This is a genomic window from Johannesbaptistia floridana (genome assembly GCF_057440575.1).
This window is the reverse complement of the sequence record NZ_JALKVM010000351.1, coordinates 1-52732: the sequence shown is the minus strand read 5'-3', so window position 1 is coordinate 52732 and position 52732 is coordinate 1. Positions and strand designations below refer to the sequence as shown.

At 36.5% G+C, this 52732-nt stretch carries 40 protein-coding genes, 1 tRNA gene and 1 pseudogene; 21 read left to right on the top strand and 21 right to left on the bottom strand.

From position 1 onward, the window contains the following. Window positions 1-36: 36 nt before the first annotated feature. The 4 genes from MW688_RS19480 to groES all read right to left on the bottom strand — a co-directional run bounded on the left by MW688_RS19480 (window position 37) and on the right by groES (window position 3070). Window positions 37-195 (bottom strand): RRXRR domain-containing protein, encoded by a 159-nt coding sequence (locus MW688_RS19480; protein WP_486737678.1) that lies wholly within the window; start codon window positions 193-195, stop codon window positions 37-39. A 246-nt stretch (window positions 196-441) separates the two neighbouring features. After that, window positions 442-624, bottom strand: coding sequence for a rubredoxin (rd, locus tag MW688_RS19475; RefSeq protein ID WP_486737677.1), 183 nt, complete (start codon window positions 622-624; stop codon window positions 442-444). Between the two features lie 450 nt (window positions 625-1074). Next, complete coding sequence (groL, locus tag MW688_RS19470) at window positions 1075-2697, bottom strand: chaperonin GroEL (RefSeq protein WP_486737676.1); 1623 nt, start codon at window positions 2695-2697, stop codon at window positions 1075-1077. A 61-nt stretch (window positions 2698-2758) separates the two neighbouring features. Further along, window positions 2759-3070, bottom strand: coding sequence for a co-chaperone GroES (groES, locus tag MW688_RS19465; RefSeq protein ID WP_486737675.1), 312 nt, complete (start codon window positions 3068-3070; stop codon window positions 2759-2761). Window positions 3071-3229: 159 nt separating this feature from the next. Here groES and MW688_RS19460 point away from each other — a divergent pair, with 159 nt between their 5' ends. After that, window positions 3230-3619, top strand: a complete 390-nt coding sequence (locus MW688_RS19460; RefSeq protein ID WP_486737674.1) for a hypothetical protein — start codon at window positions 3230-3232, stop codon at window positions 3617-3619. Between the two features lie 144 nt (window positions 3620-3763). Here the strand turns inward: MW688_RS19460 and MW688_RS19455 are convergent, their stop codons facing one another. Further along, window positions 3764-4624 carry a squalene/phytoene synthase family protein gene (locus MW688_RS19455; RefSeq protein ID WP_486737673.1) on the bottom strand — a complete coding sequence of 287 codons (861 nt, stop codon included), beginning with the start codon at window positions 4622-4624 and terminating at the stop codon, window positions 3764-3766. Window positions 4625-4818: 194 nt separating this feature from the next. On the opposite strand from MW688_RS19455, the gene ilvD reads away from it, so the two are divergent. The 7 genes and pseudogenes from ilvD to MW688_RS19420 all read left to right on the top strand — a co-directional run bounded on the left by ilvD (window position 4819) and on the right by MW688_RS19420 (window position 15660). Then, the gene (ilvD, locus tag MW688_RS19450) at window positions 4819-6507 is read left to right on the top strand and encodes a dihydroxy-acid dehydratase (RefSeq protein ID WP_486737672.1); all 1689 of its coding nucleotides are present in this window, start codon (window positions 4819-4821) and stop codon (window positions 6505-6507) included. 158 nt (window positions 6508-6665) lie between these two features. Next, window positions 6666-9152: an EAL domain-containing protein gene (locus MW688_RS19445; protein ID WP_486737671.1), complete on the top strand. Its 2487-nt coding sequence runs from the start codon at window positions 6666-6668 to the stop codon at window positions 9150-9152. Between the two features lie 83 nt (window positions 9153-9235). Then, a pseudogene (locus MW688_RS19440) lies at window positions 9236-9385 on the top strand (hypothetical protein); the annotation flags it as partial. A 204-nt stretch (window positions 9386-9589) separates the two neighbouring features. Continuing rightward, the gene (locus MW688_RS19435) at window positions 9590-12115 is read left to right on the top strand and encodes an EAL domain-containing protein (protein WP_486737670.1); all 2526 of its coding nucleotides are present in this window, start codon (window positions 9590-9592) and stop codon (window positions 12113-12115) included. Window positions 12116-12194: 79 nt separating this feature from the next. Then, window positions 12195-12809: a Crp/Fnr family transcriptional regulator gene (locus MW688_RS19430; RefSeq protein ID WP_486737669.1), complete on the top strand. Its 615-nt coding sequence runs from the start codon at window positions 12195-12197 to the stop codon at window positions 12807-12809. Between the two features lie 118 nt (window positions 12810-12927). Next, window positions 12928-14202: a dihydrolipoamide acetyltransferase family protein gene (locus MW688_RS19425; protein ID WP_486737668.1), complete on the top strand. Its 1275-nt coding sequence runs from the start codon at window positions 12928-12930 to the stop codon at window positions 14200-14202. A 282-nt stretch (window positions 14203-14484) separates the two neighbouring features. Then, on the top strand, window positions 14485-15660 hold the full coding sequence (locus tag MW688_RS19420; protein WP_486737667.1) for an LL-diaminopimelate aminotransferase: 1176 nt from the start codon (window positions 14485-14487) through the stop codon (window positions 15658-15660). A 247-nt stretch (window positions 15661-15907) separates the two neighbouring features. Here the strand turns inward: MW688_RS19420 and MW688_RS19415 are convergent, their stop codons facing one another. Together MW688_RS19415 and MW688_RS19410 are read right to left on the bottom strand one after the other, a co-directional pair. Then, window positions 15908-16201 (bottom strand): type II toxin-antitoxin system RelE/ParE family toxin, encoded by a 294-nt coding sequence (locus MW688_RS19415; protein WP_486737666.1) that lies wholly within the window; start codon window positions 16199-16201, stop codon window positions 15908-15910. After that, on the bottom strand, window positions 16186-16374 hold the full coding sequence (locus tag MW688_RS19410; RefSeq protein WP_486737665.1) for a hypothetical protein: 189 nt from the start codon (window positions 16372-16374) through the stop codon (window positions 16186-16188). Before MW688_RS19410 ends, MW688_RS19415 begins: the two co-directional genes overlap by 16 nt. Window positions 16375-16665: 291 nt before the next feature. On the opposite strand from MW688_RS19410, the gene MW688_RS19405 reads away from it, so the two are divergent. After that, the gene (locus tag MW688_RS19405; protein WP_486737664.1) at window positions 16666-19677 is read left to right on the top strand and encodes an AAA family ATPase; all 3012 of its coding nucleotides are present in this window, start codon (window positions 16666-16668) and stop codon (window positions 19675-19677) included. A 46-nt stretch (window positions 19678-19723) separates the two neighbouring features. On the opposite strand, the gene ppk1 is transcribed toward MW688_RS19405, so the two are convergent. Then, window positions 19724-21901, bottom strand: a complete 2178-nt coding sequence (gene ppk1 / locus MW688_RS19400; protein WP_486737663.1) for a polyphosphate kinase 1 — start codon at window positions 21899-21901, stop codon at window positions 19724-19726. A 249-nt stretch (window positions 21902-22150) separates the two neighbouring features. Here ppk1 and MW688_RS19395 point away from each other — a divergent pair, with 249 nt between their 5' ends. From MW688_RS19395 to MW688_RS19360, 8 genes are all read left to right on the top strand, one after another. Then, window positions 22151-24301: a polyribonucleotide nucleotidyltransferase gene (locus MW688_RS19395; RefSeq protein ID WP_486737662.1), complete on the top strand. Its 2151-nt coding sequence runs from the start codon at window positions 22151-22153 to the stop codon at window positions 24299-24301. 110 nt (window positions 24302-24411) lie between these two features. Continuing rightward, window positions 24412-25368, top strand: a complete 957-nt coding sequence (locus tag MW688_RS19390; RefSeq protein WP_486737661.1) for an Npun_F2552 family protein — start codon at window positions 24412-24414, stop codon at window positions 25366-25368. 105 nt (window positions 25369-25473) lie between these two features. Continuing rightward, window positions 25474-25653, top strand: a complete 180-nt coding sequence (locus tag MW688_RS19385) for a TLTLP motif-containing protein (RefSeq protein ID WP_486737660.1) — start codon at window positions 25474-25476, stop codon at window positions 25651-25653. A 105-nt stretch (window positions 25654-25758) separates the two neighbouring features. Then, complete coding sequence (locus MW688_RS19380) at window positions 25759-26268, top strand: inorganic diphosphatase (RefSeq protein ID WP_486737659.1); 510 nt, start codon at window positions 25759-25761, stop codon at window positions 26266-26268. 127 nt (window positions 26269-26395) lie between these two features. Next, window positions 26396-26749, top strand: coding sequence for an NAD(P)H-quinone oxidoreductase subunit M (ndhM, locus tag MW688_RS19375; protein WP_486737658.1), 354 nt, complete (start codon window positions 26396-26398; stop codon window positions 26747-26749). Between the two features lie 335 nt (window positions 26750-27084). Then, a complete protein-coding gene (locus MW688_RS19370) occupies window positions 27085-29043 on the top strand; it encodes a PP2C family protein-serine/threonine phosphatase (protein ID WP_486737657.1) in 1959 nt (652 codons plus the stop codon). A gap of 160 nt (window positions 29044-29203) precedes the next feature. Then, window positions 29204-31084: a GAF domain-containing sensor histidine kinase gene (locus MW688_RS19365; protein WP_486737656.1), complete on the top strand. Its 1881-nt coding sequence runs from the start codon at window positions 29204-29206 to the stop codon at window positions 31082-31084. A 31-nt stretch (window positions 31085-31115) separates the two neighbouring features. Further along, a complete protein-coding gene (locus MW688_RS19360) occupies window positions 31116-32798 on the top strand; it encodes an ABC1 kinase family protein (protein ID WP_486737655.1) in 1683 nt (560 codons plus the stop codon). Between the two features lie 10 nt (window positions 32799-32808). On the opposite strand, the gene MW688_RS19355 is transcribed toward MW688_RS19360, so the two are convergent. Further along, entirely contained in the window at window positions 32809-34152 is a 1344-nt protein-coding gene (locus MW688_RS19355) for a cytochrome c biogenesis protein (protein ID WP_486737654.1), read from the bottom strand. 204 nt (window positions 34153-34356) lie between these two features. On the opposite strand from MW688_RS19355, the gene MW688_RS19350 reads away from it, so the two are divergent. After that, complete coding sequence (locus MW688_RS19350) at window positions 34357-35751, top strand: cation:proton antiporter (protein ID WP_486737653.1); 1395 nt, start codon at window positions 34357-34359, stop codon at window positions 35749-35751. Between the two features lie 249 nt (window positions 35752-36000). On the opposite strand, the gene MW688_RS19345 is transcribed toward MW688_RS19350, so the two are convergent. The 10 genes from MW688_RS19345 to MW688_RS19300 all read right to left on the bottom strand — a co-directional run bounded on the left by MW688_RS19345 (window position 36001) and on the right by MW688_RS19300 (window position 46031). Next, window positions 36001-36450 (bottom strand): type IV pilin-like G/H family protein, encoded by a 450-nt coding sequence (locus tag MW688_RS19345; protein WP_486737652.1) that lies wholly within the window; start codon window positions 36448-36450, stop codon window positions 36001-36003. A gap of 209 nt (window positions 36451-36659) precedes the next feature. Then, entirely contained in the window at window positions 36660-37487 is an 828-nt protein-coding gene (locus MW688_RS19340) for a tectonin domain-containing protein (RefSeq protein WP_486737651.1), read from the bottom strand. A gap of 384 nt (window positions 37488-37871) precedes the next feature. Next, window positions 37872-38339, bottom strand: a complete 468-nt coding sequence (locus MW688_RS19335) for a tRNA (cytidine(34)-2'-O)-methyltransferase (protein ID WP_486737650.1) — start codon at window positions 38337-38339, stop codon at window positions 37872-37874. An 11-nt stretch (window positions 38340-38350) separates the two neighbouring features. Next, window positions 38351-39493 (bottom strand): glutamate--cysteine ligase, encoded by a 1143-nt coding sequence (gene gshA, locus MW688_RS19330; protein ID WP_486737649.1) that lies wholly within the window; start codon window positions 39491-39493, stop codon window positions 38351-38353. Window positions 39494-39859: 366 nt separating this feature from the next. Continuing rightward, entirely contained in the window at window positions 39860-40891 is a 1032-nt protein-coding gene (locus MW688_RS19325; protein ID WP_486737648.1) for a J domain-containing protein, read from the bottom strand. A gap of 223 nt (window positions 40892-41114) precedes the next feature. Beyond that, window positions 41115-42398: a Glu/Leu/Phe/Val family dehydrogenase gene (locus MW688_RS19320; RefSeq protein ID WP_486737647.1), complete on the bottom strand. Its 1284-nt coding sequence runs from the start codon at window positions 42396-42398 to the stop codon at window positions 41115-41117. 57 nt (window positions 42399-42455) lie between these two features. Next, entirely contained in the window at window positions 42456-42908 is a 453-nt protein-coding gene (locus tag MW688_RS19315; RefSeq protein WP_486737646.1) for a VOC family protein, read from the bottom strand. Window positions 42909-42975: 67 nt separating this feature from the next. Then, a complete protein-coding gene (hpnK, locus tag MW688_RS19310) occupies window positions 42976-43839 on the bottom strand; it encodes a hopanoid biosynthesis-associated protein HpnK (RefSeq protein WP_486737645.1) in 864 nt (287 codons plus the stop codon). A 489-nt stretch (window positions 43840-44328) separates the two neighbouring features. Next, window positions 44329-44402: transfer RNA gene (locus MW688_RS19305), tRNA-Arg, on the bottom strand. A 645-nt stretch (window positions 44403-45047) separates the two neighbouring features. Continuing rightward, window positions 45048-46031, bottom strand: a complete 984-nt coding sequence (locus MW688_RS19300) for a lipase family protein (protein ID WP_486737644.1) — start codon at window positions 46029-46031, stop codon at window positions 45048-45050. Window positions 46032-46264: 233 nt separating this feature from the next. Here MW688_RS19300 and glgA point away from each other — a divergent pair, with 233 nt between their 5' ends. Beyond that, on the top strand, window positions 46265-47743 hold the full coding sequence (gene glgA / locus MW688_RS19295; protein WP_486737643.1) for a glycogen synthase GlgA: 1479 nt from the start codon (window positions 46265-46267) through the stop codon (window positions 47741-47743). 673 nt (window positions 47744-48416) lie between these two features. Then, complete coding sequence (locus MW688_RS19290; protein WP_486737642.1) at window positions 48417-50795, top strand: choice-of-anchor I family protein; 2379 nt, start codon at window positions 48417-48419, stop codon at window positions 50793-50795. Window positions 50796-50807: 12 nt separating this feature from the next. Here the strand turns inward: MW688_RS19290 and MW688_RS19285 are convergent, their stop codons facing one another. Beyond that, on the bottom strand, window positions 50808-50969 hold the full coding sequence (locus MW688_RS19285) for a hypothetical protein (RefSeq protein WP_486737641.1): 162 nt from the start codon (window positions 50967-50969) through the stop codon (window positions 50808-50810). Between the two features lie 12 nt (window positions 50970-50981). Further along, window positions 50982-51575: a TIGR04282 family arsenosugar biosynthesis glycosyltransferase gene (locus MW688_RS19280; protein WP_486737640.1), complete on the bottom strand. Its 594-nt coding sequence runs from the start codon at window positions 51573-51575 to the stop codon at window positions 50982-50984. A 118-nt stretch (window positions 51576-51693) separates the two neighbouring features. Here MW688_RS19280 and MW688_RS19275 point away from each other — a divergent pair, with 118 nt between their 5' ends. After that, window positions 51694-51921, top strand: a complete 228-nt coding sequence (locus MW688_RS19275; RefSeq protein ID WP_486737639.1) for a type II toxin-antitoxin system HicB family antitoxin — start codon at window positions 51694-51696, stop codon at window positions 51919-51921. Window positions 51922-52732: the final 811 nt, after the last annotated feature.

Genomic DNA, 52732 nt, shown 5'->3' with positions numbered 1-52732 from the left:
TGAGAGGAAATGAGGGACATAATTTATGTTGCATAGTTATATCCATCCGCTTTGTTCTAATAAATATTCTCTGACTTCGTAATTAAATAATGTTCCTTGTTGATATTCGACTCCTGAGATTTCAGAATTGTCTATTTTTTGGAAATCAAACCTCACTAATTCTTGAACAATACTATTAATTGGGCATAGTTTGATTAGAACTAAGACTGGTCAACTATAGGCTTTTGCAAGCCCCCACTATCATCGGTACTCCGATTATAGTGGTGGGATGTTGACCTTTTACTTCGGTTAGAGAAAATTGCCATAGCATCTACTCTAACAAAAAAAGTAGCAATAATTAGCTAAAAGTATAATAATCATAGCCAGTTTAAACTAAAAAACCCAACACAGAAAAACTAATTTCCGCGTTGGTAGTGTTATTGAGATTGTCTTTAAACAAGATTAGGTCAAGCTAGGTTGTGGAGCATCATAAACTTTAAAATCGCTTTTTTGAGCACCGCATACAGGACATTGCCAATCATCTGGTATCGCCTCGAAGGGAGTACCAGGCTCAATTCCAGAATCAGGGTCTCCTTTAGCAGGATCATAGATATAGTCACATTTTTGACAAATATATTTATTCATAAATATTGTGTTTCTCCAATTACTCGGTATTAATAACTATCCTAGGGAAATAATCGAAGCTTGAAATCTTTCTATAGTTTTAATGTTTGAGTAATATCTATTTCTCAAGACATAGAGCATTATCAACAACGCGATCGCCATAAAAGAGGGTATATAGCAGTACAAACAAATGAAATTATACACGCATCCAGTTTATATACTCGCAGTTTAAAAATGAGGTTCGTAGTTGGACTAAAGGTCCAAAAAATATAGCGCTACCCGCAGGGAATACTCATATCTTGTATCAAAACTGATGGGCTAAAGCCCTACTACAAACTCATCTTTACATAATAACTGGGTTTTATAACTAGGATTTGGTATTAATTCTGCCCAGATGCTTAGGGCTACAAAATAAAAAAACCCACACTGAAACGATTAATCAGTGTGAGTTGTGTGGAGACTAATTAAAAATTAGTAGTCAAAGTCGCCGCCGGGAGCTGCGGGAGCTTTTTCTTTCTCTGGTTTATCCGCTACAATACATTCTGTAGTAAGAACCATACCAGCGATAGAAGCAGCATTTTGTAAAGCTGAGCGAGTAACTTTAGCAGGGTCAACAATACCTGCGGCAAATAAGTCGCAGAACTCATTGTTAGCAGCATTGTAACCAACGTTAAATTCTGTTTCTTTAACTTTTTCAGCAATAACTGCACCATTTTGGCCAGCGTTTTCCGCAATCCGTTTTAAAGGAGCAGGAAGAGCACGGACTACAATCATGGCACCTGTTAATTCTTCGTTAGCAAGGTTGCTGTTAGCCCATTCGGAAAGCTGAGGAGCGAGGTGAGCGAGGGTAGTTCCACCACCAGGTACTATTCCTTCTTCTACAGCAGCTTTAGTGGCGTTAATGGCATCTTCTAAACGAAGCTTACGGTCTTTCATTTCGGTTTCAGTAGCAGCACCTACTTTGATTAAAGCTACACCACCAGAAAGTTTAGCTAAACGCTCTTGTAATTTTTCTACGTCGTAAGTAGAATCGGATTCTTCTATTTGACGACGAATTTGCTCGCAACGAGCTTTAACCTTGTCTTCGTTACCTTCAGCCACAATAGTAGTGTTGTCCTTAGTAATGGTAACACGACGAGCTGAACCAAGCATTTCTACTTTAGCGCTTTCTAGTTTTAAGCCTGCGTCTTCACTAATTAATTCGCCACCAGTTAAAACGGCAATATCTTCGAGCATTTGCTTACGGCGATCGCCAAAACCAGGAGCTTTAATTGCGGCTACTGTTAGTACACCACGTAAACGGTTAACTACTAAAGTAGCTAAAGCTTCTTTCTCAATATCTTCAGCAATAATTACTAAAGGCTTACCTTGGCGTGCCGCTTGTTCTAGGATAGGAACTAAGTCTTGAATTAGGGTAATTTTTTTGTCAGTGATTAAAATCAAGGGATCTTCAAACACCCCTTCCATACGTTCGGTATCAGTGACGAAGTAAGGAGAAATATATCCCTTATCGAAGCGCATACCTTCAGTAACTTCTAGTTCAGTAGTCATAGACTTACCTTCTTCTAGAGAAATTACTCCGTCTTTACCCACTTTGTCCATCGCTTTAGAGATCATTTCACCCACTTCTTGGTCGTTACCGGCTGAAATTGACCCTACTTGTGCGATCGCCTTAGAATCTTCGATGGGTTTAGCGTGTTCTTTAATTTTTTCTACTAAAAATTCTGTAGCTTTATCGATTCCACGCTTGATGGCGATTGGATTAGCCCCTGCGGCTACATTACGTAGACCTTCTTTGACAATTGCGTGAGCGATTACTGTAGCAGTTGTAGTTCCATCTCCTGCTACATCGTTAGTTTTAGAGGCAGCTTGGCGAATTAAAGATACTCCAGTATTCTCGATATGATCTTCTAATTCAATTTCTTTAGCGATAGTTACACCATCGTTGACAATTTGAGGAGCGCCAAATTTTTTCTCTAAAACTACGTTACGACCTTTGGGACCTAGAGTCACTGCTACTGCTTCTGCTAGTAAGTCAATACCTCTTTCTAAAGCACGACGTGCATCTTCGTTGTAAATGATTGATTTAGCCATAATTTCTCTGTTCCTTAACTCCAATAGTTGTTTGTGGATAAAGTTGCTTTTTGCGGTTATTTTAAGAAACTGCTGCTAGGATATCTTTTTCTGATAGTAGTACGTAGTCGTCACCAGCTAGTTTGATATCAGTACCTGCATACTTGGAATATAAAACTTTGTCTCCTACTTTTACTTCTACAGGAGCACGAGAACCGTCTTCATTGAGTTTCCCTGCACCTACTGCTACTACTTCTCCTACTTGAGGTTTTTCTTTAGCTGTATCAGGGAGTAAAATACCTCCACTAGTTTTTTCTTCTGAGGGACTTACTTTTACGAATACGCGGTCCCCCAAGGGTTTCACTGTAGATACATTGATACTAATTGCAGCCATAAGTTATCCTCTTTCTTTATTGTTGTAAAATCGAATTAGGTTTTTTAATTTGTGAGAATTTATTTAGCACTCTCACCTTACGAGTGCTAATGTAACGAAACTTAGGTTACTATGGCAACGGGGTAAGGAGTGCGGTTTACCGAACTTAGGCAAAAAATTATGAATGCAAAAAGACACATACTCGCCGCTCTTGGCAGCAATATTTATTTAATCTGTTGTCTATCAGGGATAGCACAGGCCCAAACAGAAGGTTCCTGTTATATGGTTAATGACACAGGAAATACCATTGATTTATCTGCCCTTTGTGGACAACCATCAGCAATAGGTAATAATCAGGGAAATCAAACTCAATCATCCCCAAATGAGGAAAATACAGGCGTATCTAATAGAAATAGTCCCTATGTAAGGGGTAGTGAAGCTACAGAAGAATTGCCACCAGAGCAATCAGAGGCACAACAAGCACCCCCTTCAGCAACAACTGAAGAAGATGGTAGTTTAGGAAGGTCCTTGCGGCGTTTACGTCAGAATGGAAGTATGAGACAAAGATAAAAATAGTAATAGTTGTTGGTTTTCTCTAGCATCGAACCTTTTAATTCATCCGACTTTTGTCCCTTAGCTTAAAAGCGTAAGGGAATTTCTGTCGGTTGGTTTAAATGAATAGTTGGTTAGATAGTTTTGAGACCTAACTAAATTTTATATTTCTGCATTACCACTAGCTAAGATGGAATTACCATCCCACCTGGAGGTACTTGCTCGTTCAACCAAAGCTAAGACATCATTGCGAGTCAATTTTTCTTTACCAAGAGCAATAACCTCCAAAGTTCCATAAGCTAAAGCCAGAGGAATTTGACAGAAATTTAAAGCAGGACCAGGAGGAAGTGATTTAGTGTAAAGATCAGCTAAATGTAAGTTATCGCGAGCGTAAGTTTGCATCATAGTGTGGTTCCAACCATTGGGAAAAAAATCGACTCCCCGGAGACGGTCTTCTTTATAGTTACGCAAAATATTCACAGATTGTAAACCACGACCGAAGCCAATAGCATACATACGATTAGTTTTAGTATTATTGTACCAAGACCATAAATCAGAAAGTAATAAGCCAACAGCACCAGCTACACTAAAAGTATAACTATCTAAGTCAGCACGGGTTTCTATTTTCCAATTATTCTCAGACCAATAAGCCATGCGATCAGCCATAGCAGCAGTAGCATCCCAAATTCTAGGAGCGATCGCCACAGGTGCTAAGCAACACCATTCACCAATTCTCACAGTAACTTCAGCCAGTTGACTTTCTTTAGTTTTAATTCCAGTAACAAAATCATTAATTTGAGAGTTTTCTCTACTAGCTTGTAAGTTAAAACTCAGTTGACGTAATAATTTAGTTTTAGTGAGATTATCAAGAGAGGGATGATCTTCAATCTCGTCAATCGCCCTCATACATAAATAAGCAGAAGCAACGGCTTCTAAGAGTTCATCTGGTAAACGAGAGATAGGAATATAAAAAGTGCGACTCGTCTGTTTGAGAATGTCTAAAGCATTTTCACGTAAACTCATTAATTTAGCTCCTCACGCCATAAAGAATATCCAAAGATTTACTCAAGTATTCAACTTCGTTTTTAGCAATAATCATAACTGAATTGCGAAAATTTAGGAAACTTTTGTGAATTAGCCTCCAACTACTACAAGTTGAGATTAAGCTATGCTTATCCTAAAATACTTTTACTAATTCCACAAAACAAAATTAGCTAATGACAGAAAATTTACGGAGTAAAATTGTTACTCAAGGACAAAAGCGAGCTCCCAACCGCGCCATGTTGCGAGCAGTCGGCTTTGAAGATCAAGATTTTAGTAAAGCCATTGTTGGTATAGCCAATGGCTATAGTACTATTACACCCTGCAATATGGGAATCAATGATTTAGCAAAAAAAGCTGAAATCGCCGTCAAAGAATCGGGAGCAATGCCCCAGCTTTTTGGCACAATTACTATCAGTGATGGCATTTCTATGGGGACAGAAGGGATGAAATACTCTCTCGTTTCTCGTGACGTAATTGCCGATTCCATTGAAACAGTCTGTAACGGTCAAAGCCTCGATGGAGTATTAGCTATTGGCGGTTGTGATAAAAATATGCCCGGTGCCATGATTGCTATGGCTCGTTTGAATATTCCTAGTATTTTTGTCTATGGTGGCACAATTAAACCAGGTTACTACCAAGGACAAAAACTCAATATAGTTAGTGCCTTTGAAGCCGTAGGACAGTATAGCGCAGGCAAGATTACAGAAGGGGAATTACTAGAAATTGAACGTCATGCTTGCCCGGGTGCTGGTTCTTGTGGAGGTATGTATACGGCTAATACCATGTCCTCAGCATTTGAAGCTATGGGGATGAGTTTACCCTATTCCTCGACTATGGCAGCTGAAGACGCAGAAAAAGCCGATAGTGCGGCTAAATCAGCTTTTGTCTTAGTAGAAGCAATTCGTAAGCAAATTTTACCTAGTCAAATTCTCACTCGCAAAGCTTTTGAAAATGCTATTTCTGTAATAATGGCAGTAGGAGGTTCTACTAACTCAGTCCTACATTTATTGGCGATCGCCAACACCATGGGAGTAGACCTCAAACTTAATGATTTTGAAGTTATTCGTCAAAGAGTTCCTGTACTTTGTGACCTCAAACCCTCGGGTAAATACCTGACTACTGATTTACACCAGGCAGGAGGAATCCCCCAAGTGATGAAAATGCTTTTAGTCAATGACTTAATTCATGGAGATGCCATAACCATCACTGGTCAAACTATCGCGGAAATTCTGGCTGATATACCCGAAAAACCATCTCCTCAACAAGATGTTATTCACTCTTTTGATAATCCTATCTACACCAAAGGACATCTAGCTATTCTCACTGGTAACCTAGCACCAGAAGGAGCTGTCGCTAAAATTACTGGCATCAAAAAACGTCAAATTACTGGACCTGCTCGTGTTTTTGAATCAGAAGAAACCTGCTTAAAGGCAATTTTAGCCGGAGAGATTAAGCCAGGAGATGTAGTGATTATTCGTTATGAAGGTCCCAAAGGCGGCCCAGGAATGCGCGAAATGCTGGCACCTACCTCTGCTTTAATTGGGGCAGGATTAGGAGATTCTGTGGGTTTAATTACTGATGGCCGTTTCTCTGGGGGAACTTATGGCTTAGTTGTGGGTCACGTGGCTCCAGAAGCGGCTGTCGGAGGTCCTCTCGCTCTTGTAGAAGAAGGAGATCTCATCACCATCGATGCTGATAGAAATTTACTAGAAATTCAGGTGTCAGAAGTAGAATTGCGAGCAAGGCTGGAACATTGGCAACCTCTTCAACCTCGTTACACTCGGGGAGTACTTGCTAAGTATGCTAAGTTGGTTTCTTCAAGTTCTTTAGGCGCGGTCACTGATTTAGATCTGTTAAAATAGTAAATAGTCAATTACTATTGTTTGTGTCTCTCTTTCCCTTCTGTTTATCTAAACAGAAGGAAACTTCACTCAATAAAATTCACATAAATTCTGATGTTTTCATCTTCTCTTTCTTAATAATTCTTTAGACTCTTACTTAACATTAATAGGTCAACTCCATGGGTAATAACTCTGAGCAAACACGCCATATTCTAGTAATAGAAGATCGTAAGGCCCGTCGTCTTGTCACTCTAGAAAATAGCACTTATTCTATTGGTCGCGAGACAAAAAATAATATAGTACTTTATGAGCACCAAGTCTCCCGTCATCATGCTACTTTGTTAAGGATAGTTGACTATAAGACGGATCAATTTTTTTATCGGATTATTGACGGCGATTTGCAAGGAAAAAAAAGCACCAATGGCTTAACGATTAATAGCAAAAAAAGTTTATCTCATGAGCTTCAACATGGTGATATTATCGGGTTTGGAGGAAAAGCTAAAGCAATTTATAAAATTATATTTGACAGCAGTCCTGATTTTAACTTGATTGAAAATGATGAAGACGTAGAATCAGAAGAAAAAACTTCGATTGAGCAGAAAAAAAATCAAGCTAAAAATGAAGATATATCCAAAGAAACATTGGCATTTCCAGAAGAATCAGAATTAGAAGAATATAGCCCAAAAGATTTGGTTAGATTAGCATCTTTTCCAGAGTTAAGCCCAAATCCAATTATTGAGATCAATAACAAAGGAGAAGTAACTTATGCTAATAGTGCGGCAATTTTAAGATTTAAAGATATAGAAAATAGCAAAAAAAAACACCCAATAATTGCTGGTTTAATAGAAAAAAATAATATAGAAAATAAACCCCAAGGCTTGTTGGTAAGAGAAGTAAAAATAGGTTCAGAAATATTTGAACAATATGTTCACTACTTGGCTGATATCCAAGTAGTTAGAAGCTATATATTCGATTACACTAAACGCAAGCACAATAATATTGCGATCAAGGCCAGTGAAGCTATTTATCACTCAATTTTAAACAAACTCGATGAAGGAATACTACTGGTAAATGCAGTTTCTAAAAAAATTATTCAAGCAAATTATGCTTATAGCAATTTAACTGGCTACAGTATTCGATCACTGCTTAATTTATCATTATCAGATATAGTAGAGTTAGAAAAAGATGTAATAGAAAATCAAATAACTACCAATATTAGAGTAAATAATCAGTTAGTAGGAACATCAGTACATCGCCATAAAAATGGTTATCCAATTGATGTTAATGTGAAAGTCCATACCGTAAATTATGAAGATCAACAAACTATATGTTTAATTGTGACGGAGAAAAAAGAAGCCGATACTATTTCTCAAGATTTTAATCAAAATATTTTACTGTATGATCCTCTGACAGGATTACCAAATAAAACTCTATTTTTAGAACACTTGACTAAGGCAATTGCTAACGCCAAAAGACATCAAAATTTAGCGGGTATATTATTGATAGAAATCAATCATCGCGAAAAAATTACAACTACAATGGCAAGACAAGAACAAGAAAAGATTATCAAAACAATCAGTCAAGTAATTAAAAATAGTTTGAGGGCAGGAGATACAGTCTCTCGTTGGGATAGTTATCAATTTATTATCTTACTTTCACGTCTATTTGAAATTAAAGATATTGGTAAAATTGCCCAAAGACTATTAAAACACTTACAAGTTTTAGCTAAAGAATTTTCTATTAACTGCAACTTCAATATCGGTGGAAGTGTATATCCTACAGAAGGAGAAGAGGCTTCTGTATTAATTGATAAGGCAGAATATGCTTTAGAAAAAATCAAAGAAAAACCAGGCAATAATTTTTATAATGCTCAAGTTGACAAAAAAACAGTGAAACTCCTCAAAGCAGAAAAGCTTTTAGAAACTGCTATGGAAAAAGAAGAATTAAAAATATATTATCAACCTGTAGTAGCACTTGATGGCAAAGAAATTATATGTTTAGAAGCAATTATACATTGGCAACATGAAGAAGTTGGTATACTTACTCCCGAAAAGTTCATGCCTGTAGCAAAAAAAACTAACATGATTAATAAAATTGGCGACTGGTTAGTTAATACTATTTGTGAACAAAACCAAGCTTGGCGAGCCTATGGTATACCTATAGTTCCTATTAGTATTAGCTGTTCAGCTAAACAGTTTCAAGAAAGCAACTTGATAGAAAAACTAGTAGATGTTTTAGATAAATATGGATTAGAACATCATTTTTTAGAAATAGCTATTGACTCTGAATGTATTAGTGAAAATCAAGAGTTAGCAACTAAGAAAATTCAAGAATTAAATAAAGTAGGTATAAGTGTAAGTTTAGATGATTTTGGCACCGGGGTATCTTATCTTGAATATTTACAACAGTTTACCTTTAGTCACTTGAAATTACATCAATCTCTAACCAAATCAATTTTAAACCCAGACTCCAACAATGCGATTATTAACGCAGCGATCGCTCTCAGTAAAGTTTCTGACGTTAAAGTTATTGCTAAAGGTGTAGAAACAGCAGAACAAGTTGATAAATTACGAGAACTCCGTTGTCACGAAATCCAAGGAAATTTCATTTATCCACCCTTGAATCCAGAGGAGATAGTTCAAATTAATTCAGAATATTTCTCTTAAGTAAGTAAATTTCCTGACTACCTTCAGGAATTTTTTGCTTTGAAAAACAAAAAATCTGAGTTTTCCCCGAGGCTAAGGCTCTCAACATCAAAATAGTAGCAATGGGCATAGAAGATCCAACTCAGGTAAATCTACTTAGGACATTAGAGTGTGAAGTAATTCAAGGTAATCTTTGGGGAGCTTTTTTAAATAGTCAACAAGTAACGGAACTATTGCATCATGGCCTTGACTGACAGTAATTTTACTTAATAACTTTGCATCAGTCTAACTATATAAAAATATTTTAAAGATGCTAATTTAATTCATTTATTAGTTTTTAGATTAAAATATAGTTATGTAAGTGGAATAAAAACTAATAGGCCAAAAAAGCCAAAAATCATATTCAGAGTGAGAATAATTAAGGAAGTATAGATCCTGAAGGGAATTTAATCAGTAATATGAGCAACAACTTACCTTTTCGCCATATTTTAGTAGTAGAAGATGAAAAATCTAGGCGTATTGTCTCTTTAGAAGAAACCGTTTATTCTTTAGGGCGTGATTCTAGTAACGCTATAGTGATTTATGACCGCCAAGTCTCTAGAGTCCATGCGACTTTACTACAAGAAGAAGACACGGGCAATGGTCAAAGCATGTACAAAGTTATCGATGGCGATTTAAGAGGGAACATTAGCACTAACGGAGTTGTAGTGAATGGAAAACCTTGCTCGTCTCATGTATTAAAACACGGTGATGTACTACGTTTTGGAGAAAAGTCTAAAGCTTTATACTATATTCTTTCAGATCCTTCAGTAATTAATCTCTTTAGAGAAGATAGTGAGATAACCGACCAAGTTAGCAGTTTTAGTCAAAAAGTTACGAGAGTAGAATCAAAATCAGATATAAATCAAGAAAATTTTAGAACTACCGTAACTTCTAATCAAGAGCTCGAAGATATGAGCCAAAAAGAACTGATTAGGTTGGCTTCTTTTCCTGAGTTAAGTCCTAATCCAATTATAGAAATTAACTGGTCAGGAGAAATAACCTATATTAATCCGGCGGCAAGCTTAAAATTTAAAGAAATTTACCAAAAACAAACAAAACATCCCATATTAGCCGGGTTGACTGATAACTGTCAAAGCAAACACGGTAGCTTATTTGTTCGCGAAGTTAAAATCGGTAACGAGGTTTTTGAACAATATGTTCATTATTTATCAGAAAATAAACTGATTAGAAGCTACATTTTTGACTTTACTAAACGCAAGCAAGTAGAAGCAGTATTACGAGAAAGCGAAAGACTCTATAGGACTCTGCTGCGACAAAGTTTTGCAGGAACTATTTTAGTAGATGTAAAAACCCATAAAATATTAGAAGCTAATCAAAATTATTGTAATTTGCTAGGCTACTCCTTAGAAGAAATTTTAGGGATGACACTCGATGACTTGATAATTTTTAAGGAAGAAACATCCCCAGAAAATATTTATCAAATATTACAAGAAGAACAAGAGGTAGTGATAGAATCAGAACATTTAGATAAAAATAAAAATAAGCTTAAATTACAACTAAATGTAACGATGCTCACAGCAAGAAAGAAAGAAATATTTTGCTTATCAGTAAATCCTGTTAAAGAAAATCTATCACCACCACAATCACATGGAGAACCTTTAACAGATTTATATAATCAAAACTTTCTCAAAGAACATTTATCTATAACTATATCTAATGCACAAAATTATAAACATAAAATTGGTCTGATTGTTCTAGATATAGTCTCCTTTCAAGAAGTTAATAACCAATATGGAGAAGAAGTAACAAATTGTTGTCTCAAAGAAATTGGCAATCGATTAAAAATATGTCAAAAATATGGTGCTATTGCCATACATAGCGGCAATAGTAAGTTTTCCATACTCTTACCAATTATTGATAGCTTTAAAGATACAGCTCAATTGTCCCAAATACTCTTAGAAAATTTACAACAACCAATTACAGTTCATTTACAAAATGAGGAAGATTTAGGGACTGTAGAACAACAATATGAAATTAAAATACAACTAGGTATAGGCATAGTTATTTATCCCGGTGACGGCCAAGATTTTGACACCCTCTGGCGCAATGCAGAAACCGCTTTATCTAGAAGCTTAGAAAATAGAGGCAATAACTATCAATTCTATAGTGCTACTATGACCTCTAGGGCTCATCGGAAACTAAGAATAGAAGAATTACTAAAAAAAGCTTTATACAATCAAGGCTTGTTTTTAGCCTATCAACCTATAGTAAATCTTCGCTCGGGAATGATTACTGGCATGGAAGCACTCCTGCGTTGGCATAACCTAGAATTACAAAGAATTCCTCCCTCTACCTTGATTGGTATTGCTGAAGAAATGGGCCTAATTGTTCCCATCGGAGAATGGGTACTAAAAGCCGCTTGTACTCAAAATTATATCTGGCAACAAGATAATGTTTCTACTATTCCTATTAGCGTTAATTTGTCCTCCTTGCAATTTCACAACCCTAACTTAGCTACTACTGTAGCCAGAATATTGCAAACCACTAAACTTGAACCCCATTGGCTAGAATTGGAAATCACAGAACAAACAATTATGGAAAATTCCGATGCGGTTTTTAAAGTGTTGCGAAATTTATTACAAATGGGAGTGCAAATAGCCATCGACGGCTTCGGTAGCCATTATTGTTCTCTGAACTATTTGCAAAAATTTCCCTTTCATACTTTAAAACTAGACCAGTCTTTTATTAGCGACCTACAAGATAACTCTAGAGGTACAGCGGTAATCTCCGCCATGATTGGTCTAGGCGAGAGTTTTAATATGAGAGTTGTTGCTAAAGGAGTAGAAAAAATTCAACAACTAAAACTTTTGCGTCGTCTAGAATGTCAAGAAATGCAAGGTTATCTGTTTAGTGAACCTTTGATGAGCAATGATGCTACTAATGTGCTGAAGCGAGGGAATGTTAATTACTTAATACCTTAACCTGGTGTTAACCTAATTTAATCTCAAATTGTGTAAAGTTGAGCTAGGTAGTAAATTACTCAAATTTTGGGTTGGTTTCATGCTCTCAACTTATCAAACAATTTCAGAATTTTCTCCAGAACAAGAACATAAAGAACGGAGGTTATATTTCTACGAAAAAGGCGAAGAAATATACTTAGAACCTTCCGGTATTTGGCAAGTATATAAAGGAGTAGTGCAAGTAAGTCAGTTACAATCAAGCGGCGAAGAAATATTGCTAGGCTGGGTACTACCAAATAACTTTTTTGGAGAGTATTTCACAAAAGTATCTCCCTATCAAGGGAAAGCTCTTTCGGATGTGTATTTGAAATGGTATCTACTCGATGAAATAGAAAAAAATCAAATACTTAGTCAAACAATTATCAAACAACTGATCAACAAAAATAAACAAACAGAAGCATTATTAGCGATCGCCGGGATAAAAAGAGTAGAAGAAAGACTACAAAAATTGCTAGAATTACTAAAAGAAGAAGTTAGTGAACCAATCTCTCAAGGGCATCGCCTGATTGTGCGTTTCACTCATCAAAACCTCGCTAATACTATCGGCACAACTAGAGTAACTATTACACGCCTACTTGGAGAATTTCAACGCCAAGGTTGGATTAGTTTTGATAGCGATCGTCATCTTATCTTAGACAGAAATGCTTTTACCTAAAAAGTTTTCTTTTCTTCCCACACTCTCACTAAATAATGTGCAAGTTAGCAGCTAAATAGGGCCTTAAAGCTTTACAATGATTATTATTTATTAATCTATGGAGTGTTAATATCGCCACATGATCCAAGAAGTTTTTATGCCCGCTTTGAGCTCTACAATGACAGAAGGAAAAATAGTTTCCTGGAACAAATCCCCCGGTGAAAAAGTAGCAAAAGGGGAAACTATTCTAGTAGTTGAATCTGATAAAGCTGATATGGATGTGGAATCTTTTTACGAAGGATATTTAGCTACTATTACAGTAGAAGCAGGAGAATCAGCTCCCGTTGGTTCTACAATCGCTTTAATAGCTGAAACAGAAGCAGAAATAGAAACTGCTCGTTCACAAACCCCCTCTACTTCAAAAACTAAAACAGCACCAGCAGAAATTCCCACTCCTTCCCCTGAAGCTAACTCACCCATAGTTACACCAAAACCAGTAGCTATTCCCAGCAATAACGGTAACGGTCGTCAAAATGCTTCTCCTAAAGCTCGCAAATTAGCCAAAGAATTAGGCGTTGACTGGAAAAGTTTACAAGGAAGTGGTCCTCACGGTCGAGTAGTTGTTTCAGATGTAGAACAAGCGGCCGGTAAAACTACACCTAAAACCCAACCGACCCCACCACAACCTACTCCCCAAACCCAAGTGGCTAAACCTGTTTCTCCAGTTTCCACCTCCAGTCAAGGCGAACTAGTATCCTTGAATACATTACAACAGGCCGTTGTTAGAAACATGGTAGCTAGTTTAGAAGTTCCTATCTTTCATGTTAGCTATACAATTACTACGGATGCTTTAGATACTCTCTATCGTAAAATCAAAAGCAAAGGAGTAACAATGACGGCTTTATTAGCTAAGGCAGTAGCTATTACTCTCCAAAAATATCCCATTCTCAACGCTAGTTATACAAATTCCGGTATTCAATATCATTCTGACTCTAATATTGCGATCGCCGTAGCCATGCCTGATGGTGGCTTAATTACCCCCGTATTAACCAAAGCCGCTGATACTGATATTTACTCTCTCTCTCGTACTTGGAAAATGTTAGTAGACAAAGCCCGCGCTAAACAATTACAGCCTGAAGAGTATAATAGTGGGACCTTTACTCTATCTAATTTAGGTATGTTTGGTGTAGAACGCTTCGATGCTATCTTACCACCTGGACAAGGTTCAATTTTAGCCATTGGTGCCTCCCGCCCTCAAGTTACAGCTACCAAAGAAGGAATGATGGCTGTACGTAGTCAAATGAATGTTAATATTACCTGTGACCATAGGATTATTTATGGTGCTGATGCCGCAGCTTTCTTACAAGACTTAGCTAATCTCATCGAAAATGATACTCATTCCTTAACCCTATAAATAATCAGGTTACCCAACTAATTCTAAGCAATCTAGTGGGGGTTTCCTATTCAGGAATCCCCTTCATTTTGCCTTAGAGAGATTAATTCTCTTTGTTGACTATGTCTTACTATATTTTTAATTTAACTTTACAATACTTTTGCTTGGCCAGACTCGAACTCAGTACGATTCTCATATATGTCTAAAACATTATCTAACTGAGTCAGCTCAAAAATCATCTTATAGATTATCTGTTTCAATAATGATAACATTCTTTAGTATTGTCTAAATCTATAGTTACCTATGCAATTTGCCAAACGCTTGGAAAAAATTCCCCCCTATTTGTTCGCTGAACTAGATCGCAAACGAGATCAACTTATTAGTCAAGGAGTTGACATTATCAATATGGGAGTAGGTGACCCCGATCAACCTACTCCCGAACACGTAGTGAAAACTATGCACGAAGCCATTGATGATCCCTCCACTCACAACTATCCCCCCTATCAAGGCACTAAAGAATATCGCCAAGCTGCCGCAGCTTGGATGGAAAAGCGTTTTGGAGTTAAAGATTTAAATCCTGATACAGAAATTGTTTCTTCCATAGGTTCAAAAGAAGCAATTCACAACACCTTTTTAGCTTTTGTTGAGGCTGGGGATTATACTCTAATTCCCGACCCCGGATATCCTGTTTATCGCACATCTACTATTTTCGCCGGTGGAGAAGCTAAAACCATGCCCCTGGTAGCAGAAAATAACTTTTTACCAGATTTAACCGCAATTCCTAGTGAAATTGCTCGCCAAGCTAAATTACTGTGGATTAATTACCCTAATAATCCCACAGGTGCCATCGCCTCTATAGACTTTTTTACAGAATTAGTCGCCTTTTGTCGAGAGTATGATATTCTTTTATGCCACGACCACGCCTACTCAGAAATGTCCTACGATGGATATAAACCCCCCAGTATTTTAGAAGTGCCCGGCGCTAAAGATGTAGCCATTGAATTTCATAGTACCTCTAAATCTTATAATATGACTGGTTGGCGTATTGGGTTCGTCTGTGGAAATGCTACCGGAATAAAAGGTCTAGGACAAGTTAAAACTAATATCGACTCCGGTGCCTTCAAAGCCATACAAAGAGCAGCTATCTCTGCCTTTGAAACCAATCCGACAGATTTAGCTGAACTTATGTCCGTTTATCAGCGTAGACGAGATATCATCGTAGAAGGGTTACAATCCCTAGGTTGGCCAATCACTGCCCCCAAAGCTACTCTCTATGTGTGGGCACCAGTTCCCTCAGGCTACACCTCCACTGACTTCGTGAGTCTGCTTTTAGAAAAATGTGGAATCTTAGTCCCCCCCGGAAATGGCTACGGTGCAGAAGGAGAAGGCTTTTTCCGTATTGCCTTAACTGTACCAGATGAGCGCATGATCCTAGCTATACAACGCCTCAAAGAGGCAGGCATTAGCTATAACCAATAAATTTAGCTTCTTCAAGACAACAACCCCCACGCCTCTATCTTGAGATAAGCGTGGGGAAAATCTCCAAAAATATAATCATAGTTCACCCTAGAAGGTGGTCATCTTTGGCCCTAGATTTGAAATCCAGGGCCAAAGATGACCGAAAAAATAAGGTTACAAGCCCATTCCTTTAGGGGTGAAACAAAAACATAAGTTTTTATTTCAAGAATAATCCTTAAGGCTTATCTATTTCCGAATTCCTTTGACTTTAACCTTCTAAGCTAAGCAACATTTTACTGTGAACAACAGTCGCTATAGTTATAGTTTCACCTTCTATTTGATAAATTACTCGATAACTATAACTCCAAACTTCACGTATATTGGAATCATCAAACTCGATGAGAGTATTGCCAGCAAAAGGAGAACTCGCTAACTGTCTAGTTTCAGCTATGAGTTTGCGCACAATCGCCGCAGCATAAGAAGGTGAATCACGAGCAATGTAAACAGCGATCGCGTCAATATCTTCAATTGCTTGAGAAGACCATACTACCTTATAAGCCATTTACTAAGAATTCCCTCCGCTTCCTCTTGTTTAAACTTTTCTTCCTTTTTGGCTATTTCTAAGCCTTGACGAATTTTCTCAATAACATAAATATGATACTGGATATCTTCTACAGGAGAGTCATCCGGTAATTTACTCAAAAGCAATGCTATTTTTTCTTTGGTTGTCTTCATCAGCCTGGTGAGAAATTGAAAATTGGCTCTGAGTTAATATCCTATCCGATTATGGTTAGTTTTTATCTATTTTTCCCCTAAGAATTGTTGAAAATTTTTGGCATCCCTGAATCTCTGTCTGAATCCCTGATGCCACAAGACTTAAAACTAAGCATTGCCCATAATTTTTTTTGGCTTTTATGTTTAATACTTTGATTTATAAATCGAAAAATGTCATATTTTTTTGATAATAGTGCAGTTGTACTGTTTAAAATGGATCGTAACTAGTTTACATCCTGTTAAGATTGAAGCATGATTCCCCTACAGCTAACCCTGAGAAATTTTCTAAGTTATCGTGAAGCTACTCTAGACTTTCGCGGTTTACATACTGCTTGTATTTGTGGTTCAAATGGTGCAGGTAAATCCTCTCTTTTAGAAGCAATTACTTGGGCAATGTGGGGAAAAACTCGTGCCGCTAGTGAAGATGACTTGATTCATACAGGCTTTAATGATCTTAGAGTCGATTTTCAATTTAGTAATGATGATGAAGTATATCGAGTAATTCGTAATCGAAAGCGTGGAAGTAGCGATGATTTACAACTTCAAATTGCTAAGGATAATGTTTTCTGCCCTTTGAGTATAAAAGGTAAAAAAGCTACTCAAGATAAAATCGATGAATGTGTCAAAATAGATTATGAAACCTTCACCAATTCTGCCTACTTGCGTCAAGGTAAAGCTGATCAATTTATGTTGCTCAAACCCAGCGATCGCCAAAAATTTCTCGCCAATTTACTGAAATTAGATCAGTATGAAGAATTAAGCAACAAAGCTAAAGACAAGGCTAATCGCTATAAAACTCAACTGGATTTTTTTAAATCAAAAACTGATGAATTACAGAAAAAAATATCCACCAAGGGCGAACAAAAAACTAAATTAGCTGCAATAGAAACACTAATTTCTGAAAATGAGCAAAAAAAGCAAACAATCACCCAAAAACTTGAAAAGCTACACAGTCAAAACCAAGAAAAAAAGCAATTACTTGAAAAACTAACCTCATTAAAAACTCAATCTCAACAAAGCCAACAAGACAAAAGTCGCCAAGTTCGAGAATACCAAAGAATTGAGCACCAACTACAACAGTTAAACAATCTACTTCAACAGGAGGCAGAAATTACTCAAAACTACCAAGAATTCCTACAGCTACAAACAACTGAAGAAAATCTTAGGCAGAAATCAGAAGCCTATCAAAATGCACAGCAGCAAAAAGGAAAACTAGAACAAAAAATACAACAAAAACAACATCAATTAGATTTAGAACGCTCAAATGCCATCACTAGCTTCAAGGAATTAGAGCAACGAGAACAATCTGTCGCCGCAACTCTTCAAAATTGGCCCACAGTTGAAGCAGGTTTGATTAAATTACGTCAATGTCGCGAACATCTCAATCAATTAAATCAACAACAACAAGCATTTATTCCCCTAAGAGACCAAAAAGAGAGCAAAAAAATGCAGATAGAAAAACTCAAAGCGACAACTACTGCTCAACTTAATCAATTAAAGCAAAAAATGTCTCAATTAGATCATCAAACATCTAGTTTAGAGGAAAAACGTCAAGCCTTACAAAAAGTAAACAATGACATTGATAATTTAGATAAACAACGTAATTACCAAGAAAGACTACAACAAAAACTGCGAGAACAAATTACTAACACAGAAAGATTAGGACAACAACTAATTAATAATCAGCAAAAAGTAACAGAATTGCTTAAAAAACTACAAATCCTTGCAGATAATCAAGCTAATTGTCCTCTTTGTGAACAAGCCTTGAATGAGCATCATCGCCGACAGGTAGTTGATAAAACTGAAAAGGAAAAACAAACTATTGAACAACATTCCTGGTTAATTGAAGAAAGTCAAAATCACTCTCAACAAGAAATTGCTAAGTTAAATCAGCAAATTCAATTAATAGTCGCAGAATTGAAAAACTATGATCGCCTTAATCAACAATATGGACAATTAGAAAATGAGTTAGATAATATTGCTACTCTCTCTCAAGAAAAGAAAAAAACTAAAAAACAAATTCATCAGATTGAAACCTCTTTAGCTAATGGTAGTTATGCAGAAAGCCTATACAGGGAACTACAAGAAGTTGAAGAACAACTAAGGCAACTCAACTACGATGAAAAAACCCACAGCATAGTTAGAGAAGAAGAAAGAAATCTTAGCAAAATAGAAATTCAATACCGACAAATAAAAGACGCACAAAAGGAACAAGCTCAAATTAATACTAAAAAACCCGAAATTGTAGCTACAATAGATAGTTTATTAGCTCAAATAACTAGTTTGAAGGAAAATTCGCCCCTTTTGCAGCAACTAAAGGAAGTGGAAGCTTATTTAAGTGAACTTAATTATAATCTTAGTGAACATAATCAGGTGAGAGAAGCAGTTAAAAACACTAATCACTATCAATTCAAATATCAAGAATTACTTAAAGCTAAAAAGGAATATCCCCAAAAGCAAGAAGAGAGAGATAGGATTAATCATTATCAACAGGAGATAAGTGCGAGAATTCAAACTTTAGAACAAGAGATACAGCAAATAAGACAACAACTTGCTGAAACAGGTGATAATCAAGAGGAAATTAATTCTCTAGAAGCAGAAAAATATCAAACAGAGGAGAAGATTCGTCAATTATTAATTGAAAAAGGAGTGACGACTCAAACCTTGAAAGAATTAGAAAATCTAGAACAGGAAACACAAGAATATATCTCTGGGTCAGAAATCGCTACCACTAAAAAACGTATTTATGATGAATTAACCAACGCCTTCGGTAAAAAAGGCATTCAAGCTTTAATGATTGAGAATATATTACCCTATTTAGAAACAGAAACTAATCGAATTCTCTCTAGACTCACTCATAATCAGTTCCACGTTAACTTTGTTACTCAAAAACCACGGAGTAAAAACAATGATCAAATGATCGAAACTCTAGAAATAATTATCGCCGATAGTCAAGGGAAACGATCCTATGAAACTTATTCAGGGGGAGAAGCATTTCGCATTAATTTTGCTATTCGTTTGGCTTTGTCTAAACTACTCGCTCAAAGAGCTGGCGCTTCTCTACAATTACTAATTATAGACGAGGGTTTTGGTACTCAAGATCAAGAAGGATGCGAAAGACTGATAGCCGCTATCAATGCGATCGCCAATGATTTTTCCTGTATCCTTACTGTTACCCATATACCTCAATTCAAAGAAGCATTTCAAACTCATATTGAGGTTTTTAAAACTCCAGAAGGTTCTCATCTAAGTTTATCTAAATAAGCGATCTCCCTTAGGTTGAGATTTTAAGAGCGATCGCTTATTGGTATTAACTCATGGTTTTAGATAGTTGCATTGCGGTATCCATCAGAGTTTGATGAGTCCCCTGTTCTTTTTCTCCTTCCTTGGGATGTCTTAGTTTATAAGTTCCATCGGCTTCCAATTCCCAGGCTTGACGATTATCCGCCAACATAACACCTATTATTTCTTGGATATCTTTAAAAACCTCAGGATCTTCTATTGGGGTAACAGCTTCAACTCGGCGATCTAAATTACGAGACATCCAATCAGCGCTCCCGATGTATATCTCTTCATCACCACCATTATGGAAATAAAAAATACGAGAATGTTCTAGAAAACGACCAATAATACTAATTACTCGAATATTTTCGCTAATTCCCTCTAATCCAGGACGTAAACAGCAGATACCACGAACAATCAGATCAATTTGTACACCAGCGATGGAAGCTTCATATAAACATTTGATCATCTCAAAATCCACTAGGGAGTTAACTTTGATAATCATTCTTCCCGTGTTACCATTTTGACAATGGTCAATTTCACGCTTAATCAGGGCAATCATGCGATCCCGTAAACTAACCGGAGCAATTAATAATTTACGGTAGGATTTTTGGCGAGAATAACCAGTCAAAAAATTAAATAAATCCGTTAAATCAGCACCTAAATCATCTCGACAACTGAATAAACCTAAATCTGTATATAATTTGGCAGTTTTCGGGTTATAGTTTCCTGTGCCAATGTGAACATAGCGATAAATTTCCTGTTTTTCCTGGCGCACTACCAAGACCACTTTAGTATGAGTTTTTAAACCCACTAAACCGTATACCACATGAACTCCAGCTTGTTCTAACTTTCGCGCCCAATTAATATTATTTTCCTCATCAAAGCGAGCTTTTAACTCTACTAAAGCAACTACTTGTTTACCATTTTCCGCCGCCGCAATTAAGGCTTTGATAATAGGAGAATCACCGGAGGTCCGATACAGAGTCATTTTAATAGCTTGAACCTGAGGATCATGGGCCGCCTGGGTAATAAATCTTTGTACACTTCCACTAAAAGAATGATAGGGATGATGTACTAAAACATCACCTTCACGAATAATGCTAAAAATATCCTCTCCTTCTCCAGAAGAAGATTCAAAATTCCCCAAAGTATTTAATTCACCTAAACGACTCAGACGAGGATGATTTACTGCACTCCACGGTTTATCTTTGAGCTCTTCTAAAGGTAGAGACATAAAAGAGAATAAATCGTTTAACGCCAATAAACCGTTGATTTTATATATATCAATCTCCTCCAGATTAAGATCTTTCATGAGCACATTGCCAATATTATCAGGCATAGAAGCATGTACTTCTAATCTGACTGCATTTCTGCCCACGCGACGTTTACGAACTTCTTCTTCAATTGCTATTAACAAATCATCGGCTTCTTCTTCTTCTAGAGTAATATCAGCGTTACGAGTTACTCGAAATGGATGGCACTCTTGTACATTCATTCCCGGAAATAGATTTTGTAAATTATGGGCAATAATTTGTTCTAAAGGTACACCTACCCAAATAGAAGCCTTTTGACTATCCTCTGATTGTCTTAAGCCTTTAGGTAAACAGACAAAACGAGGCAAAATATTTGTAGGGACTTTAACTCTAGCAAATAGTTCCTCTTGAGTTTCTGGATTTTGTACCACCACCGCTAAGTTTAGACTTAAATTAGAGATATAGGGAAAAGGATGAGAAGGATCCACTGCTAAAGGGGTTAACACCGGGAAAATATTTTCTTCAAAGTAATCTTTGAAATAATTACGTTGTTCTTGAGATAAATCTACATAATTAGTCAAATATACTCCATGATTGGTAAGTTCTGCTTTTAGATTGTTCTCAAAGTTTTCCGATTGTTTTTGCACCAGAGGGCGTAAACGTTCGCTAATTTCTTCAAGTTGTTCTCCAGGAGTTCTCCCATCAAAGGTAAATTTATTGACATTTGCTTCTACTTGTTTTTTTAAACCCGCTACCCTAACCATGAAAAATTCGTCTAAATTAGAGGTGAAAATCGCCGTAAATTTCAACCGTTCTAGTAACGGAGTACGAGAATCTATCCCTTGATACAAGACGCGATAGTTAAAATCTAACCAACTTAACTCTCTGTTAAAATAATATTCTGATTTAGTTAAATCAATAGCATCCGTTTTTGTTTTAGATTTACTCATAACTTTTGCCCTTAGTTTTGTGTTTATCTTACTTAAGCTAAATTACTTTTGCTCATAATCTTAGCTTGACTTTGAGAAAGATAAGATTATGATTAGGTTAAGAAAATTTCTTGACTGCATATTTCAACAAGTATTTTTGCAGTTTAAAGTAATTAAAATAATACATAATCATCCAATCCATTTACCCCTAGTGCAAAAGAAAATGTTACTATTACCTATAAGAAAGATGAATCAAGGAAAATAAGTGGAATGCAAGAAATCGATAGATCTATATCCTTTGATGGTAGGGATATTAGGATCAGAACAGGGATGTTAGCTCCCCAAGCAGGAGGAGCAGTATTAATCCAATCAGGAGACACTGCGGTTCTCGTTACAGCCACTAGAGCACAAGGCAGAGAAGGAGTAGATTTTTTACCTCTGATTGTAGATTACGAAGAAAGATTATATGCAGTAGGAAGAATCCCCGGTGGTTTTTTGAGAAGAGAAGGAAGACCACCAGAAAAAGCTACCTTAACTAGTCGTTTGATAGATAGACCTCTACGGCCATTATTTCCCAGTTGGATTAGAGACGATATTCAAATTGTAGCGACTACTTTGTCTTTAGATGAAGAAGTTCCACCAGACGTATTAGCAGTAACAGGAGCTTCCGTAGCCGTATTACTAGCAAAAATCCCATTCTATGGACCAATGGCAGCAGTAAGAGTGGGCTTAGTGGGAGATGACTTTATCATTAATCCTAGCTACAAAGAAGTAGAACAAGGAGATTTAGATTTAGTAGTAGCGGGAAGCCCAGAAGGGGTAGTAATGGTAGAAGCAGGAGCTAATCAACTACCAGAACAAGATATTATTGAAGCCATTGACTTCGGTTATGAAGCAGTCCAAGAACTAATCAAAAACCAAAAAAGTTTAGTAGAAGAGTTGGGTCTAGAACAAACCATAGAAGAACCACCTCCAGTTAATGTAGAACTACAAAAATGGATTGAGAGCAAAAGTGGTGAAAGCATTCAAGAAATTTTAGAACAATATCATTTGAGCAAAAAAGAACGGGACGATGCTTTAGAGTTAATCAAAGAAACTCAAATCAATGAAGCGATCGCTCAACTAGATCCAGAAGAACCTCTAAAAATAGAAGTAGAAGAAGACCCCAAATTAGTCTCCAAGCTATTCAAAGATTTGACCAAGAAACTAATGCGCAATCAAATTATTGAAAAAAACATTAGAGTTGATGGTCGTAAATTAGACGAAGTTAGACCAATATCTTGTCAAATCGGATTGTTACCAAAAAGAGTACACGGAAGTGCAATTTTCACTAGAGGTTTAACCCAAGTATTATCTTTAGCTACACTTGGTACACCGGGAGACGCCCAAGAGTTAGTAGATGATTTACACCCAGATGACGAAAAGCGTTACCTCCATCACTATAACTTTCCACCCTTCTCCGTAGGAGAAACTAAACCAATGCGCTCTCCCGGCCGTCGTGAAATCGGACATGGTGCCTTAGCAGAAAGAGCGATAGTTCCAGTTTTACCCAACCAGGAAGAATTTCCCTACGTGATTCGAGTCGTGTCAGAAGTACTCTCGTCTAATGGTTCTACTTCAATGGGTTCAGTTTGTGGATCCACCCTATCTTTGATGGATGCCGGAGTACCCCTGAAAAAACCCGTTAGCGGTGCCGCTATGGGCTTAATTAAAGAAGGAGAAGAAGTTCGGATTCTCACAGATATCCAAGGAATAGAAGATTTTCTCGGTGATATGGACTTTAAAGTAGCCGGCACTGATACAGGAATTACTGCTCTACAAATGGATATGAAAATCACCGGATTAAAAGTAGAAGTAATAGCTCAAGCTATTCAACAAGCTAGACCAGCACGTCTTCATATCCTCGATAAGATGTTAAGTGTAATTAGTGAACCAGTTAAAACACTCTCCCCCTACGCTCCTCGTTTACTATCCCTGAAAATTGATCCAGATTTAATCGGTTTAGTTATTGGACCTGGAGGTAAAACCATCAAAGGTATTACCGAGCAAACAGGAGCTAAAATAGATATCAGTGATGATGGCACAGTCACAATTTCCGCCGTAGAAGGGGAAAAAGGAGAAGAGGCGAAAAAACTTATCTACAACATGACCCGTAAACTCAAAGAAGGTGATGTGTATGTAGGTCAAGTAACTCGAATTATTCCTATAGGAGCATTTGTTGAAGTAATCCCCGGAAAAGAAGGAATGATACATATCTCACAACTAGCAGAAGGCAGAGTAGGAAAAGTAGAAGATGAATTGGCAGTAGGTGATGAAGTAGTGGTTAAAGTTAGAGAAATAGACTCTAAAGGTCGTTTAAATCTAACTCGTCTGGGAATTCATCCCGATGAAGCCGCCGCCGCCCGCGCCGCCGCCATGTAAACTCTAAAAGTCAAGAAAAAAAAGGTAACAAGAGGAAGTTAAATGAATTCGGAATTCGGAATTTTATATCTTTAATTCGGAATTCATCTAATCCTCGACTTCTAAAAATCATGAGAGATAAATCTACAGTAAGCTTACTAAAAGCCAATTCATACGAAATTGAACAGCTACAGCAGCAAATCACACAACTACTCGAACCCTGGGGGGGCATGAGTCATTTTGTCAAACCAGGAGATCGCGTCCTCCTAAAACCTAACCTACTTACCGGAAATCGCCCCGGCAGTGAATGTATCACTCGCCCGGAAGTAGTTTTATGTGTTGCAAGAATGGTTAAAGAAGTAGGCGGTAACCCCTTTATCGGCGATAGCCCTGCCTTCGGCACCGCTAAAGGGGTAATTAAAGCTAACGGTTACTTACCTATGATTGAAGCCCTATCTGTCCCTATTGTAGAATGGAAAAGCTCCAATTATCCAGCTAAGAGCAAGAGCTTCAAACAACTACGCCTCTCCCGACAAGCAATGGATGCTGATGTGGTGATTAATCTTCCTAAGGTGAAATCTCATAGTCAGTTAACTCTAACTTTGGGGGTGAAAAACCTCTTCGGTTGTGTGCCAGGGAAAATGAAAGCCTGGTGGCATACAGAAGCCGGAAAAGATGTCCAACGCTTCGCCACTATGCTCATAGCTACAGCTCGCACCATTGACCCAGATTTAACTATTATCGACGGGATTATCGGTCATCAAGGAAATGGACCCAGTGGCGGCGAACCAAGACCCCTGGGCATATTGGGAGCCTCTAACGATGTTTTCGCCCTAGATTGGAGCTTCGCTACTATCCTCTCAGTATCTCCTGAATTAGTACCAACTCTTATGGCTCAAGCTAATCTCGGTCTCACCTCGGATTTGAACCAAATCTCTTTTCCCCAATTAACTCCAGAAGCATTGGTGATCAATGATTGGAAATTGCCAGACACTATTCAACCTATCGATTTCGGGTTACCAAGAATTATACGTTCTACCTTTAAACATCTCTATATTCGTTGGATTAGAGAACCTCTAGAAATTTAAGCTACACATTTATCTTAATTTATGTGTCTATGATACAATTTTCCCCAAAAAATTGGTTACAATATAATAGTTAAAGCAAAAATATCAACTAATAACTAATTCTGTATGGAATCCAGTGGCCCGTCACCAAAAGCCTCTCATTCGTCCTCAAAAAATTGGGGAGAAGTAATTGGAACGTTAATTGCAGTGTTAACCCTGATTTTACCCCTGTTCTTCACTACTCACTATTCCGAAGATATAGACCTGAAAACTAGTCATCAACAAACTTATGTAGAAGGAAAATAATATATAAAGAAAATATATTAACAAAATATATTAAGAAAATAATTGATGAAGGGGACAATTGTGTGTAGAATACCTGACTAGGTAAATAAAATTTGGAGAAACTTCGTGGATTTATCCCTAATTCCAGCTCAGCCTAAGTCAGGCTTGGTTAATGTGCTTATCGAAATTCCAGCAGGAAGTAAAAATAAATACGAATTTGATAAAGATTTAAATGCTTTTGCTTTAGATCGTGTACTGTACTCTTCAGTAGCATACCCTTATGATTACGGGTTTATCCCCAATACCCTGGCAGATGATGGCGATCCTCTAGACGGGATGGTAATTATTGATCAACCAACATTTCCAGGTTGTGTAATTGCAGCGAAACCAATCGGGCTGTTAGAAATGATTGATGGTGGCGATCGCGATGAAAAAATTCTCTGCGTTCCCGCAAAAGATCCTAGATATGCCCAAGTAACATCTTTAAAAGATATAGCAGAACACAGATTGGAGGAAATAGCTGAATTTTTTAGAAGCTACAAAAATCTAGAGAAAAAAGTTACTGAAATTCTCGGATGGAAAGATGTAGATGCAGTAAACTCTCTAGTAGAAACTTGCATTAAAGCAGCTAAATAAAAAATTAGACATGGCGCCCATAGATTTTTTCTGGAGAGATAAACTGTGTGCGCCATTGCTTTTTACCATCAGTAAAAAATGCTATAATTATGAAAACCTAAAATATATTATTTTTAGAAAAATAATTATGTTACTAAAATCGACTACTCGTCATGTTCGGATTTACGCAGCAGAAATTCAGAAAAATGAACTGATAAAAAGCGATCACGTATTGACTCTAGATGTAGACCCAGATAATGAATTTAACTGGACAGAAGAAACTTTACAGAATGTTTACCGTAAATTTGATGAGTTGGTAGAAAGCTACAGCGGATCAGAATTAACAGATTATAACCTACGTCGGATAGGTTCAGACTTAGAACACTTTATTGGGACTCTCCTAGAAAAAGGTAAAATTAGCTACAACCTAGAGGCAAAAGTACTAAACTACAGTATGGGATTGCCAAAAATAGATAATCCAGTTAGCCAAGGAAAGTATTAAGAGGCCCTTTGTCAGGAGAGAGATGGCAAAATGAGGTACAGAGGTTAAGGGAGGAGAAAGGAACAGAAAGAAAGAGCAAAAAATGTACCTCACTACAGTGAAAAAGGCAAGAGAAGCATTAATCTAGTTAATAACACAAATATTAATTAATAAAAAAAGAATATGCTATAGTAAGGAAAACAAGGATTTTGCTATGTAGAGCAAAATAAATAATGAGCCGATGATTAGACTGGAAAATAAATAATCCAGGCAAAAAAAATAAAATTTGGTGAGAAGAAAAAGACCAAAAACTAATTGATAAAAGCTTGGAGATAGTTAGAAGATAGATTATCTTAATGGAAAATAATTTAGCAAAAATTAAGTGTACTAATCCAAGTTGTCACGAACAAAACTTAGTATCAGAGAGATATTGTAGTAAATGTCGGACACCAATACCGCAACTATATCTGTGGGGAATTGGAGAAGAAGCAAAAAAGTTTAAAGTAGGAGAAATTATAGGCGATCGCTACTTGGTAAAACACCCAAAGCTATTTTTAGACACAAAACCATCGGACTTACCAGAAACTCCAGAAAAAATACCAAATCAAATATTACCATATTTACTACTATTTCCATACTATCTACATATACCCCAAGTTTATGGCTTGCTGCCTAATACCCTAAATAAAACTATTTGGTTACTAGAATATAATTATTTACCAATAACTGAGGGAAATAAACAGCCACTGCCAGAAATATTTCCCAGGCTAACAAAAGCATGGCCAGAAGCATCGGCCCTACGCCAATTAAACTGGCTGTGGCAAATAGCTAAACTATGGCAACCTTTACAGACGAAAAACGTCGCCGCAAGTTTACTAAATCCCGCCTTGTTAAAAGTAAAAGGAAGCATTATTCAACTACAAGAATTAGATCTAAATCCCGGCAAAACCCCAAAAATAGGAGAATTGGGAAAGGTTTGGTCGGAGTGGATAGACAATGCAGACCCGAAAATAAGGGATTTTTTAAGCAAAATATGCAAAAATCTGAAAACAGAATCAATAACTCAACCAAAAGAATTAATTACAGTCCTAGACGAAGCTAGTTATAAAATAGGACAACAACAAGAGAGAACATATCAGATTTATACGATAACAGATTCAGGCCCGACAAGAAGTAATAACGAAGATAACTGCTTTCCATCATCAGGAAAATTAGTAGAAAAACCAGAACAAACAATTTTATGTGATGGATTAGGAGGACAAGAAGGAGGCGAGATAGCGTCTAAAATGGCAATTCAATTATTAGCAAAAGATTTGCAGTCAATCAACTTCTTGAAAAAATCTTGGCGACCTCAAAAAAATCTAAGATGGCTAGATAGAATAATTCGTGAGACAAATGATCAAATTAGTCAAAGAAATGATCGCGAAAAAAGACAAGAAAAAAGAAGAATGGGGACAACTCTGTTGATGGCGATCGCTCAAGCCCATGAAATGTATTTAGCCCACATCGGTGACTCCCGTATTTACTTAATTACTAAAAATGGTGCCTATCAAGTAACTTTAGACGATGACTTAGCCTCAAGGGAAGTACGCCTAGGTTATTCCCTGTATCGAAATGCCTTAGAATATCCAACTTCAGGAGCATTAATTCAAGCTTTAGGCATGAGTTCATCTGATAGCCTTTATCCAACCTTACAACGTATAATTATAGATGAAGATTGTGTTTTCTTACTATGTTCTGATGGACTCAGTGATTATGATCGCGTCGAAGAATATTGGGAAACTAAAATTTTACCCATTCTTACAGAAAAATTAACAATTGTTCAATCAGGTAATCAATTAGTTGAAATTGCTAATGAAAAAAATGGTCATGATAATGTTACTGTGGCCTTATTACACTGTAAAGTACAACCTCAAGTACAACCTCAAGTAAAATCAACAGAATCCTCAACAAATTTAGATTGGGAAAAAATTCAAGAGTCTTTGTTTTTATCACAAAGTTCTGAAACTGACTCAGACTTAAATTCCGATTTACCCACCACACCTATTTTAACATCTTCTCTTACTTCCTTCTCAACCTCAAACAAGGAAACCGCCTCAACTACCTCCTCCTCCTCTAATAAAAAATCTAAGGTGATAGCAATTTCTCTTCTAGTTGTTGTTTTAGTTGGTTTATTTGCATACTTACTTAAAGACAAATTTTCTGGGGAATTCCCACAAAATACTCAACCTTCTAATGATTCTTCTTCCCTTTTACAATTTGATTCACAATTCTTGAATTTAAAGCAGATACAAGCAACTGTCTTTTTAGATTGATCTTTTTAGTCATAATTTAGTAAAGTTAATGTATTATACTTGACAATTATCTATCAACAGTAGTAAATCAAAAACTTTGTTAATAATAGGCCAATGATCAAAACCAACCTAGAATAGGGAACAATAAAAATATAAATCTACATCTGTAACTAATTTTAAAATGACTGAACCTGAATCCCTAGCTACGAAAATTTTAGAGTTAATTGCCTCGGATTTATCCTCCGATAGCTGTCTTGAAAAAATTGCTTCTATATTAGGAGAAAGTTTTGGCACCGACGCTTGTATAATTGTGTCTGACAGTTATTTTCCTGTAGTTAAAGGATATTGGTCAAACAGAGTTAACCACAATGTTAATCATCTTGAAAACATAACTATATACTCAGTAGAAGAAACTAAAGAAGCAACAGGTATTAATTTTGTTCAAGAAGAATTATCAGAAACTAAATTAAATAATTTAGCTAAACAGCTAGAGTGGGATTCAATCATATATATAAACACTTACTACGAAGGCAAGGCAAATAGTTTGATTGCCTTGGGGAATTATCAAGGCTATGAGTGGAATCAAACTGAAAAAAATTGTTTAAAACAGTTAACTTTAGTCTTAGGAATCGCCATTCAACAAAAACAGTTATATGAAAAAGAAAAAAAACGCTCTCAATATCAATCTTTTCTCTACAATATCAGTAGAGAAATAGAAAGAGGTAATAATCTCAATCACACTTTAAGGTTATCTTTGATTGGTTTAGGAGCATCTCTCAACCTCAATAAAGGAATGATTTTACATTTAAAATACCAAGACCTGTTTTTTATTTACAATCAAAAACATCAGCTTCCTGAAGCAAAAGTTGAAATTTTATCTTTTTGGGGAAAACAAACTCCACTAAGTAGCAAAGTATTTGACTTAAAAAGCTCTAATTTATGTAAAAAAGCCTGGAAAAATGCCCCTGAAGCTACAGTTATTAACAGTTTAAGTGAAGAAGAAATTGAGTTTTTAGACAATGATTTAACTATTTTTCAAACTCAAAATTTTAACAGTGTGTTGCTAGTGCCTTTAATTAGTAGTAAGCTAGATAATTTATCTCAGGAAATAGTCTTGGGTTTTCTAGTATTGCAAGAACAAAACGAGAGAATCTGGCAAAAGGAAGAACTGAATTTAGTAAAAACTGTAGGCATACACCTAAGTATGGCTATCATTCATCAACAAACTCTGCAAAAAATTCAATCTATTGTAGAAGAAAGGACAAAACAGTTGAAATGGAGTTTGGAGATGCAGAGTAAATTAAAAAGAAAACTCCTAAAACAACTAGAAGAACTACAATATTTAAACAGTATTAAAGACCAATTTATTGATCGTTTGAGTGACGAATTAAGACATCCCCTATCGAGAATAAAAATGGCGATAGCCATGTTAAAATTAACCTACACTAATGAGAGAATTTCTAGTTATCTCGATATTTTAGATGAAGAATGTAATAAAGAAGTAGCTTTAATTAATGACTTATTAACCTTTCAACAAATTAAGTTTGCCCAAGTAGACCTTGATTATCAATCAATTCAAATTCGTCACATAATAGAAAAAGCTAGTAAAGTATTTGAAGCAGATTGGCAAAATAAACAAATTAGTTTATCTATCAATTATCCTGAAGATTCAGATTTAAATATATACTCCGATGAAACCAGTTTAGATCGTATAGTGAAAGAATTGTTAAATAATGCCGGGAAATTTGCCGCGCCAGATACTGAAGTAAATATCTCCGTTGAAGCAACAACAAAAGCCGAGAAGCCAGTTATCCGTATCATCATCACTAATGTAGGAAGAGAAATATCACCCACAGAACAAGCTTATATATTTGAACCATTTTATCAAGGAGAGGATATGAATACAGCAACTTCTCAAGGTACTGGACTTGGTCTATTTTTTGTCAAATCTTTAACGGAACATCTCAATGGTACAATTGAGATTGATAGTCAACCCACTGGTGATAATAATTTATTCTTAACCATATTTACAGTAACTTTACCTATTCTATCCTCTGAATGATAAAAAAAATAATTATTGCTATGATATCATAATGATTACTGATAGTAATACATCTAAACTTTTATTCGCACACCCAACTAGTTATTCCCTAATTAAACGTAAGTTGTATATTTTGAGAATAACGATTCAGTTTTTTATATATATTTGGTGGGATAAAATAACAGGAAATGTTAATACAAAAACCAATAAAAAAAGAGCAGATTGGCTAGTAAAAAAACTCCTAAGTTTAGGTCCAACTTTTATAAAATTAGGGCAAGCTTTATCAACGAGAGCAGATTTGATACCGAGAGAATATATAGAAGCTTTCGGAGAATTGCAAGATAGAGTACCACCATTTAGTTATGTAGAAGTCATCGCTATTATAGAGAATGAGTTCAATAATTTAATTACCAATATTTTTGATAAATTTGAAACAATACCCCTAGCCGCAGCTAGTTTAGGACAAGTTCATCAAGCTACTTTACATACTGGAGAAGCTGTAGTTGTCAAAGTTCAACGAGCAGGTTTAGAGGAATTATTCAATTTAGATTACACTATTGTGCGTCGCTTGGTTAATTTCGGTAATCGTTTCTTACCAGGATTTAAAAAGTACGAAATAACAGCGATTTACCAAGAATTTTTTAGTTTGCTTTACCAAGAAATAGACTATATAAATGAAGGGAAAAATGCTGAGAGATTTCGGGATAACTTTAACAAAAATCCTCAAGTAAGAGTTCCTAAAGTTTATTGGGAATATACAACCAAAAAAGTTTTAACCTTAGAATATTTACCAGGGATAAAAATTAACGATGTAGAAAATTTACAAGCCCAGGGGATCAACACAGATAAACTGATTGAACTAGGTATTTGTAGCTTTTTAAAACAGTTATTAGAAGATGGCTTTTTCCAATCAGATCCCCATCCTGGAAATATGGCAGTAACAAAAGAGGGTGCAATTATCTTCTATGATTTTGGTACCATGACAGAAGTCAAATCTATGGCTAAAGGTCAAATGATTCAGACATTTTTTGCTGTTTTAAGAAAAGATACCGAAACAGTAGTACAAAGTCTTATTTACATGGGTTTAATCGAACCAGTAGGAGACCTGACGCCTATCAAAGCAATTATTGCTTTTTTACTAGATAAGTTTAGAGATAAACCAGTGGATATCAGGGCTTTTGAAGAAGTACAAGAAGAAATCTATTTAATGTTTGAACAACAGCCTTTTCGCTTACCACCTCAGATGACTTTTGTACTTAAATCTTTAACTACCCTAGATGGGATTGCTCGCGCCTTAAATCCAGAATATAATTTATTGGCAGCGAGTCAACCTTTTGTGCGAAATATTGCTCTTTCTCAAAAAGGAGAAATTAATTTACCTATGTTAGTCAGACAAGCTAAAGATTTTTGGAAAAATCGCTTTTCTCAAAATGCCAATGCCGAAGCTTTAATTGAACAGTTAACATCTCGCCTAGAAAGTGGAGATATACAAGTTAGAGTGCGTTCCTTGGAAAATGAACTCCTGTTGAAACGCATTCATATCGCCATTAAAACCTTAGTTTATTCTTCTCTGTTGGGTTTTAGTTTAATTATCGCTATCTTGTTATTAAACAATAATTATAAGCTCTTTGCCTTTGTAGCTTTCGGTTTATCAGGTTTATGGACCTTGTTTTTTCTGCGTTGTTTTTTGAGTTTGATTATTACCGAAAGAGTCAATAATCGCAAAAGTTTGTAGCCTTGTTAACTTAATTCCCTAAGTTAATTGATGATTGATTAATTAAATCTTGGAAATCTCGCTCAAACTTGACTAAAGCACGATTACTACGTCCCCCTAGATAAAAGCGATCGCCTTTTTCCAAGGCCCAAATTTGTGAGTGAGATACGTAACTCATCATTACTCCTACCATGAGTAAAGCAAAACCCGTATAAACTATGGGTACACCTGGGTCTGCTTTGATTTGTAACCCGGTAGCGCCGATTAACTCTAAAACCTTGAGAGTGACGCCGTTGATTTCCATACTCATCCCTGGTCTGATTGCATTAACCAGTTTGCCATTCATATCGTATACTAATAGCGTTCCTTGTAAGTCTTTTGTTATTAAAGAAACTCCTGTACTTAAATCTGGTTTAGTAGGAATCCATGTTCCCCACAGTTTAGCTTGATTAGGAGTATTTAACCGCGCCATGGGTAGTTTGAAGATAGGACTATTATTTACTTGTACTTTTACTCCCGCTACTGACCAGCTTGTTTGATAAAAGGTAACTCCTTGGTAACGTAGAGGATGATTTACTGAGATGGTTTTTTGTTTAATTGGATTGCCTTGGGAGTCAACTACCGCTAAGTCTGAATAAAACTGGTCAATATTACCTTCTTTGGTGTAGTCAATCCAAAAACGGTTAACTTTAATCGATAAATCTTTGGGTATATGGCGATTTGCTAATTTTCCTGCACTAAAAATGTTGGTGATTTGGAATGTTTCACCACTAGGAATCATTTCCTGGGCCAAAAATCCGGTAAATGCTCCCCAAATAGCGCCGATAAGAATCACAATCAAACCAATATGTACAATAATCGGGCCGATTCTCCCTACTATACCCTTACGCGCATAGAGGGTATCTTGCTCTTGAAAAACGCGATAACCCTGTTGTTGTAGCTTAGGAACTAAAGAAGCAATTGAACCTGTGTTTAATTCGGTACTCAGGGCTAATTTTTGAAACTGGCGCGGCTGGTTATAGAATTTCCAGTTACGGGCACTTTTGAGGGAGGGTAACTGTCTTTTAAAAGTACAAGCAGTTAAACTGCTGCCAAATAAAATTAACAAAGTTAGAAACCACCAGGTGGTGTAAACGTGGTCTAATCCCAGCTTCATGATTAGTTGCCAAGTGAGAAAACCAAACAAAGCCGGATTTTCTGGGTAATTCTCTTGATAAAAGGCGATCCCCTCCCCTTGTTCGATGACTGTGCCACTAATACTAAATAGGGCGATCGCCAATAGTAAAACGATCGCCAATCGTAAATCAGCTAAATTTTTGATTAATTGATTGAACCAGTTGCGGGGTAATTCTACTAACTCTTGTGTAACGCTCATTGCTTGTTTTTATAAAAATCCTGATTAATCTCTCTTTTTTTTCTATCATAGCTAAAGCTAGTGTCTCAAGTGGTTTTAATTCTACTTTGGCAAGAAAACATTCAATTAACACTATCGAAAGCATAATTAAATTAAAACTATATAAATTGTTACAATTTGACAAAATTAGCTTATGGTAGATTTAGGCAAAACGAGGAGAAATAAATGATTTTTGAGTTGTTCAGTAGTAATAGCGCTCTTTTAGCCGCAGCTTCAGAAGAAGCGAGTTCTGCGGTTATACTGTCTGGAGTATTATTAAGTATAGTGATAATTTATCTGGCCAGTAAATTAGGGGCAGAAGTATCAAGCAAATTTGATTTACCACCAGTTTTAGGGGAATTAATCGGAGGTGTGATTATTGGGATCTCTCTGCTGCATTTCGTAGTTTTTCCCGAAACTGGTGCAATGGCTTCAGACTCTTTGATTATGTCAATTTTGTCTTCCTTGTATGACTTAACTCCTGAAGTGGCTGAAAAAGTTTTTGAATCCCAGAGTGAAGTTATCTCAGTGTTAGCAGAATTAGGGGTGGTTATTCTCCTATTTGAAATAGGATTAGAATCAAATATTACAGAGTTAAAAGAAGTTGGTTATCAAGCGGCCATAGTTGCCGTATTTGGAGTAGTCGTACCTTTTGTCGGTGGTACAGTTGGCTTAGTATACCTGTTTAATATGCCAGTTATACCGTCAATTTTTGCTGGGGCTGCCTTAACGGCAACTAGTATAGGGATTACTTCAAAAGTTCTCTCGGAATTAGGCTTTCTTAAGTCAAAAGAAGGTCAAATTATTATCGGTGCCGCAGTAATTGATGATGTACTTGGGATTATTGTTTTAGCGGTAGTAGCAAGTTTGGCCAAAACTGGAGAAATAGACTTGGCTAATGTTATTTACTTAATTATTAGTGCTAGTAGTTTCCTGTTGGGAGCGATTCTCCTGGGTAAATTCTTTAACACCACCTTTGCTACTTTGGCAACTAAATTAAAAACTCGTGGTAATTTAGTTATTCCTGCCCTTGGGTTTGCTTTTTTCCTTGCTTTTATTGCTAATGCTATTCAATTAGAAGCCATTCTTGGTGCTTTCGCCGCCGGATTGGTATTAGAAGAAACTAAGGAAGAATTAGATCCTAAAGAAGAATTAGACCGCCAGATAATGCCTATCTCTGATACGATAGTCCCTATTTTCTTCGTAACAGTGGGTGCTAAGGCTGATTTAGGGGTACTTAACCCAGCTATACCTTCTAACCGCGAAGGATTAGTTATTGCTACCTTTTTGATTATAGTCGCTATCATTGGTAAGGTAATTACTGGCTGGACAGTATTTAATCAACCAAACATTAATCGATTGGCAATTGGTGTTGGCATGATTCCTCGGGGTGAAGTTGGTTTAGTTTTCGCGGGAATTGGTTCTGCTAGTGGGGTTTTGAGTAAACCTCTAGAAGCAGCGATTATTAGTATGGTGATTATAACTACCTTTTTAGCGCCTCCTTTTCTTCGTTTGGCTTTTGGTTCTGGAGAGAAACCCGAGTCTGAAACTAAGTTAGATTCAGCAAAAACTCCTCAATAGTTGAGTTCAGATTTTTCTAGACTAGAGGGACTGCAATACTCCCTCTAGTCTAGAAAATTTTTACTAGGTTTTTTGTAAAGACAAACCAGGTAATACATAGAGGCTGAGAAGATTATAGGCGATCGCGGGACGCTCTCACTAACTATTGTAACTGTTACGGCTCTCCCGACTTTACTTTTGATAACTCAAACAAGAACGGTTATACTCAGATCTTGCACCAGAACTTATGTACTGGTGCAAGATGTGAGGTCAACGAATTTCACTGGTACCGGCAGGACAGATTAAATTATCTCCTTGAACTGAAGGAACTGCAATAGTTGTGCTAGGGGCATCTGTTACACAAATAATTTGTTTATACATTCCTTGATTATAACTAACTGCTCCAGAAAAACTTGTTAAGTCATTTTCCATAGCAGAAACTATTACTGTTGTCATTCCTTCACTTGCTTTAATCATTGGTTCATTGTATTTTCTCAAAGTTGGAAAACTTATGCCCAATTGTGAAAAACTATCAGCAAATTCCTGTCTTTCAAAATGATATGCTTGTTGAGAACGATTAATAGTCCCTACCATATTTTTAGCTTCTACTTGAAGAGTTGTGTTGCTGCCTTGACTTTGAGCTAGAGTATCAGCAGATTGAGTATTAAATACTATCCAACTCAGCAAAAGCAAAAATTTAAATAATTTATCAAAATTCATGTTTTATCATAAAATTTATCAGTTAAAACATATTATAGCAATGAGCCAATAGATGTTGACAAAAATGATGAAAAGCCCCCCTCTCCCGACTTTGGGGAGGTTTTTAACATTTCGGTGAGGACCGGACAACTCACACCAAAGCATCTTTATCACTCATTTACTGGTCAAGCTTTAAGTTACCTATATTCTTTCTCATCCTTTGTTTGTTGTTAGTGATCGCTCATAGGTTGTGTTCTACCTGAATCCTTAGACCTTAGTTTAAATATCTCGTTTTCATCATTGACCACCAAAGGATTATTTCTATCGCCACCAATATTTACACCACCACCAATACTTTCATCCCAACTTGAACCATTCCAACGATAAATCTTGTAGCCACCTTCAGTTGGTTTATTACTAATAATCCAGTTGTTAGCTACATCTGTAGCTTCACCCGGTATCTTACGCCAATCAGAACCCACCCAGGTAAAAATCTCGTGGTCTACATTTACTACCCAAGGATTATATCGATTACCTCCTATACGCACTGCACCTCCGGGCATTTCTTGCCAGCGAGAATCTTTCCAGCGATAGATTTTATAGCCACCCTTGGCCGGATTTGTCCCAATCACCCAATCATCTCCCACATCTCTGGCTTCTCCAGGCATTTTACGCCATTGGGATCCTTCCCATCTAAATATTTGATTATTACTGTTAACTACTAGGGGATTATCTTTGTTACCACCAATACGTACTCCAGCACCGGGCATTTCTTGCCATTTGTAACCATTCCAGCGATAAATTTTATAGCCATCATCATCAGGAGTTGTACCAATTACCCAATTGTCTCCTACATCTCTAGCTTCACCTGACATTTTGTACCAATTAGAGGAGGCGATTAAATGAGTTGATGATTGAGTAGTTAAGTTTGACCGAGGAGTTTCTAAACTATTTGAGTTAAGTAATTTTAGCTGTTGTGCATTGGTAAGGGTACTAAAAATCAAGCTTAAGCTTAACCCCAAACAAATAAGAGTTATAAATTTTTTAGCTATTTTCATAAGTTTAGTCAAAAAAATCTTATGGATTTTAAATTTTTACTACTTGATTAAGACGTTAAAAGTTATTAGTTGTTTCATTAGTTGTTTGGAAAAATTTACGATTCACCGATTTTTTATGCCGAAGATGGGGTCTTTAGAACAAAACTACTGAATACGCCTTTTTGGTCAACCAATTTTTAAGGGCGATCGCATTAATTATTTAACTTATTACTTTAATACTTTATTACTTTAATACTTCAATACTCATTATTCATCCACCACCAGTAGATGAGTGGGTTTTGGTGGAAGATCTGAGTTTAGTGGCTAGTCATTGTCAATTTTACTACAATCAGTAGTTTTAGGAGATAAATATACTTTGAGCAAAGATGCTGCCTTCTGCTGTAATTACGAGTTTTTAGCGTAGTTTAGTTGTCTTAGGGCTTCAAATAGGGCGATCGCCACACTCACTGAGAGATTTAAGCTACGAACTTTCTGTTGATTCATGGGAATATATACTTTAGCGTCGCATTTTTCCAAAATTAGGTCTCCTAAACCAGAAGTTTCGCTCCCGAATAATAACCAATCTTCTGGTTGAAATTCCCAGTCTAAATAGTTATGTTCTCCTCTAACAGTAAAACCAATTAGTCTTCCTCCTCGTTGTTGATGTAGAGATTCAAAATTATCATAGTTTAAATGATGATGTAGGTTAACGTAGGGCCAATAATCTAAACCTGCTCTTTTGAGATGGCGATCGCTAATTTCAAAACCTAAGGGGCCCACTAAGTGTAATTCAGTTTGAGTTGCGGCACAAGTACGAGCAATATTGCCAGTATTGGGAGGGATTTGAGGTTTAACAAGGACAATTTGAACCATATTCTTTTAATCTAAGCTACTAAGACTTGATCACATATTTTATCTTCTAATTCTTGTTCTTGTAGTAAAGTTTGTTCTATAGCCTTAATCATAATTTCCCTAATACTCAATCCTGTTTCATATTCTTTGAGCCATTTTTGGGCTTGATTCCCTTGGCTAATAATTTTCTTCACAGGAGAGAGAAAACAACTAAAATTCTTCTGTTTAGCTAGAGGGAATACTTCATCATAAATTTCTTCAATCCATTGCTTTGCTGTAATCTTGCTTCCATCTCGCCAATGAAGGAGTTCAGCATTTAAACTCTCTTTTGCTGCTGCTTTTTCGTTTGTTTCTGTTAGCTGTAGTAATTCCTCGGGAGATAGTGAACTCAACTGTAAAGGATCTAATTGAGGGTTTTCGATTAGTTGGGTAATTCTAGCTTCTAATAAAGCAATTACTGCTAATAACTCTAGGGGATCAACAATTAGATCACAAATTCGTAATTCTAGACGATTTAGGCAATAGGGACGGCGATCGCCGTTTGGTCTTACTGATGACCATAGATGCCTAACATTTTGCATTTCACCTGTCTGTATTTGTTTTTCTGTCCACTCAATAAAATGACGATGACTAGTAAATAGGGGAACATAGGGGGGAGTTTTGGGGAATAATTGCCATCTAGTAGAATGATAACCAGTTACCTGGTCGTCGAGAAAAGGAGAAGAAGCACTCAAGGCTAGGTATAGGGGGGCTTCTACCCGCAGGAGACGACAGGCGCGGATTAACACATCTGGGGAGGATATACCTACATTGAGATGAACGCTGGCGGTAACTACTTTAGTTCCGTAAGTTTGTTCTATGTAGCTATGATATGGATTATTAGGATCTGAGCGCCAGAAGCGATCGCTTGATCCTAGAGATAGAGTACTTCCTGGAATCAGGGTATAATCACCTTGTTTCTTTAGGTAGCTTCTTAGAGAACGTCTGGGTTTCAGTAAGGCACATAATAAGTTAGCGTAGCAACAAAGAGGAGCTGTAGTATATTCTACATTACGACTATCTGGTTCTCTAACGAAGCCATCTAAATCTCTAACTATTTTATCTGAGAGTCCCACTACATCTCCTCTAGATGTACCAGTATAAATTTCCACTTCAACGCCTTTAGATAGTAGCACTAATTTTTTCCTTCTATATAATCTTTCACCTGTTGTCAATACTTTAACAAAAATATTAGCCTTTACTCAATCTACCGATGGGTTAAAAGCCTCACCTTTTCAGATAACTTTTTGCTATTTATCCTAGAGTACCATTCCCCTCAACTTCCCTACCTGCTCATTTCAGTTAACTGAAGTTTCGACTATTTACAGGTATGTCATGACAATTTTATAGAAAAACTTAGAGAATATTCTGTTATTTCTCTCTAATTTCTGAATATAGCATTTCTCGGACTTATGAGGTTGTACCTAACTCTCTTGCCTCCTGCCCTCTGCCTCTCTTGCCTCGAAAAGGATAACCTTTGTACCTCACCAGCCTTAAAAAGGCTATATTATTATTTCTTCCTCGTAGAATCTTCCTAAAATCTCATCTAAATATTCTTCTGTCGGGTCATGTATCTCTAATAAATTTTTTTCAAATTCTTTTATACTGATTTGTTGATTCCAAACCTGTTTTACTAAATTACGAATATATTTTATACTTTTTATCTGTTCTTTTATTTCTTGTCCCATTTCGTTAATAGGATTTACTCCTTTTTTCATCGCTTTGCGATATTCAATTACCATAGTTCCTTCGCATGTTTTTTTCGTAAATCTTAGTTCTTCTTTCAATTGTTCATACTGTATTTTAAGTAAATCGTTATGTTTGGCTAAAACTTCACAGCGTCGCTGTAATTCATCTTGATTATTAATATTAATTTTTTCTTCAGCTAAATATTGTTTTTCTATTTCTAGTAAGGTTGCTAAATCTCCTTCTTGATAAGCCTTATTTACTACCTTCATTATTTCTGTGTATTGTTCGTGCTTACTATTATCTTCAATTTTATCAGGATGAAAGATAGTAGCTAGTCTTAAAAAAGTTTGGCGAATTTTTTTAGATTCCGCTGACTTTCCTGGAATTTCCCGTGATGGTATTTCTCGATTGTCTTGAAAGTTATAATTAAACTCTTCTTGATATTCCTCTTCTACTTCATCTGTAAAAAAGTCATCTAGTTCTATAAAGTTATCATTTTCATCTTCTTCTTGATAGCTAATTATCCCTACCATTTGCAGGTTTCTATAAATTTTTTCTACTTTTTTTCTACTTTTTTTTCCAAAATTTTTCTTGGTGAAAATTTCTGTAAATAGTTGATGAATTTCTTGGTCAATTTCAGCCATTTGTTGGTAAAGAGGATTTATTTTTTGAAAAATTTCTGTACCTATATTACTTATGTGGCTAGTCAAGTTTTTCAGTTCTGTGCGCTTTTTTTTGATTTGTTTTAGTAGCCATTGATGTTCTTTTTCTAGATTTTCCCATTGAACAGAAGATGCCGGAATAGCTAGAGAAAAATTAGCTGAACGAGATTTAGGGGAAGGCATAGCAATATCGCTTGTTTGGTTAATTTAAGTCAACTACTTTCGATTTTAACATCAAATTTTTCGGCTTTATGAACCAAAAGTTGCTTATTTGAGAGTTATAACTAATTTAGTATAGCCTTTTCTAAGAAGCGTGAGGTACAATCAACACCCGTCTCGCTGCCTCAAGCTTCTTGGGAATTGGTAGATAAGCTATTAGGGGAAATCAAAGAAAATAAGGAGATTATTAATTAACATAGTAATCTCTGGTTCCTTTGGCGTCTAAAGCTTCTCCTAGACGATTTAAGGCATGAATATAGGCGGCAGTCCGTAGAGACACTCCCATCTCTTCAGCTATTTGCCAAGTTTTTTCAGTTTCTGCAATCATTTTATCTTTGAGTCGTTCGTTTACTTCTGAGAGTCTCCAGTAAAGTCCACTACGATTTTGTACCCACTCAAAATAACTAACTGTTACGCCACCTGCGTTGATCAGGATATCGGGAAAGACATAAATACCTTTTTTTTCTAAAATTTGGTCAGCTTCAGAAGTAATTGGTCCATTTGCTACTTCAAAGATTAGTTTGGCTTGTATATCATTGGCGTTAGCTTGAGTAATTTGATTTTCTAAAGCCGCCGGAATCAGAAGGTCAACATCAAGAGTTAGTAACTCAGCATTTGTGATAGCTTTATGTTCAAAAATACTGCAAACACTTTTATCGCAGTATATAGCTTGCATAGGTTGACCTGCTGTTTTGTATTGTTGAATACGGGCTATATCTAAACCTTTTTCTGCGTAAATTCCCCCTTGGGAATCACTCACGGCAACTACCTGATAACCTGCTTTCGAGAGTAAAAGAGCGATCGCGCTGCCTACATTACCGAATCCTTGAACGGCCACTGTAGTTGTTTCTGGGGTACGATTTAGTTTTGGCAGGAGGTGAGATATGGCATAAAAGGCGCCTGTGGCTGTGGCTGCTTCTCTTCCTTGACTCCCTCCCATAGTAATGGGTTTACCTGTGACTACTCCTGGAGTGATACGTCTTTTGATGATTGAGTAATGATCCATCATCCAACCCATAATCATGGAGTTGGTGTAGACATCTGGTGCGAGAATGTCCATATCTGGCCCGATAAAATCGGCGATCGCCTCTATGTAACCCCGGCTTAATCTTTCTAATTCTTGTTTTGATAAACTTTTAGGATCTACTGTTATTCCTCCTTTGGCACCTCCAAATGGTAAATCTAGAAGTGCTGCTTTAAATGTCATCCAAAAAGCCAGAGACTGTACTTCATCTAATGAGACCCGAGGATGGTATCTCACTCCTCCCTTTCCTGGTCCTCTAGTATCATCATAGCGAACTCGATAACCTTGAAAGATATTTAAAGAACCGTCATCCATGCGTACAGGAATAGATACTGTTAAACTTGCTTTAGGATATTTCAAGCGTTTTAGAGTATCTTCAGAGATAGATACATATTGCAATGCTTTCTCTAATCTTTTACTAGCATCAGCAAATAGAGTCTCAGACATAGGGATTGTTGCTTATTTTTTTCACTCAATATATAGTTATTATCCCTTGTTTTGGAGCTAATTGCTGGAAGGATCGCAGCGAATCTCTAGTAAGAAGCCATCAGGATCATAAAAGTACACACCTCTACCTGTTGGTCTAGTTACTGGTTCTATGGCTATTTTAACTTGATTAGCTCTCAATACTTCCACTGCTTCATCAAATAGTTCTGGAGCAATATCAAAAGCTAGATGATTGGCGCGGGTGAATTGTTTGTCTGGATTAGAATCAGGGGGTGTTAAATCTGGCTCAAAAAACAGATCTATTACTGTTCCATCTGGTGTAACAAAGTTACTTACTTTCCCCTCTGCTACTAGTTTAGTTAAGGTTTTAGGAATTTCTGCTCCCGTTAATTCGTGTAAACCCAGTATATTGCCGTAAAAATGCCGTGATGCTTGTAAATCTTGGACATTGAAAGCTACATGATGAATTTTTTTTAATATTCCTGGTTTTATAGAATTGTTACTGTTCATTTTGATATTTTAATCTCTCTAAATTTTAGACAATATTTTACCATCGAGTAAATAACAACTAGATATTTTAAATATATTTAGTTAATTGAAATCCATATTTATTTAGTTGATTTTTCACTTTAGGACTAATTAGCGCTAACTTTTCTAAGTTTCCTGACTCTGATTCACTAGGATGACTATAAATCTCCACAAAATTTGCCTGGATTTGAGGAATAAGATTGAGTAAATAAGTTTCAGTCACTTCTCCTGTCGCTAACAAACCATATACTCGTTCAGTTGTAGCGATATTATAGGCTTTCAGTCGCTTATAGCCATGAAGACGTAAACTCTCAAAAGTAATCGCCGTCATCCTTTGAATCAACCAATTTTTTGCTTTTATTTTTCTAGTCAAGCTAAATTCTTCATAGGGAAGACGAATATACTTAATTTGGTATTCTTCAGCTAATTCTACTAATATTTCTAGAATAACTGGATGAACATGAAGATGTAAATGTCCGTCTACATGGGTTAGGGTTAAGCCTGTTTGTTGAAATTTATCTAGTTGTGCTTTAATTTCTTGACGTAATTGTTGTTTAATCCCCGGGTAAAATTGATAATTCAGACCAGCCAAAACCGGATTATTACTAAAATCTCCTTTTTCGTTAACTAAATTAGGAATTTTTTTTTGAGGAAGTACTGATTTACCACAAACTAAAACTAAATGTAGACCAACTCCAAGATGAGGATAGGTTTTAGCTAGGGTAACAGCATTGTTAAAGGCAACTCCTGTTACCATCAAACTAGTACTAGTGAGGATACCCTGGGTATGGGCTTCAATAATTGCCCTGTTTACTCCATCGGATATACCGAAGTCATCGCCATTGATAATTACTTTTTTAGTGGATATACCAATATTCATAATAAGGACGCCTATATATACTGGCTTTTCCATGATTTTAACTTTCTATCACTGTTTTAGTTAAAATCGCCATTCTTCTTTGTGGTACGTATCTCGAATCATTGAACGAATGCCTTACTAGGTAAAGCATCAATACGTACTATACTACGGGTACGGCAGGACTCGAACCTGCGGCCCGCTGCTAACTCTTAACTGGTATCAAGACGGTAATCAATGGACCTGCAAGTAAGCATTATTTAGTTTTTGTTCCCTTTGGCGATTTGAAGCGATAACCAAATAAGCGAGTAAGTTCTTTTCTGTGACTTACTCGCTTTTTAGTGTACATTCTTTTTGGTTTTTATTAAAAACTTTTTTAATTATTTTTATTTATCTTTTTACTGGTTATCGATTTAATTTAATTATAATCTATTTACTTTATTTTCTCGGTATTGGTACACTATCGGTACATGGTAATTCCAACTATGTACCATTTTTTCTTAAGCTATTTTCCGAAACCCCGAACTCGTAGGGGTTGAGAGAATACGGGTACGGCAGGACTCGAACCTGCGGCCCGCTGCTTAGAAGGCAGCTGCTCTATCCAGCTGAGCTACGTACCCAAACACAACATTATTGATTATAACACAAATATTTTCTCTTGAAGAGAAAAATTTTTAAATTTTTCATTTCTCCTCTACTTAGAGGCTGTTTGTAAACTTTTCTTAAGTAAGAGGCCATCGGGAAGCAGATCCCGAAGGGATCCCTAAGATTTGGAAGTGAGGGATTCGTAGTATGGGAACAAAAACGTACGCCCTTGACCTCACATCTTTCACCAGAACTTATGTACTAAATTAACCTCAGAAAAAGTTCATTTCTCCTTTACCTCACATCTTACACCAGTACTTATGTACCAAATTATTGTGGTCAAAAGTTCATTTCTCTTTCGTTTAAGAAAAGCATCAGGAGAACAAAAATACTGAATATGTCTTGAGTGTCAACCAATTTTTAAGGGCGATCGCATTAATTCTTTAACTCATTACTTATTACTCATTACTCATTACTCAACTACCACCAGTAACATTTGGTAAAGATGCAAGATGTGAGTTTACCCCTAAGATCTGAGTTGACGGTGGTCGTGAATCTGTGGGAAGGATTAAAAAAACAATTTATTTCTCTAAGATATGACCAATGCAGGATCTAGTGATTGGACTATACATAAACAAATACGAGTTTCACCGAGAAATTTCTAATCACCAACAGATTCCCTAAACTACCTCTGTTTCAATGTCCTTTAAATATTCCATGATTTGGTGATTTTTAATCGTAGTAGGTACGTAACGTTTAAAAGTTAACAAACTAATTACAATTTCTACTAAGGCAAGCAAGAGAATACCAATAGTAGATAAAACCTCTTGAAAAGGTTTTATTTCAATAGATTCTCTGGTTTTAGTAAATAGGGTAAGATCTCCTACATGATAATAGGACAGTATGATAGGAATTCTTGGAGGAATTCGAGGAACTACATCAGTAGAATTAACAACCCGATGAATTTTCCCCTTTAATTTATGATTTATAATATTAGCTAGTGCTCTTTGTACACTTCTAGGTGCGCCAAATGTATACAAACCAGCCAAATTAACATTAGATTGGTACGCTAAGGTTTTATATGTAGATATGGTAGCTAAAGCACCACCCAGACTATGTCCCGTTAAATAAACAGGAGTATCTAAACCTAATTCACATAGACTATCAATGATACCAGAAGATCCTGCCCATTGCGCTTCTGAAAAATATTGGCGAGTTTCTAGAGTTAAAGCACTACCCCAAATATTGAGTACCCCTGCTAAAAATCCTCCATGAGCATATAATTTATTTGAATGTTCTTCAGTAGATTCTGAAGCCACTAATCGCCTAATAAAGTTAATATCGGTCAGAATATCAATAGAATCTTTCTCTGTACCTCTAAAAGCCAGAATAGCAAATTTTTTACCATTTTCTTGATTTTCGAGTTGGGGATGTACTGCTAAAAAAGCTTGAGTACCATTGTTATCAAAAAATACCACTTTACTAAAATTTGCTCTTGCTAGTTCTTTAGCGATCGCTGTCTTATTCTCATAAGCAAGAGCAGAACATTGAGCTAACCACCAAGCGATGTTAGGGTGATATTCGCCATCGGAATTTGGAAAAGCAATATTTTTATAAGCTTCTTCCTTTCTTTCACAGTGAAAATATCTTATGGAATAATTCATGATTAATCTTACTCTGAATGAAATTTTTCAATAATATCAAAATTTCTTTTGATATTTAAAAAAACTTTAGAATTTTTAAAGATTGAGATGTTTGGAAAATGGCAACTCTAAATTTTACAGACTGATGTGGCGATCGCCTAATCTCAGATCTTGCATCAAAACCCAAATTGTCTAATAAAAGTTAGAATATCCCATAATAAATTTATTTTGATGCTGTTTAGATTAGATTAACAATGTATATAGTTCAGATTGCCTCAGAATGTGCTCCTGTAATCAAAGCTGGTGGATTAGGAGATGTTGTTTATGGACTCAGTCGAGAATTAGAAACTCGTGGTCATTGTGTAGAACTCATTCTACCTAAATATGACTGTATGCGCTACGATCATATCTGGGGATTGCATGAGGCCTATAAAGACTTATTTGTGCCTTGGTATGATGCTTATGTTCACTGTTCGGTATACTGTGGAAGAGTTCATGGCAGATTGTGCTTCTTTATTGAACCCCATAGTAGAGATAATTTCTTTAATCAAGGCTGTTACTATGGTCGCGATGATGATAATATGCGCTTTGCTTTTTTCAATAAAGCTGCTTTAGAATTTCTGTTAAAAAGTAATAAACGTCCTGATGTTATTCATTGTCATGATTGGCAAACTGGTTTAGTACCAGTTTTACTGTTTGAAATTTATAAACATCATGGAATGACTAATCAAAGAGTTTGTTATACTATCCATAACTTCAAACACCAAGGATTAGCAGGAGAAGAACATTTAATTGCTACTGGTTTAAAAAGGAGTTCATACTATTTTAATTATGAGCGCCTCCAAGACAATTTTAATCCTTTTGCCATTAACTTCATGAAAGGGGGTATTGTCTACTCAAATGCAGTAACTACCGTTTCACCCCACCACGCCTGGGAAGCCCGTTTAACTGAGATAGGCTATGGTTTAGGTCATACCCTACATATTTATCAAGATAAATTTACAGGCATTCTCAACGGCATAGATTATGATTTTTGGAATCCAGAAATAGACCGTTATCTTGACCACAAATATGATCTAGATAATTTTGTGGAACAAAAAGCAAAAAATAAACAGGCGTTACGAGAAAGACTGTTATTAGAAACAGGAAATAAGCCGATTGTTGCTTATATTGGTCGTTTAGATGAGCAAAAAGGGGTACACCTGGTTCATCATTCTATTTACTACACTCTCGCTAACGGTGGGCAATTTGTCTTACTCGGTTCTGCTACTGGTGCAGATATTAATCAACATTTTTGGCATGAAAAATCATACCTTAATGATAATCCTAACTGTCATTTAGAACTAGGTTTTGATGAAGAACTATCTCATCTAATTTATGCAGGGGCAGATATGATTATTGTACCTAGTAATTATGAACCCTGTGGCTTAACTCAGATGATTGGCTTAAAATATGGCACAGTGCCCATTGTTAGAGGTGTGGGTGGATTAGTTAATACTGTTTTTGATAGAGATTATGCTGATGATGTTCCTCCAGAAAAGCGCAATGGTTACGTATTCTATCAAGTAGACCATAGTGCTATAGAATCAGCTTTAGAAAGAGCTTTTAAATTGTGGTTTAATTCTTCTGAAGAATTCTATCAACTTGTTCGTCAAGGTATGGAGTATGACTATTCTTGGAATCATCCTGGAGAAAAATATGTTGAGTTATACGATCGCATTAGGCACAAATAATTAACTATAGGGGGAATAGGGAATAGTCAGCATTTAAGCTACTTTAATTAATTTAAAATGTCCTAATTCTTGTGGTAAATCTTGTAGTCTTATTATATTTTTTATAATCTGGCAAGATTAAGAGCGATCGCTTTTTAGATGATTGAATTACAACTTATTCCCCCTAACTCACATCAAAGCATCAAAACCCAAATGTTACTGGTGGTGGTTGAGTAATGAGTAAGGAGTAAGGAGTAAGGAGTAAGGAGTAAGGAGTAAGGAGTAAGGAGTAATGAGAATGAGTTTTGAAGTCTTGAAGTCTTGAAGTCTTGAAGTCTTGAAGTCTTGAAGTAATGAGTTAAAGAATTAATGCTCAACCCTTAAAAGGAGGCAGGAGGTTGGTATAGATGGGGATTTTAACCCATATCTAACCGCAGACCACCAAAGTCTTCGATTTGGTGGGGGACTTCAACCCGATTGGGAGAGGCACAAAGGCTTTACTTTAATTTAACTAAAAATCTTCCCTCGGTGCCTCTCTTGCCTCTCTTGCCTCACCTCATTTTTATTGTAAGTATTCACCCGAACTTGATATGAGCTAATCAGGAACTTCTAAAACTATCTATATCGAAAGAGTTAAACACAGGTAAGCTTACAGTAAACTAGTAACAAAATTAACAATAGTTAAAATAAAACAATGGCAATTAACCTTGAAGCGATTGGTACCTATGCTACGGGTATTTTTGACGAAAGCGCCGCAGAAATACCAGCTTATGATCCAGAAACAGAAAGATTATTTGTAGTTAATGCTAATCAAGTAACAGTAGATGTACTCGATATTAGCGATCCCAGTAACCCAGAAAAAGTTACTGAAATCAATGTTAGCGATTTAGGTGGAGTTGCTAACAGTGTTGATGTAGCTAATGGTATTGTAGTTGTGGCGATTGAAGACAATAATAAACAAGAACCAGGTCGAATTGCCTTCTTTAACACAGACTCAGAAAATTTCGATGAAGCGATAAATACCCTAGAGGTAGGCGCTTTGCCAGATATGGTAACCTTTACTCCTGACGGCAACACAGTATTAGTAGCTAACGAAGGAGAACCTAACGATACCTACACTATAGACCCAGAAGGTTCAATTAGTATTGTTGATATTAGTGATGGAATCGAAGATTTAGATGATGATGATGTAGAAACCGCAGACTTTCGTGACTTTAATAGTCAAGAAGATGAATTAGTTGACTCAGGAGTACGTATTTTTGGACCCGATGCTTCTGTAGCTGAAGATTTAGAACCAGAATATATTGCCGTTAGTGAAGATTCCCAAACTGCCTATGTAAGTTTACAAGAAAATAATGCTTTAGCTGTGGTAGATGTAGAATCAGCTTCGGTTTCAGCCGTTCTCCCTTTAGGATTTAAAGACCATAGTGAAGCAGAAAATGCTTTAGATGCTAGTAATGAAGATGGAGAAATTAACATCGCTAACTGGCCAGTTTTCGGGATGTATCAGCCTGACTCCCTGGAAGTATTCAATGTGGATGGTCAAAACTATATAATTACTGCTAATGAGGGAGATGCGCGAGTTTATCCTACAGGAGATATACCAGAATTAGAGTTAGAAGAAGGGGATGTATTTAATGAAGAATCTCGTATAAGTGATTTAGATTTAGATCCAGAGGCTTTTCCTAATGCTGAAGAACTGCAACAGGACGAGAATTTAGGTCGCCTCAAGGTTACTAATACCCTGGGAGATACAGACGGCGATGGGGAATTTGAAGAACTCTATAGTTTTGGCGGACGTTCTTTTTCTATCTGGGATACGAACGGTAATTTAGTCTTTGATAGTGGCGATCGCTTTGAACAAGATTTGGCTGTAGCTTTACCTGAGTTTTTCAACTCCAATAACGATGATAATGACTCTTTTGATGATCGTTCTGATGACAAAGGACCTGAACCTGAGGGTGTTACTGTAGGGGAGGTTAATGGAGAAACCTACGGCTTCATTGGTTTAGAGAGAGTCGGTGGTATTATGGTATACAATCTTAGTGACCCTACTAGTCCTGAGTTTGTAGATTATATTACTACCCGTAATTTTGTAGATGCAGATGGAGATATTATCGATCCAGAATCAACCCAAGCAGGAGATTTAGGTCCCGAAGGATTAACTTTTATCTCTGCTGAAGATAGTCCTAATGGAGAAGCATTACTAGCCGTGGCTAATGAGGTGAGTGGAACTACTACCCTATTTAGCGTCACAGAAAGGATTGAAGGAGAAACTCCCGTTAAATCAGATTTCAACAATGATGGTATCTCTGATTTGGTATGGCGTAATTTTGAAACGGGAACTAACGGTTTTTGGTTTATGAATGACGCCGATGAGGGAGGTAGTTTTGGTCCTATCGCTAGGGTAACTATTCCTGAAGAAAATAACCAAGCTTGGGCTATTTCTGGTACTGCTGATTTCAATGGTGATGGTTCAGAAGATATCCTCTGGCGTAACTTTGAGACTGGTAGTAATGGTATCTGGTTGATGGATGGCGTCGAACGTCAAGGAATTAGGGAATTTCAATCAGAAGCCAATACAGATTGGTATATAGCCGGGGCAGGGGATGCCAATGGTGATAATATACCTGATATCTATTGGCGTAATGAGACTACTGGTGCTAATGGTATCTGGTACTTAGATGAAGATCAAGATGTACGCGCTACTGTAAGTATTCCTACTGAATCTAATCCAGATTGGGAACTAACGGCGATCGCTGATATGGATAATAATGATGTTAGCGATTTAATTTGGCGTAATCAAACTACTGGAGAAAATGGTATTTGGTTAATGGGTGGTCTTCAAGGACAAGAAGTTGAGGAGATTGTTACCCTTGATAGGGAGTCTAACATCCAGTGGAATATACGTGGTGCTGGTGACTTCAATGGCGATGGCTTCACTGATTTAGTCTGGCGTAACGGCGCTAATGGTAATAATGGTGTATGGTTATACGGTGAAGATCTTAACCGCATTGCTACTGTAGCGTTTGAGACTGAAGCTAATACTAATTGGCAAATCGTACAGCGTTAAATTAGAATACTTTTAACCTGCCTTTATAGGTAGGTTAATTTTAATGATTGGTCCAGCCATCAAATTAGACCTTACTGGTAGGTTTTGAGTATCTGGACTAACTTGTCTTGGTAGTAAATTATACCATTTTTTATGACCTAGAAATCTAGACTGTCTGGCTACAAAATTATTCATAACTTAAACTAATTATTTGAGATCTTCTGGTCGATCTAAATCTCTTAATGTTGGTAGATAATGAATCTTGAGATTAAGTTGTTGGGCAATTTTTTGGGTTTGACTGAAAACAACTGATGTACCCCAATCGATTCCCTCAAATAGTTGTGGAAGTAAACGGGATAACCCAATTAAATAATAACCTCCATCTGCTGCTGGTCCTAATACTAAATCATAGTTATCTAAACTACTGAATGCTTCAGTAAGTATTTCTGAGGTTAAATCAGGGCAATCTATGCCGATAAACACAATTTTAGTTGAATTGTTAGTAAAATTTTCTTCTAGGGCTGAGGTTAATTTTTTACCTAAATCTCCTGGACTTTGTTCATGGTAGTTGTGGCGATCGCCCAACCATTGCTGCATCAGTTCTAAACTACCACCACTAAAATAAATATACAGGATAACATTATTACCCTGCTGTAATTCTTCTACTATAGATATTGTTTTTTCAGTAAGTTGTTTTTGTAGTTTAGCTGCCCCTTCGGCACCTAATACAGGAATCATTCTGGTTTTGGTTTTCCCCGCTTCTGGATAGCGAGTCATCATAATTAGTTTTTGTTGAGTCATTGCACTCAATTTTTTTTACTGATTATACTAACAAAATCAAACTTTAGTCTTTGATAGTGGCGATCGCTTTTTTATGGGGATTAGATGTGCGCACTCTTATCGCACCTTGTAGGTTGGGTTGAGGCACGAAACCCAACAATTTCTTTTACTATCCTTAGTTGGATTACCTGATTTTCCAGGGCAACAATGGCGTACTCATGGTGACACTTATGGTGAAGCTGTCAATAACGGTATGGAAGTTTTAGAATTACTCATCGAGGATTATCAACTATCAGGTGAAACGCTACCTTCACCAAGCGTTTTAGAGGAAAAAGTGGGGTGCAATCATTGTAGTGTAACTTGTTAATTCCCTGATGTAGTAGGGGCGCCAGGCTTGCGCCCACATCAAGGCTTGCGCCCATCTCTAGATCATTTTTAATAATTATCACATAATATTTTATGTATCTCTTGGACTAAAGTCCAACTACGAACCTTGTTTTTAACTATTTCAATTATTTTGGCAGAAGAATTATAGCAATGAGCGTTGTACTGTTAACAATATTTATATTTACAGATCCCCCCAACCCCCCTTACTAAGGGGGGCTTTTCATCATTTTTGTCAACATCTATTGGCGAGCTTGCTATAAAAGCAGAATCTCATTATGTTACATAAAATACAGCTATTGTAGGTTGGGGCAGGGAGATAACCCAACAATCTCTTTGATGATCTCTAAAGGGTGTGTGTTGGGTTGCACTTCGTTTAACCCAACCTACTCGCTATTTTGTAGGGCGATCGCCCAACCATTGCTGCATGTACTCAATTTTTTTTACTGATTATACTATGTGGTGTAACTTAATTAATCCCCTGATGTAGTAGGGGCGCCAGGCTTGCGCCCACATCAATGCTTGCGCCCACATCAAAGCTTGCGCCCATCTCTAGATCATTTTTAATAATTATCACATAATATTTTATGTATCTCTTGGACTAAAGTCCAACTACGAACCTTGTTTTTAACTATTTCAATTATTTTGGCAGAAGAATTAAAAGCAGAATCTCATTATGTTACAAAAATACAGCTATTGTAGGTTGGGGCAGGGAGATAACCCAACAATCTCTTTGATGATCTCTAAAGGGTGTGTGTTGGGTTGCACTTCGTTTAACCCAACCTACTCGCTAT

Bases quoted from the DNA above. Each gene is read 5' to 3' on its own strand.
- rd (WP_486737677.1), bottom strand. From the start codon at position 624: ATGAATAAATATATTTGTCAAAAATGTGACTATATCTATGATCCTGCT.
- groL (WP_486737676.1), bottom strand. From the start codon at position 2,697: ATGGCTAAATCAATCATTTACAACGAAGATGCACGTCGTGCTTTAGAA.
- groES (WP_486737675.1), bottom strand. From the start codon at position 3,070: ATGGCTGCAATTAGTATCAATGTATCTACAGTGAAACCCTTGGGGGAC.
- MW688_RS19460 (WP_486737674.1), top strand. From the start codon at position 3,230: ATGAATGCAAAAAGACACATACTCGCCGCTCTTGGCAGCAATATTTAT.
- MW688_RS19455 (WP_486737673.1), bottom strand. From the start codon at position 4,624: ATGAGTTTACGTGAAAATGCTTTAGACATTCTCAAACAGACGAGTCGC.
- ilvD (WP_486737672.1), top strand. From the start codon at position 4,819: ATGACAGAAAATTTACGGAGTAAAATTGTTACTCAAGGACAAAAGCGA.
- MW688_RS19445 (WP_486737671.1), top strand. From the start codon at position 6,666: ATGGGTAATAACTCTGAGCAAACACGCCATATTCTAGTAATAGAAGAT.
- MW688_RS19435 (WP_486737670.1), top strand. From the start codon at position 9,590: ATGAGCAACAACTTACCTTTTCGCCATATTTTAGTAGTAGAAGATGAA.
- MW688_RS19430 (WP_486737669.1), top strand. From the start codon at position 12,195: ATGCTCTCAACTTATCAAACAATTTCAGAATTTTCTCCAGAACAAGAA.
- MW688_RS19425 (WP_486737668.1), top strand. From the start codon at position 12,928: ATGATCCAAGAAGTTTTTATGCCCGCTTTGAGCTCTACAATGACAGAA.
- MW688_RS19420 (WP_486737667.1), top strand. From the start codon at position 14,485: ATGCAATTTGCCAAACGCTTGGAAAAAATTCCCCCCTATTTGTTCGCT.
- MW688_RS19415 (WP_486737666.1), bottom strand. From the start codon at position 16,201: ATGGCTTATAAGGTAGTATGGTCTTCTCAAGCAATTGAAGATATTGAC.
- MW688_RS19410 (WP_486737665.1), bottom strand. From the start codon at position 16,374: ATGAAGACAACCAAAGAAAAAATAGCATTGCTTTTGAGTAAATTACCG.
- MW688_RS19405 (WP_486737664.1), top strand. From the start codon at position 16,666: ATGATTCCCCTACAGCTAACCCTGAGAAATTTTCTAAGTTATCGTGAA.
- ppk1 (WP_486737663.1), bottom strand. From the start codon at position 21,901: ATGAGTAAATCTAAAACAAAAACGGATGCTATTGATTTAACTAAATCA.
- MW688_RS19395 (WP_486737662.1), top strand. From the start codon at position 22,151: ATGCAAGAAATCGATAGATCTATATCCTTTGATGGTAGGGATATTAGG.
- MW688_RS19390 (WP_486737661.1), top strand. From the start codon at position 24,412: ATGAGAGATAAATCTACAGTAAGCTTACTAAAAGCCAATTCATACGAA.
- MW688_RS19385 (WP_486737660.1), top strand. From the start codon at position 25,474: ATGGAATCCAGTGGCCCGTCACCAAAAGCCTCTCATTCGTCCTCAAAA.
- ndhM (WP_486737658.1), top strand. From the start codon at position 26,396: ATGTTACTAAAATCGACTACTCGTCATGTTCGGATTTACGCAGCAGAA.
- MW688_RS19370 (WP_486737657.1), top strand. From the start codon at position 27,085: ATGGAAAATAATTTAGCAAAAATTAAGTGTACTAATCCAAGTTGTCAC.
- MW688_RS19365 (WP_486737656.1), top strand. From the start codon at position 29,204: ATGACTGAACCTGAATCCCTAGCTACGAAAATTTTAGAGTTAATTGCC.
- MW688_RS19360 (WP_486737655.1), top strand. From the start codon at position 31,116: ATGATTACTGATAGTAATACATCTAAACTTTTATTCGCACACCCAACT.
- MW688_RS19355 (WP_486737654.1), bottom strand. From the start codon at position 34,152: ATGAGCGTTACACAAGAGTTAGTAGAATTACCCCGCAACTGGTTCAAT.
- MW688_RS19350 (WP_486737653.1), top strand. From the start codon at position 34,357: ATGATTTTTGAGTTGTTCAGTAGTAATAGCGCTCTTTTAGCCGCAGCT.
- MW688_RS19345 (WP_486737652.1), bottom strand. From the start codon at position 36,450: ATGAATTTTGATAAATTATTTAAATTTTTGCTTTTGCTGAGTTGGATA.
- MW688_RS19340 (WP_486737651.1), bottom strand. From the start codon at position 37,487: ATGAAAATAGCTAAAAAATTTATAACTCTTATTTGTTTGGGGTTAAGC.
- MW688_RS19335 (WP_486737650.1), bottom strand. From the start codon at position 38,339: ATGGTTCAAATTGTCCTTGTTAAACCTCAAATCCCTCCCAATACTGGC.
- MW688_RS19325 (WP_486737648.1), bottom strand. From the start codon at position 40,891: ATGCCTTCCCCTAAATCTCGTTCAGCTAATTTTTCTCTAGCTATTCCG.
- MW688_RS19320 (WP_486737647.1), bottom strand. From the start codon at position 42,398: ATGTCTGAGACTCTATTTGCTGATGCTAGTAAAAGATTAGAGAAAGCA.
- MW688_RS19315 (WP_486737646.1), bottom strand. From the start codon at position 42,908: ATGAACAGTAACAATTCTATAAAACCAGGAATATTAAAAAAAATTCAT.
- hpnK (WP_486737645.1), bottom strand. From the start codon at position 43,839: ATGGAAAAGCCAGTATATATAGGCGTCCTTATTATGAATATTGGTATA.
- MW688_RS19300 (WP_486737644.1), bottom strand. From the start codon at position 46,031: ATGAATTATTCCATAAGATATTTTCACTGTGAAAGAAAGGAAGAAGCT.
- glgA (WP_486737643.1), top strand. From the start codon at position 46,265: ATGTATATAGTTCAGATTGCCTCAGAATGTGCTCCTGTAATCAAAGCT.
- MW688_RS19290 (WP_486737642.1), top strand. From the start codon at position 48,417: ATGGCAATTAACCTTGAAGCGATTGGTACCTATGCTACGGGTATTTTT.
- MW688_RS19285 (WP_486737641.1), bottom strand. From the start codon at position 50,969: ATGAATAATTTTGTAGCCAGACAGTCTAGATTTCTAGGTCATAAAAAA.
- MW688_RS19280 (WP_486737640.1), bottom strand. From the start codon at position 51,575: ATGACTCAACAAAAACTAATTATGATGACTCGCTATCCAGAAGCGGGG.